44 protein-coding genes (1 of these 44 cut by a window edge) are annotated in these 57,671 nt (G+C 40.3%); 26 read left to right on the top strand and 18 right to left on the bottom strand.

The window, feature by feature from the left end; translation table 11 throughout:
• The 12 genes from nuoF to OSH00_RS02915 all read left to right on the top strand — a co-directional run.
• A protein-coding gene (gene nuoF / locus OSH00_RS02970) for an NADH-quinone oxidoreductase subunit NuoF (protein ID WP_266129163.1) crosses the window boundary here: on the top strand, nt 1 shows a 1-nt sliver of it. The gene continues 1,331 nt to the left of window position 1, outside the view; only 1 of the gene's 1,332 nt is visible here; its start codon lies beyond the left edge, outside the window; the stop codon is cut by the window's left edge — 1 of its three bases falls inside, at nt 1.
• An 11-nt stretch (nt 2–12) separates the two neighbouring features.
• A complete protein-coding gene (nuoG, locus tag OSH00_RS02965; protein ID WP_266129162.1) occupies nt 13–2,697 on the top strand; it encodes an NADH-quinone oxidoreductase subunit NuoG in 2,685 nt (894 codons plus the stop codon).
• Between the two features lie 2 nt (nt 2,698–2,699).
• A complete protein-coding gene (gene nuoH, locus OSH00_RS02960) occupies nt 2,700–3,713 on the top strand; it encodes an NADH-quinone oxidoreductase subunit NuoH (protein WP_266129161.1) in 1,014 nt (337 codons plus the stop codon).
• Nucleotides 3,714–3,731: 18 nt separating this feature from the next.
• Nucleotides 3,732–4,274 (top strand): NADH-quinone oxidoreductase subunit NuoI, encoded by a 543-nt coding sequence (nuoI, locus tag OSH00_RS02955; RefSeq protein WP_196077635.1) that lies wholly within the window; start codon nt 3,732–3,734, stop codon nt 4,272–4,274.
• A complete protein-coding gene (nuoJ, locus tag OSH00_RS02950) occupies nt 4,274–4,792 on the top strand; it encodes an NADH-quinone oxidoreductase subunit J (protein ID WP_171066809.1) in 519 nt (172 codons plus the stop codon). The genes nuoI and nuoJ overlap by 1 nt, the downstream gene beginning before the upstream one ends.
• On the top strand, nt 4,792–5,100 hold the full coding sequence (gene nuoK, locus OSH00_RS02945; protein ID WP_004827952.1) for an NADH-quinone oxidoreductase subunit NuoK: 309 nt from the start codon (nt 4,792–4,794) through the stop codon (nt 5,098–5,100). The genes nuoJ and nuoK overlap by 1 nt, the downstream gene beginning before the upstream one ends.
• On the top strand, nt 5,097–6,986 hold the full coding sequence (gene nuoL, locus OSH00_RS02940; protein ID WP_266129160.1) for an NADH-quinone oxidoreductase subunit L: 1,890 nt from the start codon (nt 5,097–5,099) through the stop codon (nt 6,984–6,986). The genes nuoK and nuoL overlap by 4 nt, the downstream gene beginning before the upstream one ends.
• 7 nt (nt 6,987–6,993) lie before the next feature.
• A complete protein-coding gene (gene nuoM / locus OSH00_RS02935; protein ID WP_196077642.1) occupies nt 6,994–8,604 on the top strand; it encodes an NADH-quinone oxidoreductase subunit M in 1,611 nt (536 codons plus the stop codon).
• A gap of 2 nt (nt 8,605–8,606) precedes the next feature.
• On the top strand, nt 8,607–10,163 hold the full coding sequence (gene nuoN, locus OSH00_RS02930) for an NADH-quinone oxidoreductase subunit NuoN (RefSeq protein ID WP_266129159.1): 1,557 nt from the start codon (nt 8,607–8,609) through the stop codon (nt 10,161–10,163).
• Nucleotides 10,164–10,283: 120 nt separating this feature from the next.
• Nucleotides 10,284–10,919, top strand: a complete 636-nt coding sequence (gene upp, locus OSH00_RS02925; protein ID WP_266129158.1) for a uracil phosphoribosyltransferase — start codon at nt 10,284–10,286, stop codon at nt 10,917–10,919.
• 64 nt (nt 10,920–10,983) lie between these two features.
• Entirely contained in the window at nt 10,984–12,153 is a 1,170-nt protein-coding gene (locus OSH00_RS02920; protein WP_266129157.1) for a hypothetical protein, read from the top strand.
• Between the two features lie 56 nt (nt 12,154–12,209).
• Nucleotides 12,210–12,947: an excalibur calcium-binding domain-containing protein gene (locus OSH00_RS02915; protein WP_266129156.1), complete on the top strand. Its 738-nt coding sequence runs from the start codon at nt 12,210–12,212 to the stop codon at nt 12,945–12,947.
• A 44-nt stretch (nt 12,948–12,991) separates the two neighbouring features.
• Here the strand turns inward: OSH00_RS02915 and gigC are convergent, their stop codons facing one another.
• Complete coding sequence (gene gigC, locus OSH00_RS02910) at nt 12,992–13,873, bottom strand: LysR family transcriptional regulator GigC (protein WP_266129155.1); 882 nt, start codon at nt 13,871–13,873, stop codon at nt 12,992–12,994.
• Nucleotides 13,874–13,955: 82 nt separating this feature from the next.
• On the opposite strand from gigC, the gene OSH00_RS02905 reads away from it, so the two are divergent.
• The gene (locus OSH00_RS02905) at nt 13,956–14,717 is read left to right on the top strand and encodes a ferredoxin--NADP reductase (protein ID WP_266129154.1); all 762 of its coding nucleotides are present in this window, start codon (nt 13,956–13,958) and stop codon (nt 14,715–14,717) included.
• Nucleotides 14,718–14,787: 70 nt separating this feature from the next.
• Here the strand turns inward: OSH00_RS02905 and thiO are convergent, their stop codons facing one another.
• Together thiO and hemB are read right to left on the bottom strand one after the other, a co-directional pair.
• Nucleotides 14,788–15,915 (bottom strand): glycine oxidase ThiO, encoded by a 1,128-nt coding sequence (gene thiO, locus OSH00_RS02900; protein WP_266129153.1) that lies wholly within the window; start codon nt 15,913–15,915, stop codon nt 14,788–14,790.
• A gap of 307 nt (nt 15,916–16,222) precedes the next feature.
• Nucleotides 16,223–17,236 carry a porphobilinogen synthase gene (gene hemB, locus OSH00_RS02895; protein ID WP_266129152.1) on the bottom strand — a complete coding sequence of 338 codons (1,014 nt, stop codon included), beginning with the start codon at nt 17,234–17,236 and terminating at the stop codon, nt 16,223–16,225.
• Between the two features lie 99 nt (nt 17,237–17,335).
• Here hemB and OSH00_RS02890 point away from each other — a divergent pair, with 99 nt between their 5' ends.
• The 4 genes from OSH00_RS02890 (at nt 17,336) to OSH00_RS02875 (ending at nt 21,325) form a co-directional block, all read left to right on the top strand.
• The gene (locus tag OSH00_RS02890) at nt 17,336–17,869 is read left to right on the top strand and encodes a thioesterase family protein (RefSeq protein ID WP_004827972.1); all 534 of its coding nucleotides are present in this window, start codon (nt 17,336–17,338) and stop codon (nt 17,867–17,869) included.
• Between the two features lie 326 nt (nt 17,870–18,195).
• On the top strand, nt 18,196–19,353 hold the full coding sequence (locus OSH00_RS02885) for an HlyD family secretion protein (RefSeq protein WP_266129151.1): 1,158 nt from the start codon (nt 18,196–18,198) through the stop codon (nt 19,351–19,353).
• A gap of 6 nt (nt 19,354–19,359) precedes the next feature.
• Nucleotides 19,360–20,886: a DHA2 family efflux MFS transporter permease subunit gene (locus tag OSH00_RS02880; RefSeq protein WP_266129150.1), complete on the top strand. Its 1,527-nt coding sequence runs from the start codon at nt 19,360–19,362 to the stop codon at nt 20,884–20,886.
• A 145-nt stretch (nt 20,887–21,031) separates the two neighbouring features.
• On the top strand, nt 21,032–21,325 hold the full coding sequence (locus OSH00_RS02875; RefSeq protein ID WP_196077623.1) for a cold-shock protein: 294 nt from the start codon (nt 21,032–21,034) through the stop codon (nt 21,323–21,325).
• 172 nt (nt 21,326–21,497) lie between these two features.
• Here OSH00_RS02875 and OSH00_RS02870 read toward each other — a convergent pair whose 3' ends face one another.
• Nucleotides 21,498–22,229, bottom strand: a complete 732-nt coding sequence (locus tag OSH00_RS02870) for a Fic family protein (RefSeq protein WP_266129149.1) — start codon at nt 22,227–22,229, stop codon at nt 21,498–21,500.
• A gap of 301 nt (nt 22,230–22,530) precedes the next feature.
• Complete coding sequence (metH, locus tag OSH00_RS02865; RefSeq protein ID WP_266129148.1) at nt 22,531–26,220, bottom strand: methionine synthase; 3,690 nt, start codon at nt 26,218–26,220, stop codon at nt 22,531–22,533.
• A gap of 549 nt (nt 26,221–26,769) precedes the next feature.
• Between metH and OSH00_RS02860 the strand changes: the two genes are divergently transcribed.
• The 3 genes from OSH00_RS02860 to OSH00_RS02850 all read left to right on the top strand — a co-directional run bounded on the left by OSH00_RS02860 (nt 26,770) and on the right by OSH00_RS02850 (nt 36,413).
• On the top strand, nt 26,770–32,346 hold the full coding sequence (locus OSH00_RS02860; protein ID WP_266129147.1) for a YadA-like family protein: 5,577 nt from the start codon (nt 26,770–26,772) through the stop codon (nt 32,344–32,346).
• Between the two features lie 783 nt (nt 32,347–33,129).
• A complete protein-coding gene (locus tag OSH00_RS02855; protein ID WP_196075861.1) occupies nt 33,130–34,755 on the top strand; it encodes an inorganic phosphate transporter in 1,626 nt (541 codons plus the stop codon).
• Between the two features lie 200 nt (nt 34,756–34,955).
• Nucleotides 34,956–36,413: a capsule assembly Wzi family protein gene (locus OSH00_RS02850; RefSeq protein WP_266129146.1), complete on the top strand. Its 1,458-nt coding sequence runs from the start codon at nt 34,956–34,958 to the stop codon at nt 36,411–36,413.
• 166 nt (nt 36,414–36,579) lie between these two features.
• Here the strand turns inward: OSH00_RS02850 and OSH00_RS02845 are convergent, their stop codons facing one another.
• Nucleotides 36,580–37,026 carry a GNAT family N-acetyltransferase gene (locus OSH00_RS02845; protein WP_266129145.1) on the bottom strand — a complete coding sequence of 149 codons (447 nt, stop codon included), beginning with the start codon at nt 37,024–37,026 and terminating at the stop codon, nt 36,580–36,582.
• A gap of 148 nt (nt 37,027–37,174) precedes the next feature.
• On the opposite strand from OSH00_RS02845, the gene cysD reads away from it, so the two are divergent.
• From cysD to OSH00_RS02830, 3 genes are all read left to right on the top strand, one after another.
• Complete coding sequence (gene cysD, locus OSH00_RS02840) at nt 37,175–38,083, top strand: sulfate adenylyltransferase subunit CysD (protein WP_026040334.1); 909 nt, start codon at nt 37,175–37,177, stop codon at nt 38,081–38,083.
• A gap of 134 nt (nt 38,084–38,217) precedes the next feature.
• Nucleotides 38,218–39,831, top strand: a complete 1,614-nt coding sequence (gene cysN, locus OSH00_RS02835; protein WP_266129144.1) for a sulfate adenylyltransferase subunit CysN — start codon at nt 38,218–38,220, stop codon at nt 39,829–39,831.
• A gap of 266 nt (nt 39,832–40,097) precedes the next feature.
• Nucleotides 40,098–40,280 (top strand): hypothetical protein, encoded by a 183-nt coding sequence (locus OSH00_RS02830; protein WP_266129143.1) that lies wholly within the window; start codon nt 40,098–40,100, stop codon nt 40,278–40,280.
• A gap of 96 nt (nt 40,281–40,376) precedes the next feature.
• Here the strand turns inward: OSH00_RS02830 and OSH00_RS02825 are convergent, their stop codons facing one another.
• Together OSH00_RS02825 and OSH00_RS02820 are read right to left on the bottom strand one after the other, a co-directional pair.
• On the bottom strand, nt 40,377–40,925 hold the full coding sequence (locus OSH00_RS02825) for a DUF2239 family protein (protein ID WP_266129142.1): 549 nt from the start codon (nt 40,923–40,925) through the stop codon (nt 40,377–40,379).
• A gap of 172 nt (nt 40,926–41,097) precedes the next feature.
• Nucleotides 41,098–42,627 carry an outer membrane protein transport protein gene (locus OSH00_RS02820; protein WP_266129141.1) on the bottom strand — a complete coding sequence of 510 codons (1,530 nt, stop codon included), beginning with the start codon at nt 42,625–42,627 and terminating at the stop codon, nt 41,098–41,100.
• A 274-nt stretch (nt 42,628–42,901) separates the two neighbouring features.
• Between OSH00_RS02820 and OSH00_RS02815 the strand changes: the two genes are divergently transcribed.
• Entirely contained in the window at nt 42,902–43,894 is a 993-nt protein-coding gene (locus OSH00_RS02815; RefSeq protein WP_266129140.1) for an NAD(P)H-quinone oxidoreductase, read from the top strand.
• 122 nt (nt 43,895–44,016) lie between these two features.
• Here OSH00_RS02815 and OSH00_RS02810 read toward each other — a convergent pair whose 3' ends face one another.
• The gene (locus OSH00_RS02810) at nt 44,017–45,027 is read right to left on the bottom strand and encodes a zinc-binding alcohol dehydrogenase family protein (RefSeq protein ID WP_266129139.1); all 1,011 of its coding nucleotides are present in this window, start codon (nt 45,025–45,027) and stop codon (nt 44,017–44,019) included.
• Nucleotides 45,028–45,331: 304 nt separating this feature from the next.
• Between OSH00_RS02810 and OSH00_RS02805 the strand changes: the two genes are divergently transcribed.
• Nucleotides 45,332–45,832 (top strand): hypothetical protein, encoded by a 501-nt coding sequence (locus tag OSH00_RS02805; protein WP_004828006.1) that lies wholly within the window; start codon nt 45,332–45,334, stop codon nt 45,830–45,832.
• A 142-nt stretch (nt 45,833–45,974) separates the two neighbouring features.
• Here the strand turns inward: OSH00_RS02805 and OSH00_RS02800 are convergent, their stop codons facing one another.
• From OSH00_RS02800 to OSH00_RS02790, 3 genes are all read right to left on the bottom strand, one after another.
• Nucleotides 45,975–47,315, bottom strand: a complete 1,341-nt coding sequence (locus OSH00_RS02800) for a CitMHS family transporter (protein WP_266129138.1) — start codon at nt 47,313–47,315, stop codon at nt 45,975–45,977.
• A gap of 390 nt (nt 47,316–47,705) precedes the next feature.
• Nucleotides 47,706–49,034, bottom strand: coding sequence for a polyamine export protein PaeA (paeA, locus tag OSH00_RS02795; RefSeq protein WP_266129137.1), 1,329 nt, complete (start codon nt 49,032–49,034; stop codon nt 47,706–47,708).
• 140 nt (nt 49,035–49,174) lie between these two features.
• Nucleotides 49,175–50,164 carry a LysR family transcriptional regulator gene (locus OSH00_RS02790; protein WP_004722769.1) on the bottom strand — a complete coding sequence of 330 codons (990 nt, stop codon included), beginning with the start codon at nt 50,162–50,164 and terminating at the stop codon, nt 49,175–49,177.
• A 624-nt stretch (nt 50,165–50,788) separates the two neighbouring features.
• On the opposite strand from OSH00_RS02790, the gene OSH00_RS02785 reads away from it, so the two are divergent.
• Nucleotides 50,789–52,393 carry an isocitrate lyase gene (locus OSH00_RS02785; protein WP_196074698.1) on the top strand — a complete coding sequence of 535 codons (1,605 nt, stop codon included), beginning with the start codon at nt 50,789–50,791 and terminating at the stop codon, nt 52,391–52,393.
• Between the two features lie 725 nt (nt 52,394–53,118).
• Here the strand turns inward: OSH00_RS02785 and OSH00_RS02780 are convergent.
• From OSH00_RS02780 to OSH00_RS02755, 6 genes are all read right to left on the bottom strand, one after another.
• Nucleotides 53,119–53,406, bottom strand: a complete 288-nt coding sequence (locus OSH00_RS02780; RefSeq protein ID WP_266129136.1) for a PA4642 family protein — start codon at nt 53,404–53,406, stop codon at nt 53,119–53,121.
• Between the two features lie 223 nt (nt 53,407–53,629).
• Nucleotides 53,630–53,902: a cell division topological specificity factor MinE gene (gene minE / locus OSH00_RS02775; protein WP_004722763.1), complete on the bottom strand. Its 273-nt coding sequence runs from the start codon at nt 53,900–53,902 to the stop codon at nt 53,630–53,632.
• A 2-nt stretch (nt 53,903–53,904) separates the two neighbouring features.
• On the bottom strand, nt 53,905–54,717 hold the full coding sequence (gene minD / locus OSH00_RS02770) for a septum site-determining protein MinD (RefSeq protein WP_004722761.1): 813 nt from the start codon (nt 54,715–54,717) through the stop codon (nt 53,905–53,907).
• 66 nt (nt 54,718–54,783) lie between these two features.
• On the bottom strand, nt 54,784–55,503 hold the full coding sequence (gene minC / locus OSH00_RS02765) for a septum site-determining protein MinC (RefSeq protein WP_266129135.1): 720 nt from the start codon (nt 55,501–55,503) through the stop codon (nt 54,784–54,786).
• A gap of 141 nt (nt 55,504–55,644) precedes the next feature.
• Complete coding sequence (locus OSH00_RS02760; protein ID WP_420909498.1) at nt 55,645–56,694, bottom strand: preprotein translocase subunit SecA; 1,050 nt, start codon at nt 56,692–56,694, stop codon at nt 55,645–55,647.
• 36 nt (nt 56,695–56,730) lie between these two features.
• Nucleotides 56,731–57,648 carry an acyltransferase gene (locus tag OSH00_RS02755; RefSeq protein ID WP_196074702.1) on the bottom strand — a complete coding sequence of 306 codons (918 nt, stop codon included), beginning with the start codon at nt 57,646–57,648 and terminating at the stop codon, nt 56,731–56,733.
• Nucleotides 57,649–57,671: the final 23 nt, after the last annotated feature.

The following is a 57,671-nucleotide window of genomic DNA, read 5'->3' as shown; positions in this document are numbered from 1 at the left end:
AGGAATTCGACTATGGCTACAATTCATGTCGATGGAAAATCGTACGAAGTCAATGGCTCGGAAAACTTGCTGCAAGCATGTTTGAGTCTTGGCATCGACATCCCATATTTTTGTTGGCATCCAGCTTTAGGTTCTGTCGGTTCTTGCCGTCAATGTGCTGTTACTCAATATGCGAACCCGGAAGATACTCGTGGTCGCTTAGTAATGTCATGTATGACTCCTGCATCTGACAATACCTATATTTCGATTGAAGATAAAGAAGCGAAAGATTTCCGTGAGTCTATCGTGGAATTCTTGATGACCAACCATCCACACGACTGTCCAGTCTGTGAAGAGGGAGGTCACTGTCATCTTCAAGATATGACTGTGATGACACAACACGACCGCCGTCGTTATCGCTTTACCAAACGTACACACCATAACCAAGAGTTGGGTTCTTTCATTGCGCATGAGATGAACCGTTGTATCGCATGCTACCGTTGTGTTCGTTACTATAATGATTATGCGGGCGGTACAGATTTCGGTGTTTATGCCAATGCATCACGTGTTTACTTCGGTCGTCCGGAATCAGGAACGCTAGAGTCTGAATTCTCGGGTAACTTGACTGAAGTTTGTCCAACAGGTGTGTTTACCGATAAAACACATTCTGCACGCTATAACCGTAAATGGGACATGCAGTATGCGCCAAGCGTATGCCAAGGCTGTTCTTCAGGCTGTAACATTTCACCAGGGGAACGTTATGGTGAGTTGCGTCGTGTAGAAAACCGTTTCAATGGTGAAGTTAACCAATACTTCCTGTGTGACAAAGGCCGTTTTGGTACGGGTTATGTAAACCGTGAAGATCGTCCTCGTCAACCACAGTTCCGTAATGGAGCAGATGTTGAAACTGTTTCTGTAGATATGGCGCTCGATACAGTGATCGCAAATGTTCAAGGCAAAAAAGTCTTGGGTATTGGTTCACCACGTGCATCATTAGAATCAAATTACGCATTGCGTGAATTGGTTGGTCAGCAAAACTACTCAACAGGCATGTCTCAAAAAGAGCAAAACTTGGTTGAGTTGGCTGCTTCAATCATGCAGGCTGAGGGTGTTTATAACCCGGGTATGCGTGAGATTGAAAGCTATGATGCTGTATTGATCCTAGGTGAAGACCTTACTCAAACAGCACCGCGTATGGCATTGTCAGTTCGCCAAGCTGCGAAAAACAAAGCCAAGCAAATGGCGGCAGATCGACGTACTCAAGATTGGTTGGCTGAACCTGTTAAGCGTATTGGTCAGGATGAAAACTCTCCGATCTATATCTTGGCTGCAACACAAACGCGTTTAGCTGATGTGGCTGCGGGTGAAGTTGTTGCTTCTCCAAACGATATTGCGCGTTTAGGTTTTGCTGTTGCTGCGGCTGTAAAAGGTGATGCAATTCTTGGTTTGGATGACGATGCGAAAGCATTTGCTCAAACTGTTGCCGATACATTGAAAGCAGCGAAAAAACCATTGATCATCTCTGGAACAAGTTTGCAGGACGCTGCCATTATGGAAGCTGCCGCGCAGGTTGCACAGAATTTAGGTGAAAATGCCGGTTTAACATTGACGGTTCCTGAAGTGAACTCAATGGGCTTGGCATTGTTCGGTGGTTTAAGCTTAGAGCAAGCATTTGCACAGGATTATGATTCAATCATTATCGTTGAAAATGACTTGTTCCGCCGTCTACCAGCAACACAAGTACAAGCTGCTTTAGCAAAAGCGAAGAGCGTCATCGCTCTTGATCACTCTGAAACTGAAACTGTAAATGCTGCAGATGTGGTTCTTTCTGCTGCGAGTTTCGCTGAAGGCGATGGTACAGTGGTTAGTCAAGAAGGTCGTGCACAACGTTTCTACCAAGTTTATGATCCAAGTTACTACAAACCAGAATATGCCATTAAAGAATCATGGCGTTGGTTGCATGCCATTGAAACGGGTGTCAAAGGTAAAGCGATTTCATGGACCTTGTTGGATGACGTAATTGAATCTGTCGTGAAAAATGTTCCAGCGTTGGAAGCGATTCAAGATGTTGCTCCTGATGCAGGCTATCGTGTTCATGGTTTGAAAATTGCCCGTGAACCACGTCGTTATTCAGGACGTACGGCAATCCGTGCGCCATTGAACGTACATGAGCCAAAACAACCTGTCGATGTGGATACTGCATTAACATTCTCAATGGAAGGTTATGTTGGACCACAAAACGCATCATCATTGGTACCGTTTGCATGGGCACCGGGTTGGAACTCTCCACAAGCTTGGAATAAATACCAAGACGAAGTGGGTGGACATCTGAAAGGTGGTGATTCTGGCATTCGTTTATTTGACCGTTTAGTGAAACGTCCGGCACGTAGCTATGTTGCGCCAAGTGCTGTTGTAACGAATCCAGACAGTTTCCGTCTTGTTCCAATGCATCATATTTTTGCTTCTGGTGAATTTACAGTAAAAACACCAGCGATGGAGTCACGTATTCCAGAAGCTGCTTTTGCTGTAGGTGAACAGGATGCAGCACGTTTGAATGTTCAAGATGGTCAACAACTGACCGTACAGGCCGGTGAGACAACAATCAGTCTTCCTGTACACGTGATTGAGTATTTACCAACAGGTTATATCGGTTATCCAGTTGGACAAGCACCAACCGTTTCACTTGCTGAACCTGTATCTGTAACGGTAGGAGTGTAATCATGAATGAATCTTTACGCGCCCTACCGACATGGGCACAAGACTGGCCGATTGCTTATTCAGTCATCCAAGCCATTGTGATTTTGTTGGTTGTGGTTCTGCTTGCAGCATTGATGTCATTTATTGAACGTCGTTTGCTCGGCCTGTGGCAAGACCGTTACGGTCCGAACCGTGTAGGTCCGGGCGGGATGTTCCAGATCGTTGCCGACATGTTGAAAATCATGTTTAAAGAAGACTGGACACCTAAGTTCGTTGATAAACTGACTTTCCGTTTAGCGCCAGCAGTTGCGATGGCAACTGCGGTACTGTCATTTATGGTCATTCCTGTTTCACCTTATTTAGGTGTTGCAGATATGAGCATTGGCTTATTGTTCTTTATGGCAATGGCAGGTATCGCGGTTTATGCCGTGTTATTTGGTGGTTGGGCTTCAAACAACAAATATGCATTGCTTGGTGGTCTGCGTTCAGCAGCACAAACCATTTCTTATGAGGTCTTCTTAGGGATTTCATTGATGGGGGTTGTTGCAATCGCTGGTTCATTCAACCTACGTGAAATCGTAGAAGCACAACGTGATGTATGGTTTGTGGTTCCACAATTTATTGGTTTCATGATCTTTGTGGTTGCTGGTGTTGCAGTAACACATCGTCACCCATTTGACCAACCCGAAGCTGAGCAAGAGTTGGCAGAGGGGTACCACGTTGAGTATGGTGGTATGAAATGGGGGATGTTCTTCGTTGCTGAATACGTCAACATCATCCTTATTTCAGCACTGATCGTGACTTTATTCTTCGGCGGTTGGTTGGCACCTTTTAATTTAAATATTCCATTCATTCCAGATGCGTTCTGGTTCATTGCGAAAACAGTATTCTTTGTGATGATGTTTGTCTTGGCTCGTGGTTCTTTAATGCGCCCACGTTATGACCAAGTGATGAATTTTGGTTGGAAAGTGTGTTTACCACTTGCATTGGTCAACCTTTTGGTGACTGGTGCTGTGATTCTGATGAATCAAGCCTAGGACAGCAGGGAGTACAAAATGTATAAAATTCTAGCTGGCGTAGGATCAATTGTTCGTTCGTTGTGGATGGTGTTTAGCCATGTCACACGTAAACGCGATACGATTTTATATCCAGAAGTTCCAGCCGAACAAATCGTACCTCCACGTTACCGTGGTCGTATTGTACTAACACGTGACCCAGACGGTGAAGAGCGTTGTGTTGCGTGTAACTTATGTGCGGTTGCATGTCCTGTTGGCTGTATTTCATTACAGAAAGCTGAAAAAGAAGATGGACGTTGGTATCCAGAGTTCTTCCGTATTAACTTCTCACGCTGCATTTTCTGCGGTATGTGTGAAGAAGCATGTCCAACAACTGCAATTCAGTTAACTCCAGACTTTGAGCTTGGTGAATATGTACGTCAAGATCTTGTGTATGAGAAAGAAAACTTACTCATTTCAGGCCCAGGAAAATATCCTGACTACAATTTCTACCGTGTGACTGGTATGGCAATTGACGGTAAAGAAAAAGGTCAAGCGCAGCGTGAAAGCGCGCCTGTAGATGTACGGAGCTTATTACCATGATGTGGCCATTTTATTTAATGGCTCTTGTGGCCATTGTTTCTACGGTTCGTGTTGTGACTAACGCGAATCCTGTACATGCTTTATTAAGTTTGATCGTTTCATTACTTGCAGTTGCAGGTATGTTCTTGACGATTGGTGCACCATTTGCAGCTGCACTTGAAGTGATTGTTTATGCCGGTGCGATCATGGTGTTGTTCGTATTCGTTGTGATGATGCTCAATCTTGGTCAGCATACAGTTGACCAAGAACGTAAATGGTTGACTTCAGATGCTTGGGCTTATCCAGCACTCATGAGCTTTTTAATGGGCTTATGTTTAGTTTGGGTATTGGGTTCAGATCATGTACAGCAGGGTGCTGTACTTGGAACTCAAGTCATTGGTCCTAAAGTTGTTGGTCAAGCACTCTTTACCCACTATTTATTATTGGTTGAAGTTGCCGCGATGTTATTGCTTGCAGCCTTGGTTGCAGCATTCCACTTAGGCAAACGTGAACCAAGTGCAGAAGAGGATAAACAGTAATGGGCAACATTCCTTTAGAACATGGTTTGATCGTTGCATCTATTCTTTTTGCACTGGGTTTTTACGGTGTAATGGTGCGACGCAATTTATTATTTATGTTGATGAGCCTTGAGATCATGATGAATGCAGCCGCATTGGCATTCGTTGTGGCAGGAAGTGCATGGGCACAACCTGATGGTCAAATTATGTTTATTTTGATCCTTACTCTTGCTGCGGCAGAGGCGTGTATCGGTCTTGCGATCGTCCTTCAGTTCTACCATCGCTTCCATCATCTGGATGTAGATGCTGCTAGTGAGATGCGCGGATGAGCTATTTATATTTAACAATTTTATTTCCGCTCATTGGTTTTGTCCTTTTAGCGGCAGGGCGTAATAAACTTCCTGAAAATGTAGCAGCCATTATTGGTGCAGGTTCTGTTGGTCTTTCAGCATTATTTGCATTGCTTGCAGGCATGGACTTTGCAAAACAGGGTTCAGTTGCTCAAGCACAGCATTTGTGGACTTGGTTTAATGTGGGTGGTTTTGCGCCAGGCGTAAGTTTGCATCTTGATGGCTTATCATTATTGATGATGGGCATGATCACAGGTGTGGGTTTCTTGATCCATATCTTTGCAACTTGGTATATGCGTGGTGAAGAAGACTTTGCTCGTTTCTTCTCATATTTCAACTTATTCGTTGCCAGCATGTTGGTGTTGGTTTTGGGTGACAACTTAGCGTTGTTATTCTTAGGTTGGGAAGGCGTAGGTCTGTGTTCTTACCTATTGATTGGTTATTACTATCAAAATCCTGCAAACGGTTTTGCTGCAATCAAAGCATTTACAGTGACTCGTGTGGGTGATGTATTCTTACTGATCGCATTGTTCTTGCTGTATCAACAGTTTGGTACTTTGCATATTGGAACGATCGTTGCCAATGCTTCACAAGTTTTAGCACTTGATCACAACCTTGCACTTTGGACATCGTTGATGTTGTTCTTGGGTGCTGCGGGTAAATCTGCACAAATCCCATTACAAACGTGGTTGGCAGATGCAATGGCTGGTCCTACACCAGTATCTGCATTGATCCATGCTGCAACAATGGTAACAGCAGGTGTTTACTTGTGCTGCCGTATGTTCTCTGTGTTTGAAATGACACCAGAAGTAATGCAGTTCATTTCGATTACTGGTGCAGTGACATTGCTAGTTGCAGGTTTTGCTGCATTGGTACAGACAGACATCAAACGTATTTTGGCTTACTCAACAATGAGTCAGTTGGGTTATATGTTTATGGCTGTAGGTGCTGAAGCATATCAAGCAGGTTTGTTCCATATGCTTTCACATGCATTCTTCAAGGCACTCTTATTCTTGTCTTCTGGTGCGGTGATTCTGGCTTACCATCATGAGCAAAACATCTTTAAAATGGGTGGCTTGTTCTACAAAAACAAATTCTTATTCGCTTGCTTCGCAATTGGTGGTGGTGCACTTGCTGCAATTCCATTTATTACGATCGGCTTCTTCTCTAAGGATGCAATCTTGGGCGCTGTTTGGGCACAAGGTCAATCTGTAGCATTGTATGGCTCATTGTATTGGGTCGGTGTTGCGGGTGCATTCCTGACTTCGATTTATACTTTCCGTTTAATCTGGGTGGTATTCTTCGGCGAAGAAAAAACGCATTATCACGAAATCAAAGGTGCGACTTATTGGGCGCCTTTAGGTATCTTGGCTGTTCTTTCAACTGGTTTGGCTTATTTCTTAAAAGCGCCAGTCATGAATGTTTTAAATGCGGCTCATATTCCTGCATTTGAAGTATCACAAGCAGTCGAAGAAGGCATGCATGGTGCAGAACATCTCGCTGTTGGTATTGCATTGGCTGGATTAGCAGTGGGTGTCGTATTATTTGCATTTGCTTATAAAGCAGTTAAAGGTTTTGCTGCCACTTCATTGGGTGCTGGACTTGCAAATATTTGCCGCAATGCATTTGGTTTCGATTCTTTATATAACCTTGTATTCGTTCAACCTTATTTACTTATTGCGAAAATCTTAGGTCGTGATCCAATTGATGGCTTATGGCTTGTATTACCCGCAATCGTGAAAGGTGGTAATAAATTTACAAGTACCCGTCAAACAGGTTCATTACGTGAATATGCATCAAGTATGTCACTCGGTGTAGTGGTTTTGCTGATGATCTTGATCGTGATTCAGGTCGTGGGGAAATAAGATGGAAATCACAAACAATTGGATTTTACCCGCACTGATTCTTGTACCTTTTATTGCAGGCTTCGCGTGTTGGTTAGTCGATAAACTGGATAAACATTTACCTCGTTATATCGCATTGGTGGGTATGCTCATTACGTTGGGCTTGACCTTCATATTGTGGAAACAAGGTGGATATGATTATGCCTTAGGCGCGAAAGCGCCAACCTGGGCTGCTGAGTTCTATGTTCCTTGGATTAAAACACTGGGTATTAACATTCACTTGGCAGTCGATGGTCTTTCGCTTCTTATGGTGGGTTTAACAGCATTACTCGGTGTACTTGCTGTAGGCTGTTCATGGGGCGAAATCCAAAAGAACGTTGGTTTCTTCCACCTAAACCTTTTATGGTCATTGGGTGGCGTAATCGGGGTTTTCCTTGCAATTGATATGTTCTTGTTCTTCTTCTTCTGGGAGATGATGCTGGTACCTATCTACTTCTTGATCGCGCTTTGGGGTCATAAAGGCGCAGATGGCAAATCACGTGTTTATGCAGCAACCAAATTCTTTATTTATACCCAAGTTGCAGGTCTCATCATGCTTGTGGGCATATTGGGGCTGGTGATCATTGGTTATAGCGCGGATGGTCGAATTGAATTTGGTTATACTCACTTGATGGGTGTTGCCAATGCATTGGATGCTGATCCTCGTACAGCTGGGTATGCTTATGCATTGATGATCTGTTTGTTTATCGGTTTTGCCGTAAAACTTCCAGTTTTTCCATTGCATGGTTGGTTGCCAGATGCCCATGCGCAAGCTCCGACAGCGGGTTCTGTAGACCTAGCGGGTATTCTGATTAAAACTGCTGCATACGGGTTACTTCGTTTTGTAATGCCTTTCTTCCCAGCAGCATCTGCACAGTTTGCTGATATTGCAATTATTTTCGGTTTGATTGGTATTTTCTACGGTGCCTGGTGTGCTTTCCAGCAAACAGATATGAAGCGTTTGTTGGCGTATACGTCTATCTCTCATATGGGCTTCGTATTACTTGCACTTTATGCAGGTAATATCCTGACATTCCAAGGCTTAATGATCATGATGTTGGCACATGGCTTGTCATCTGCTGCATTGTTCATTATGTGCGGTCAGGTTTATGAACGCTTGCATACTCGTGATTTACGTTTGATGGGCGGTATCCGTGGTCAGTTCCAATATTTACCATTCTTCTTGATGTTCTTTGTATCTGCGCTTGTAGGTATTCCTGGTCTAGGTAACTTTATCGGTGAATTCCTGATCCTTATGGGTTCATTTGCGAAATTCCCAACATTTACAATTATTGCTGCGATTAGCTTAGTTTTTGCAGGTCTTTATGGTCTGATCCTGATTCATAAAGCATTGTTTGGTACACCAAATGAAGCACAGAAACCACATTATGAAAGTCCGTTAAAAGACTTGAATACACGTGAAACTGTGATTTTATTGGTGTGCGCACTTGGCTTACTTTGGTTAGGCGTTCATCCACAAACATTCCTTGATATTTCAAACTCAAGCATGGCGTGGTTAGCAAATAGCTATATTCCAGTTCAAGAAATTGTCGATACAACTCAGCAAGTTGTATCTCAACAAAATGTGGAGATCCAATAGTCATGAACTTCACTATGTCATTTTCGGATCTCATGCCTTTAGCACCAGTTTTTATTGTTGCATTGACAGCGATTGTGGTGATGATTCTGATTGCGATTAAACGTAATCATAATCTGATCGCAACGGTTTCAGTGATTGGTTTAAACCTTGCTTTGGCAAATATATTATTTACTTTGTTCGGCAAGGCGTTTGTCCCTGCACCTGTAATGAACATGTTTATGGTTGATCCATTTACATTGTTCTATCAAGTGATGATTTTAATTGCAGCATTGGCATGCTGTACATTGTCCCATGCCTATATTGAAACTTATAAAGACAACCGTGAAGAATTGTACCTGCTGATGCTGATTTCAGTTTCTGGTGCAATGCTGATGGTCGCAAGTTCTCATTTTGCATCGTTCTTTATCAGCCTTGAATTGATGTCAATTCCTGTATATGGCTTATTGGCATATACCTACCAACGTGGTAAATCGCTTGAAGCAGGTGTGAAGTATCTTGTACTTTCTGCGACAGCGTCTGCTATGTTGTTGATGGGAATGGCTTATGTCTATTCAGCAGTCGGCTCTCTTTCATTTGCAGGCCAAATTGATGACTTGTTCTGGAAATTGACTAAAGCTCAGAATCCAGAACTGATTATGGCAATCCAGTCGGCATTAGGGCAATATCACCAACTGATCGAAACACCAATGGTCATTATTGGTTTAGGTCTGATGATTGCTGCTGTTGCATTTAAACTTTCTCTTGCGCCATTCCATAAATGGACACCAGATGTTTATCAAGGTGCGCCTGCACCTATTGCGACATTCCTTGCAACAGTTTCAAAAATTGCAATGATCGGATTGTTGGTACGCTATCTACTATCTTCGGGCGTTATTGGCATTGAATCGATTCAAACTGTGATTGTCGTTATTGCGGTTCTTTCAATCCTTGCAGGTAACTTACTTGCAGTACGTCAAGTGAACTTGAAGCGTATTTTAGCGTATTCATCAATCGCTCATTTTGGTTATCTGCTTCTTGGTTTAGTGAGTGCTTCATTCCTTAGCCTGACATCTATTGGTGTATATGTATTTACTTATGTGATTACAACCATCGGTGCTTTCGGTGTCGTTGCCTTGATGTCAAGTCCATACAATAATGTTGATGAAGCAGAGTCACTGGCGGATTACCGTGGTCTGTTCTGGCGTCGCCCTGTACTGACTGCAACTTTGACAGTCATGATGTTATCTCTAGCAGGTATTCCTTTGACTGCTGGTTTCATCGGTAAGTTTATGTTGGTGATGACTACAGTGTCTGAACAACACTGGTTCTATGCGGCAATGATCATTATTGGTAGTGGTATTGGTTTGTACTACTACCTACGTGTCATGATCGTTCTGTATATGACACCACCTGATACACCACGTATTGATGCAGATAAGCATTGGGGACAAAAAGCAGGCGGTATAATGGTGCTTCTTGCTGCCTTGTTGGTATTGGTATTTGGTGTTTATCCAGATCCGATTATCGCTTTGGCGCATGGTGCTCAAATCGTTGCTCCTTTGCATATCATTTTGCAATAATTTGATGAAAGTAAGTTATTAACAAAAAAAGCCCTCATTTGTTGAGGGCTTTTCTTATCTCTTATATGAAAAACATTTATAATAGTGGAAATTTACTTTTATCCTTTTAGGTAATCTCCTGTGTCAATTCAAGAAATCCGTCATCCGCTTATTCGTCATAAACTTGGTCTGTTGCGCCGTGCTGATATAAGTACCAAGAACTTTCGTGAGCTTGCTCAAGAAGTGACTATGCTTTTGACTTATGAAGCGACTAAAGATTTACCCGTATGTGATCATGAGATTGATGGCTGGAATGGTAAAGTGAGTGTAGACCGCATTGCGGGTAAAAAAATTACGGTTGTGCCGATTTTACGTGCGGGTATTGGCATGTTAGAGGGTTTTTTAAATCTTATTCCAAGTGCTAAAGTTTCAGTACTAGGTCTTGAGCGTGATGAAGAAACTTTGCAAGCGCGTACCTACTATAAAAAATTAGTTCCAGATGTTCAGAACCGTTTGGCAATGATTATTGATCCAATGTTGGCAACAGGATCATCTCTGGTTGCTGCAATTGATGTATTAAAAGCCAGTGGCTGTAAAGATATTCGTGTGATGGTACTGGTTGCTGCACCTGAAGGAATTCAACGTGTTGAAGAAGCACATCCTGATGTCACGATTTTCACTGCTTCCATCGATCAAGGTCTCAATGAAAATGGCTACATCGTACCAGGCTTAGGCGATGCGGGTGATAAAATTTTTGGTAGTGTGCAAAAAGATTAAAATTTAGTATGATCAAAGGAGGCGATAGGGGCCTCCTTTTTTTATTCTAATAAATGAGAAAAAAATGTTTCGTAAGGGGATAGTTATTTTCTATGATGAAAAATCTGCTAAGGGTTTAATAGAATTAAAAAACGATCATCAACAAGTTGTTTTTAAATTAGAAGATTTTTCAAACCAGACTGTTCTCCCACAACTTGGAGAGCGGATCAAGTGTGTTGTGCTGGAACAGAATGGTGAAGTTTTAGCTAAATTTATTGTACGTCTGGATCATAAAAACTATGTTACTGATCCAAACCGATCTTTACCCGTTCTGCATTTATATGAAGAAAATGTCTATGAAAATTTAAGAAAAGCCCGAAAGGCACATAAAAAAAGACGACTAAGCGTAGAAGATGAGTCCTACTCCCAAATCGCCAAACACTCTGAACAAAACACTGCAACAGCATCGCAATCACAGCTTGCCTATGAAATTAGTCAAACGCAATTAGTATCATTACAAAATGAGCAGTTGGAGCAGATTACTCCTAGGCAATCAGCTCAAGAAATTATCACACCTCATCACATTAAAGATATTCAGCCAAATGCGGCGACGGCAGTATTTCCAAACCTGCCTTTAACAGAAGATAGTGAACTTCCAAAGAATAAGCAAAATCTAAATGAATTAGAAGCTGTTGATAATTATTCCAATGTTGGATCATTTAACACCTTTCAATTCCCTCAGAATGAAAAGCCCATCCCAAAGACGAAACGTGTTGATTTGCTTGATTTTACATATGTTAATCAAATGCCTGAAAGAAGTGAAAATCACGATCAACCCCAGCCAATAGAGCAACATCAAGTAATAGAGCAACAGCCAAAATCAGATATCGATGCTGATCTACCTGTAGCGATTACATCCAAAACAGTGGGGATGAGTCATTTGACTGATCAGAAAGTACTGCAAAAGCATATGAGTTTGAATGGCTTGCAACGATTCTATCAAAACATCAAAATTCAATTCTTATATGCTAAACGTAAGCAGCCGAAGAAGAAAACGGCTTCTGAAGCGGTTATACGTTTGAATCCCTGGATTGTGATTATCGGCATTGTTTTATTTATCGGTGTAAATTGTGTGATGTATGCCATGGATCGTTACAAGCAGTACAAAATTGAAAGTGTAATGAAGTTACAACAATATCAACAGCAACAAAAAGATGCAATTAAACAGCAGAAACGTGAGGCATACTCGCGCTAAGTCTCTGAAATGAGTAAAATATATTGTGATTCATAAGTATTTATAAGAGAAATGCTATGTTTTATTTGGGGCAAATCATTGAGTATCACGATGATAAAGGATACGGGCTATTATTGGATCACCACTCTGCGCAAACCGTGGCGTTTTATATTGTCGATTTTCCTAAAGAAGGGGGGCAGCCAAAAAAAGGTGAAACTATAAAATACGTTGTGGTCAATGATAAAGGTACGTTTAAAGCGCATCAAATGATTCGTTTGGATGTAGCGATGAGTAATGATTTAAAAAATAAAAAGGTCGATATTGATAAGCAAAAAAATATTTTAAGGCGAAGCCAAAATGAGGGGAGAAAATTCGGATTTGTTTCGATCGTTATTTTGGTGATGGTTTTCGGATTTGTTTATTTCAGTTTTGCGGCTTGGACCCAATATCAAAGTTACCAAGACGAGCAACATGCAAAATTTGCACTGTTTGAACAGCAGCAGAAACAAGTTATCGAGCAGCAACGTAAAGACATTGGTCATGTCAAAGCTGTTAAATTTAGTGAAAAATCCGAAAATGCTTTAAATGGTAAAAGTGATTCATTGCCTATACACAGTGCGCCAACCTCTACCACTTCGCTGAACAGCGTTAAGGTCGCCTCCACGCATCCCTCACCTTACCGCTGTGATGGAAGAACCCATTGTAGCCAGATGAGTTCCTATGAAGAAGCAGTGTTTTTTATTCGAAACTGTCCAAATACTCAGATGGATGGAGATCATGATGGCATACCATGTGAGCGGCAGTTTGGTCACTAAGCCATTCAAAAAGCAAAATAAAAGCTCCATATGGAGCTTTAAATTTATTTTTTTTCACAAAATTTCATGAATGCCCTTAAACCTGGACCTTGATACTTTTGACGGTGTACCAACATGAACAATGGACGAGTCAGTTGCCAGAAAGGAGTATTTAGAATCACCAATTGACCTTTATCCAATAAAGGCTGAATGGCCAATTTGGAGATACATGACATGCCCAATCCCCCCGCCACAATCTTCAAAATGGCTTCATTATGCCCTAGAGTTAAACGGATATTGGCATCTTCAAGATCTTTAAGAATCGCATTGTCAAAAACTTCACGTGTTCCAGAACCTTCTTCACGTAATATCCATTCAACATGCTGAAAGTCAGATTGTCTGAGTTCACGATGTAAATTAGCCAGTGGATGACTAGGTGAACAACATACCGCAAGCTCATCATCACGCCAATGTATACACTGTAACTGCGGTAAGAAGCATGAGCCTTCAATTAAAGCGAGATCAAGCTGAAATTGGTTTACTGCTTCAATCATTTGACGCGTATTGCCGACCTGGAGCTGTAAATGGGCCTGAGGTTGAATTTGTAGAAAGTCGGCCATTAAATCGGGCATCAAGTAATCACTAATGGTCAGTGTTGCCCCGATACGTAAGTCAATGCTTTGTAATTCACCTTTGGCTGCTTGTTCAAAAGCTTCACAGCGACCTAAAATTTCGAGGGCTTGAGGCAATAGAAATCGTCCCAAATCATTTAATTGTAATCGTTTGCCTAAACGGTCAAACAGAGGAGCACCCAAACCATCCTCTAAGTCTGCCAAAGCCATACTTGCTGCACTTTGAGTTAACCGAACTGCATCACTGGCTTTGGTTACAGTACCTTCCTGAGCGACAGCAACAAACACCGCCAATTGGCGTAAAGTCATTCGCATAAGTAGAGCCTTAACATTTTAATATTCATACATTATATAGTCATGCTACCATGAGGACCATGTTTCATGCCACGAAGAAATTATGTCAATTGAAAAATTTAGCATAGAAAAGGTCTTATCTGTTCATCGTTGGACGAATACGCTTTTCAGTTTCACCATGACTCGACCCGCTCATTTTAAATTCACCGCAGGGCAATTCGCTCGAATCGGTTTAAAAGTCGGTGATGATTTAGTGGTCAGGGCATATTCAGTGGTTTCTTCACCGTTTGATGAAACACTGGAGTTTTTTTCAATTGTTGTGCCTGACGGTGCATTCACATCAAATTTACAACATCTCAAAGTGGGTGATGAGCTGTATTTGGAAAAAATTCCCTATGGATTCTTAACTTTGGCCCGCTATCAATTGCCCCTTCCGCAAGATTTGTGGTTACTGGCCACTGGTACGGGACTGGCCCCATTTATTTCGATGTTACAAGACTTCGAAACATGGTCAAAATACAAAAAAATCAATTTGGTCTATAGTGTAAGAACAGCATCTGAATTGGCCTATGTTGATCGTATCCATGAGATCGCCGAACAATTTGGTGAAGGCCATGAAGGATTCAAATTTATTCCGATTATCACCCGTGATCCACATGCTGATTTACATGATCGTTTACCCATTTTGATTGAAAATGGTGCGTTGGAAAAAGCCGCAGACGTACAATTCAATGTAGAAAGCACACATGTGATGTTGTGTGGTAATCCACAAATGGTGGATGATACCAAAGCGGCGCTTAAAGCCCGTGGTTTAACCATGAATCGCCGTGGTGAAGGCAATATTGCTGTTGAAAACTATTGGTAAATGCACTATTTAGACTGGAGAAAAATATAAATTATCGTTCTCACACAGTTTGAAACTATTTTCTGGCAAATTAAAGGATCACTCCTGCTCCTTCACTGAGCTTCAATCGTTGAGTCGAATAGGCTTTGGCATCGACCAGTGTTTCCTGTTTTAAAATCAATTGTCTAAGTAATCGTGCTGAAGCTGGTCCCATACATAAACCATTGCGATAATGTCCAAAGTTTGCCCATAAATTATTTAACTCAGGCATTTTTCCAATATAAGGAATGCCTGTGGGCGAGCTTGGACGTAAACCCGCCCATTGCTTCACAATTGGAAAATTGGCCAATTCAGGCACCATTTCAACACACGCTTTATAAATGTTTTGTTGAACTGTAATGCTCGGGCGATGATCAAAACCAAGATGGTTCATGCTTGAACCGCAAACGATATGTCCATCTGTACGTGGAATCAGATACATAACATTGTTCATGCACATGGTGGGCAGCCAGTTTTCAGGAGATTTAAACAACATCATTTGTCCCTGAACCGGTTCAACAGGAATTGATACCTGTAATTGCTCACTCCAACAATTCGACCAAGCACCTGTCGCAATTACAAAATGATCCGCTGAAAAATGTTGCCCATTTGTGGTTTGAACAGATTGAATCTTTTGATTTTGAATATTAAATTTCTCGATCCATGTGTTTTCTCGAATTTCAACCAAAGGATGTTGCTTTAAATAGCTGACCAGTGATTTGAGTAACCGAGGATTTCGCACATTGGCTAACTGAGGAAAGTAGATCGCGTGTTGAAATTGTTCTGAAATCTGGGGGTTGACTTGTTTGAGTTTTTCTCTGGATAGGTATTCACAATGCTGCATGGGTTCTTGGTATTGGTCTTTGTAATTGAGTCCAATCTCAAAATCTGCTTCATCGAAAATCAACATGCCAGTTTCATGAATTTCAAAGTCTATGCCTGTTTGAGGAAGCAGCTTTTTATTCCAATCTTGATAAAGTTGTTTGCCATATTGGGCCAGATGATTGACTTCTCGAGGGTAGCGCCAAGGATACATTGGCGAAAGAATACCACCGCCTGCCCAAGAAGCCGCTTGCCCAGCATGTTGTTGATCGAATAGGGTGACTGTACAGCCTTGTTCAATAAGTTCAAGTGCGCTGAGTAAGCCACTTACTCCAGCACCGATAATGGCAATATGCATTGTGTATTCTGTAAATGTAATGAAATTCGAAATTTACGGTCGTCCAAAGTATATTCCTGTACGATGACGTCATACCAAAATGATTCATATATCCAGATTAAGCTTCGGTTCAACCTACTTTTGTTGCGGCAAAATGAGAAGCGAAGCTTCGCAAGAAAACCATTGTCATCCCCTGAACGCGTTCACAACCAATAAGTGAAGATGTTCATCGCATAAACGTTACATTTTAAATGCAACCCTGTCTCGGACAACAGGGGATGACATTCACGCGTATGATCTTATGTAGGGTAACGAGAAGAGAGCGAATTTACTTCATCTCTTTTAATTGACGTGCCGCTTCTTCAGCATAATAGGTCCAGATCCCATCTGCACCAGCGCGACGGAAGCACATCAATGATTCCATAATGACACTCTCGGATAACCAACCATTTTGAATCGCAGCAGCCAGCATGGCATATTCACCACTGACCTGATAGACAAAAGTCGGCACACCGAAAGTATCTTTAACTTCACGCACCACATCTAAATACGGCATACCGGGTTTAACGATCACCATATCGGCGCCTTCCTGAATATCGAGGGCAATTTCATGGAGAGCTTCTGCACGATTGCCGACATCCATTTGGTAATTGTACTTATTACCACCTTTGAGGTTGGACGATGAGCCCACTGCATCACGGAATGGACCGTAAAAGCTTGATGCGTATTTTGCGGAATACGCCATGATGTTGGTGTAAATAAAACCGTTACTTTCTAATGCTTGGCGAATAGCACCAATACGCCCATCCATCATGTCGCTTGGCGCAATCACATCAGCACCTGCTTCAGCATGACTTAAGGCTTGTTTGATCAGGCACTGTACAGTTTCATCATTCAACACATAGCCCGTTTCATCGATGATGCCATCCTGACCATGCGTGGTATATGGATCTAATGCACCGTCAGTGATCAGCACCATTTCAGGAAGTTCTTTTTTCAAAAGACGTAAGGTATTTTGAACTAATCCGTCTTCATGCCATGCCGCTTCAGCTGTTAAACTTTTGTCTTCTTGTGGTGTGACTGGAAATAGGGCAAGTTTCGACACGCCAAGTTCTAATAATGTTTCCGCCTTTTTCAGCAATAAATCTGCTGATAAGCGTTGAACATTTGGCATACTTGGTACATCTTGGGTCTGGTTTTGTCCTGGAAGTACGAATACTGGATAGATGAGATGGTCTGCTGTGAGTTGAGTTTCTCTGACCATCGCGCGTAGTTTATCGTTTTTACGGATACGGCGCATACGAGTGGCTGGAAAAGCAGGACGATTGAACGTATAAGTCATAACAATCTCGATGTTCAGTATTAAACTAGGCACATATTGTAGCCCTTTCATATATTTTTTGGGAAAAAGCTGACGTTTTTTCTCATTATTGGTTTCGAAATGATGATGAGTGATTCTCCAAAAACCGATTCTGCGCAGAGCGAATCACAAAAAAAGTGGACTGGAAATTTACATTTAGGTGCGAAAGCAGATTTAAATGTTGTCCTTAATCAGTTGACCAAAGCGTTTAATGGTTCGCCTTATTTTTCGCATAACAATATGCAAATGCGTGTGGTCAATGACGAAATTGAAGGTTATATCGAAATGAAGCCGTATTTGATTGGCAATGTTGCGTTTCAAATTTTACACGGGGGTGTTGCTGCAACACTTTTGGACAGTATTGGTGGAATTGTTGCGATGGGGGAATTGTATAAACGAGCTGAACCTGACCAGTTGCCCGATACCCTTAAAAAAGTTTCTCGACTTGCTACCGTGGATATGCGTGTAGATTATCTTGCCCCGGGTCGTGGTGAATATTTTATCGCAAAAGCTGAAACCTTAAGAATGGGACGCAAGGGTTGCACCATGCGTATGACCATGGTCAACAATGAAGGTAAGGCGATCGCAACTGCAATCGCATCCTATGCCTATTGATCACGATGTAGAAGTGTACTAATCAGTACACTTTTGTATACTTTATGTCAATATAAGTCATCGGAAAGCATATTTGGATGGCTTAGTTGTTTTTGAAAAAAATATGAATATCAATAAGATTGATCTATTTTATAAAGATAAACTTTAGAGTAATATTTTTATTCTCATAATATGATTTTTACCTGTAAAATTGAGCACCACAATTTTAAGACCTTGACTTCTTCAACCATCAAGCAAAACCCCAAAAAGTGATTAAGCTATTGTTCAGTTTATATCCTTACAGTGCACTGATGTTTTGACAGGTCCAAGTAAGCTAGGAATATGCGATGACTGAAGCGCAAACGACGAATGTCTCCCCAAATGATGAAAATGAAGCACGCACAGATTTGGAAGCTAAACAAAAACGTAAAAAAATGCTGAAGATTTTTGCCATTATTGTTGTCGCAGCAGCAATCTTATATGCAATTTGGGCTTTAGTGTTTAGTAATACGGTTGAAACGGACAATGCTTACGTCGGTGCTGAAACAGCTGAAATCACCTCAATGGTCAGTGGACAGGTGGCTGAAGTTTTAGTCAGTGATACGCAGCAGGTCAAAAAAGGCGATGTATTGGCAATTATTGACAATCGTGATGCCAAGATTGCGGTTGCTGAAGCAGAAGCCGCGCTAACCAAAGCCAAACGTCAATATACACAAAGTTCTGCAAATAGCAGCTCATTGTCCTCGCAAATTTTGGTCAGTACAGACGATATAAATAGTGCTAAAGCACAAGTGGCACAAGCTGAAGTCGCTTATCAACAAGCCCAACAAGAATTTGCTCGTCGTCAGCAGTTAAGTGCAACAGGTGCAATTTCGAAGGAAGAATTTAGCAAAGCGCAAAGCGCTTTAAATAATGCCAAGGCCAGCGTTGATGTGGCAAAAGCTGCGCTTGCGCAAACTGAATCAAAACGAAAAGCAGCACAAAGTAATCTGGATGCCAACGAAGCTTTGATTCGTGGTACTTCACAGAGTTCAACACCTGATGTTTTGGTGGCTCAGGCAAAACTTGATCAGGCACTTTTAGATTTACAGCGTACTGAAATTAAAGCGCCGCTCGATGGCGTTGTGGCACGCCGCAGTATTCAAATTGGGCAGCGTGTTGCACCTGGTGTAAGTTTGATGAAGATTGTTCCAATTGCTGACCTATACGTCGATGCAAACTTTAAAGAAAGCCAGTTAAAAAATGTCAAAGTTGGTCAAAAGGCGACTTTAACTTCTGATTTATATGGAAAAAACGTTGAATATCACGGTACAGTGATTGGTTTTTCTGGAGGAACAGGTTCTGCATTTGCTTTGATTCCTGCACAAAATGCAACGGGTAACTGGATTAAAGTGGTTCAACGTCTACCCGTGCGGATCAAACTCGATTCTAAGGAGCTGGCTGAACACCCGTTACGTGTGGGTTTGTCCATGAATGCTGAGGTTGATACCTCATCAGCGAAGTAGTTGCTTATGAATACGGCAACATTTCAAAATGAGCTGAAGGGTGGGCGCTTACTGCTCGCTGCATTCTTTTTAGCCCTCGCCAATTTTATGGTCGTACTGGATATGACCATTGCCAATGTTTCTGTACCCCATATTACGGGAAGCCTAGCGGTTTCAAGTTCACAAGGAACTTGGGTCATCACGTCCTATGCCGTTGCGGAAGCCATCTGTGTGCCTTTAACAGGCTGGCTGGCTGGGCGCTTTGGCGCTGTGCGGGTATTTACCATCAGTTTGATCGGTTTCACCACATTCTCCATTTTATGTGGTTTATCCAATAGTTTGGCGATGTTGGTGATCTGTCGTATTGGTCAAGGTTTGTTTGGTGGTCCAATCATGCCACTCAGCCAAACACTGTTGATGCGTATTTTTCCTCCTGAAAAGCATTCTCAAGCCATGGGGATGTGGGCAATGACCACGGTTGTAGGTCCGATTTTAGGTCCAATTCTGGGAGGAACGATCAGTGATAACTGGTCATGGCACTGGATTTTCTTTATCAACATCCCAGTAGGGGTGATCTGTGCTTTGGGTGTCATGCGTTTGATGAAAACAGCAGAAACCCCGATTGCAAAATTGCCGATTGATACGATAGGTTTAACTTTGCTGATTATCTGGATTGGGGCATTACAGCTCATGCTGGATCTAGGGCATGAGCGAGATTGGTTTAATAATACCTTTATTTGTATCTTGGCTGTGATTTTGGTGGTTGGATTTATTGCCTTTTTTATCTGGGAATATTACGAAAAACATCCTATCGTCAATATACAGATTTTCAGATACCGTGGTTTTACCATTGCTACAATTTCGCTGGCGTTTGCCTTTGCTGCATTTTTTGGCAGTATTGTTTTGATTCCACAATGGTTACAGATTAACTTGGGCTATACCGCTTCTTGGGCAGGTTATCTCACTGCAACGATGGGCTTCGGTAGTTTGATGATGTCACCGATTGTGGCAAAAATGGCAACCAAATATGATCCAAGAGCATTGTCGAGTTTTGGTTTGATGGTTCTGGGTGGCGTGACCTTGATGCGTTCGTTTTGGACCACTGATGCAGATTTTATGGCATTGGCTTGGCCACAGATTATTCAAGGTTTTGCTGTTCCATTCTTCTTTATTCCCTTGTCTAATATTGCCTTGGGTGTGGTTCGTCCGGATGAAGTCGCTTCTGCTGCGGGTCTAATGAACTTTATGCGAACCATGGCGGGAGCAATTGGTGCTTCTCTGGCTGTGACGATTTGGGATGACCACACCAAGTTGGCACGGAGTGAAATCGTGTCGACCATGCATGTCGAAGAAACTCAGCGCAATTTGGTCAATAGCGGTTTTAGTCCAGAAATGGCTTTGGGGACGATTTCCAATTTGGTGGATAAGGAAGCTTTAACACTTTCAGTCAATCATGTGTTTTTGATTTTTGCGATGGTGTTTATTTTTGCAGGATTAATTATCTGGTTATGCCCAAAGCCGAAAGGTAATGTGGGCGCAGGACATGCCCATTAAATTTTAACTGTGATTGAAAGCCTGCTGAAAAGCGGGCTTTTTTGTGGCTATTTTTTTATGTTTCGTTGACAGATAGGCCGTATTTTATCTATTCATCAAGATCAGGTTATAATATGCAGATTGTGTACCACGATGAGGAATATGTATGAAGCCTGAATTCCAACAAGGAAAAATTAAACAATACGATGCTGAAAGAGGCTTTGGATTTATTGGTGGGCTTGAGCAGGATATCTTCTTTCATATTTCTGATTTTCCGCTTGCTGAGGGTGAACCGAAGCGTAACGAACGAGTTAAGTTTATCGTGGTTGAAAATAATGGTAAGTTCAAAGCAACTAAAATTGAACGTGTAGAAGATCAGTCTGCTAAGGCCAAAAAGACCAGAGTAGTTGAAAATAATAAAGCCATTACCAATACGTTGTTGTCTAATTTTAGAAAGTAATTCGCGTTGAGAATTGAGGCATTTAAAAATGCCTCTAATTTTTTCTATAAAAATTTCCCTGAACTCCCGACTTTTAAAAACAGAAAAATATTGCGAATTTTAAGCGGGTGTGGGATTCACGATTTCTTGTCTATAATCTATCCTATGTATGATTAAGAATAGGATTTTCCTCTTAAATTCCTAAAATCATCTGATAAGGTTTAAATCCATCCAATACGGCATCAGCTACCAAATGAATAAATGGTTCAGTATGATCATTCGCCATCCATTGACCTAAGGCTTCATAATAAGCTAATCGATTTTCTACAGTAATTACACTTGGAGGATAACCAGATTTAAGCAATTCAAGGTTCATCAATAATCGAGATGTACGTCCATTTCCATCAACAAAAGGGTGGATCGCTACAAAAACTGCGTGGACTTTGGCTGCCCGTTCAATAGGATGCAATTTTTGAGCATCGCGATTATACCAGTCAATAAACCGAGTCATTTTATCATTGAGCAATGTATGGTCTGGTGGAAGAGCCGTAGCTCCTGAGATTAATACATTTTGTTGGCGATATTGCCCAGCATTTTCGTCATCAATATTTTTCAAAATGAGTTGATGAATATTACGAATTTGCCATTCTGAAAAGGGTTCTTGGCTTTTGATAATATCTTCAACATACAAAATTGCATTACGATTATTGATCGCTTCAAAATGCTCCCTTAATGCCTTACCACCTATTGTAATTCCCTCAAGGACAACCTTTGTTTCTAACAAAGTTAAGGTATTACCCTCAATGGCATTGGAGTGATAAGTCCAACGTAAAACGAGGTCTTCGTGTAGATTTTTAACAATCGTAGGAGAAAGAGGTCGATGCTGATCCAATTTAGCTTTTAAATCATCAATGATCTCAAACATGTTTTATCTCAGCATATGCAATAAAATAATTATATATGAAATAATGATGGCTATAAAATCTAACCGTTACAGGATGATGAGTTGTATAGCGAGTAAATTTATCCTAGGCATTTGCGGTGTTAATTAAAACTTTCTGATATTGATATAATATTCAATTATTTAGGTGTTAATGTTTGTGCGTATAAAAGCTTTTCAAATTTGCTTTTAAAGGCATGATGGAGCCATCAAGCCTCCCAATTTGTATACAAGTTCCCCCCTTCGACAAAGAGGAACTTGCTTATATTATATAATGAATGATGAATTAAGAAACCGAATCATCCAAATTCGGCGCTAACCAACGTTTCGCTTCATCCAAAGTCCAGTTCTTACGTTTTGCGTAGTCTTCCAACTGATCTAATGCAATTTTACCAACATTAAAGTATTCAGATTGAGGGTTCGCATAATAAAAACCACTGACACTTGATGGTGGCCACATGGCAAAACTGCTGGTCAGTTGAGTACCAATCTTATCAGTCGTACCTAACCAATCAAACAAAGATGCTTTTTCAGAATGCTCAGGACAAGCAGGGTAGCCTGGTGCAGGACGAATACCGACATACTTTTCTTTGATCAATTCTTCATTCGACAGTTGTTCATCAGCTTGATAGCCCCAAAACTCTTTACGAATACGCTCATGCAAATGTTCAGCAAATGCTTCAGCAAAACGGTCACCTAAGGATTGAGCAAGGATGGCGGAGTAGTCATCACCTTTGGCTTTAAACTCATGCGCCATTTCTTCGGCACCGAAAATTGAAACCGTGAAGCCTCCCAAGTAATCCTGAGCTTGCGCTTGAGTCGCCACAAAATCCGCCAAGGATAAATTAGGTTTCCCCGTGACTTTATCAGATTGCTGACGGATATGGTGGAAAGTATGGGTGACACTTGCACCAGACTCATCATAAACTTCAACTGAGTCCGCTGCCGAACGATTGGCAGGATAAATCCCGAATACTGCACGAGCATCAAAGCGTTTATTTTCAATAATGTCTTTGAGCATGGCTTGAGCTTGATTATATAAATCAGTTGCAGCTTCACCGACCACTTCATCTTGTAGGATTTTCGGGAATTTGCCTGCCAAACTCCATGAAATAAAGAAAGGCGTCCAGTCAAAATAATCGACTAATTTTTCAAGCGGATAGTTGGTGATGGTTTGTAGACCGATAAAGTTTGGTTTTGCTGGCGGATGAGTCGCAAAATCAATTTTTAACCCATTCTCAATCGATTCAGCATAAGACAACTTGGCAGCTTTGGGCTGTTTGTTGGCAATACGCTCACGTACTTTTTCATATTCAGCACGATGTTCTGCAACAAATGCAGGCTTCATGTCTTGGGACAGTAATGTGGTCGCAACACCCACTGCACGAGAAGCATCGGCGACATAAATCACTGCATCATTTGAATATTGTGGGTCAATTTTTACCGCAGTATGCGCTTTTGATGTGGTCGCTCCTCCAATCAGCAACGGAATTTTAAAGCCTTTACGCTGCATCTCTTTAGCAACAAATACCATCTCATCTAAGGATGGGGTGATTAAACCAGATAGACCGATAATATCCACTTTTTCATCAATTGCGGTCTGTAGAATTTTTTCGCATGGCACCATGACACCAAGGTCAACAATATCATAGCCATTACAGCCAAGCACCACGCCCACAATATTTTTGCCAATATCGTGAACATCGCCTTTTACGGTTGCCATTAACACTTTGCCTTTGGATTGGCTTCCAGTTTTTTCAGCTTCAATGTACGGGTTTAGCCACGCAACGGCTTGCTTCATCACCCGTGCAGATTTCACCACTTGTGGCAAGAACATCTTGCCCGAACCGAATAAATCACCAACAACGTTCATCCCATCCATCAATGGACCTTCAATCACATCCAATGGACGTTTTGATTTTAAACGGGCTTCTTCGGTATCTTCATCAATAAAGGTGGTGATGCCTTTAACAAGCGCATATTCAAGACGTTTTTCAACAGATTCATTACGCCATTCTAAGTTTTCAACTTGTTTTTGAGCAGCACTTTGACCACGGTATTGTTCTGCGACTTCAAGTAATTTTTCTGTCGCTTCCTGACCGTTTTCTCCCTGATTTTGATTGAGAATGACATCTTCAACCGCATCTTTTAATGGTTGAGGAATGTCATCATAAATCGCCATTTGACCTGCATTGACGATCCCCATGGTCATGCCTTGTTGAATAGCATGGTATAGGAATACAGAGTGAATGGCTTCACGCACAGGCTCATTGCCACGGAAGGAGAACGAAACGTTAGAGACACCACCAGAAATCATGGCATGCGGTAAATTCTGTTTGATCCAACCAGTGGCTTCAATAAAGTCCACAGCGTAGTTATTATGCTCCTCAATCCCTGTTGCTACAGCAAACACATTCGGGTCAAAAATAATGTCTTCAGCAGGAAAGCCGACATCATTGACCAAGACATCATAAGAACGTTTACAGATTTCGCGCTTACGTGCAGCTGTATCCGCCTGACCTGTTTCGTCAAATGCCATGACAATAATCGCTGCACCGTATTGACGGCATAGGCGTGCTTTATGGACAAACTCGTCATAACCTTCTTTTAAAGAAATCGAGTTTACAACGGGCTTGCCTTGCACGCATTTTAAGCCTGCCTCAATGATTTCCCATTTTGATGAGTCAATCATGATGGGAACTTTAGAGATTTCAGGCTCGGATGCCACCAGATTTAAAAAATGCACCATGGCATTTTCTGAATCCAACATCCCTTCATCCATATTAATGTCGATAATTTGTGCACCAGCTTCGACTTGTTGTTGAGCAACATCTAAAGCTTCGGCATAGTTTTCTTCACGAATTAAACGTAAGAACTTTTTAGAGCCGGTGACATTGGTACGTTCACCGACATTGACAAATAAAGAGTCATCATAAATGTTAAATGGCTCTAAACCACTTAAACGACAAGCAGGTTTGGTTTCAGGTACTTGACGAGGTTTGATGTCTTTAACTGCATGATAAATCGCACGGATATGGTCTGGCGTTGTACCACAACAGCCGCCAGTGATATTAATCAATCCACTTTCAGCAAACTCTTTTAAAAATGCAGCAGTTTGTTCAGGCGTTTCATCATAGCCACCGAAAGCATTTGGTAAGCCTGCATTTGGATGCGCTGATACAAAAACATCAGCGACGTCTGAAACCGTTTTGACATGCGGACGCATGGCATCTGCACCTAAAGCACAGTTAAAGCCGATTGACAACAAGTCGCCGTGGCGCACAGAGTTCCAAAAAGCTTCTGCTGTTTGACCTGTTAGCGTACGACCCGAAGCATCTGTGATGGTACCTGAGATCATCAATGGCAGCTCATGACCAAGCTGTTTAAATACTTCTTTTACTGCAAAAATCGCAGCCTTACAGTTCAAGGTATCAAATACGGTTTCGATCAGAATAATGTCTGCGCCACCCTCAATCAGTGCATATGTGGCTTCAATATAATTTTCTTTGAGTTCATCAAAAGTAATATTACGAAAAGCGGGATCATTCACGTTGGGTGAGATCGAGCAGGTACGTGATGTAGGACCCAATACGCCTGCTACAAAACGTGGTTTATCGGGTGTTGAATATTTTAAACATGCTTGTTTGGCAATACGGGCAGCTTCACGGTTAATCTCTGGAACCAAGTCTTCCATATGATAGTCAGACATGGATACGCGTGTACCATTAAAGCTGTTTGTTTCAATAATGTCTGCTCCAGCATCCAGGTATGCTTCATGAATACCTTGAATAATGTCTGGCTGTGTCAGCACCAAAAGGTCATTATTGCCTTTGAGATCAGATGCCCAGTCCGCAAAACGCTCGCCCCGATAATCTGCTTCTTCCAGCTTATGGCGTTGGATCATGGTTCCCATTGCACCATCAATTATGAGAATACGTTGGGCAAGAAGCTCTTTTAACGTGGTAAGCGTAGACATTCAAACTCTCAATAAAATCGGATTTTAAAAATAGCGCTATGTTATCAGAATGTAGCGTAGCAAGGTATTCATCTTTGTCGATAAGGATGATTTGAAAAATGAATGAATTTAATTAATTTTCAATAAAAATAATAACTGATTTAGGTAAGAAAATACAAAACAAGATAGTGATTTTTATCACGTTATAGTTATTAATTGTGACTTTTTTTATCAGGGTGAGAATGTCAAACTCATTGGATGGGGCACAAAATAATTAATAGGTTAAATCTAAAATGTTATTCCTCATAAATGACGATAATTTTCAAGCCAAAATAATAAGAAGTTGATGATTCTCATAGAAGCTTTAAAAAATGAAAAATCGTTATTGATCAAACAAAAGTCGGTTTTTTACTTCAAGAATTGTACCAAGAAGTCAATTATTCATTCTAAAAAATCAATCATTTTCAGATATAGCTGATTTTTTTGCATACGTTATAAAAAATATTGCAATGCAAGTAAATAATGATAACCATGTCTCATAAATAAGCGAATAACTTACGGTAATTATCAATGAATAGAACATATAAAGTCGTTTGGAATGAATCTTTAGGTACCTGGATAGCGGTTTCAGAATTGGCGAAAGGTAAAACTAAAACTTCGACAATTTATTTGAAAAATGATCAATCAGTTACAGATTTAATTCTAGGTCAGATTCCAAGAACTTTTCAGCAATTGGCTCTGGTCGTAGCAATGGGCATATTTGCTCCTGCGGCATGGGCTGTAGATACACAGTGCTTTAATGGCACGGGGACAATGACAACACACACATTAGATGGTGGAACGGTCACAGAAGGTCGAGAATGTACAGGTTCTAGTCAAGCGAGTGTAATAATAACAGGCAATTCAGATGGAGCTTCCAATTCATCTTATTCAGAAGGTGTCGTTTTACAGACACGTATAAATGGTTCATCTGGACCAACCCGCAATCTTTTTTCGGGTATGAATGCCAATAATACAGACGCTTTAAATATTCGAATTGGTGACTCAAGATCAATAACAAATTCTACCTTTAATGTTTTTGCTGATACTTTGTCTTTGGGGAATGCATCTACATTAGCCAGTGCGACATCATCACAGGCCATTGGTGCAGGTGCGACTGTAGCAGCAGGTGCAACAAATTCAACCGCGATTGGTACGGGTGCAAATGTTGCTGCAAACCAAACAGATGCGATTGCTATTGGCAGCAGTGCGACAGTGGATAAAGCAGGTGCAGTTGCAATAGGATCTAATTCAAACACAGCAGTAGCAGCAGTAAACTCCACAGGTACAACAATTAATGGTAGGAACTATACTTTCGCAGGTGGGGGGAGTACGGCTGCGGGGGATCAGGTTTCTGTAGGTCAAGCAGGACAAGAACGCCAAATTAAAAATGTAGCTGCTGGTGAAGTCAGCGCAACCAGTACCGATTCAGTCAATGGTTCACAATTATTTGCAACCAATAAAGCGATTGCTGACAGTCAAACCCACTATGTCAGTGTTAGTGACGGTGGTGTTCCAGACACCAATTACAATAATGATGGAGCAGTAGGCTTATATGCAGTGGCTATTGGAGTAGGTGCTAACGCTCAAGGCACTTTCTCTTCAGCTATTGGTTTGGGGGCATCTACAGGTACTGCTAGTGTAGCTTTAGGGGCGAGAACCGGTAGTAAAGATACTCGTAATAGTGTAGCTATAGGTAATGCTGGTGATGGTTCGGTCGCTGGTGGAAATTTTGGTACTGGTGCTCTTAGTTCAGGGGTGGATCTTGTAGCCATAGGTACTGAAGCTGGGATGCGTGTGAAAGGAAGCGATAATGTTGCGATTGGTGGTGAAGCAGGGAATGATGTACGTGGCGAAAGAAATCTAGGCTTAGGTACCGCAGCAGGCAGCAGAGCCAATGGTGCTGAAAATATTGCGCTAGGTTATCGTGCAGGTAATGATGTTCAAGCAAACCGTACACTTAGCATAGGGACTAGTGCTAAAGCCAGTGCAGATGATGCTGTTGCAGTAGGTGCGGGCGCACAAGCCACTGTAAACGGTAGCTTAGCACTCGGTGCAAACAGTCAAGCGGTTCGTGATGTGAGTAAGGAAACAGCCTATGTGCCAGTCGGTGGAACCATTGCAGGGGCAAGTGCAACTGGTGGTGAAGTATCCGTAGGTGCAGTGGGTAGTGAGCGTCGTATCACCAATGTTGCGGCAGCAAGCCAAGATACAGATGCAGTCAATCTGTCACAACTTAAAGCAGCCCAAGCCGCAGCAACTAGCCACTATGTCAGTATCAATGACAATGGTACACAAGGCGCTAACTATAATAATGATGGAGCAACAGGGGTAAATGCACTTGCTGTAGGTATAGGAGCAAGTGCAACTGCGGATAACGCGATTGCAATTGGTAATGCAAGTAGTGGTGCTAAAAATAGTATTGCGATTGGAACCAATAATGTTCTCAGTAATACTGCTGTTGCGAGTACAGCGATTGGTACCAATAACAATGTGACAGGTAATGAGGCTTTAGCTTTAGGAACAAACAATACCGTAAAAGATTTCTCAGGTGTCGCTGTCGGAAGCTACAACAATGCAGAAGGCTATCGCTCAATTGCAGTTGGTGCAGAAAATAAAACTAAAGGTCAATGGTCATCCGCATTTGGTGTTTGGAATGAGGCTGAGGGAGAGCGCTCCTCTGTTTTAGGTGCCAACAATAAGATTCAAGGACGCCGTGCTTTAGGTCTTGGTGTTGCTAATGATATCTCAACTGCAAGTGAATATAGTTCTGCCATTGGTGCTTTTAACAAAATAACTGACAGTACTCAGTCTCTAGCAGCAGGTTATAATAATACGATCACCAATGCCAAAAACAGTACAGTATTGGGTAATGCTAATAAAGTAGAGCAGGAAAATACCCAAGTTTTGGGTAACAAAGTCACGACCACTCAAGCCAACAGTGTTGTATTAGGTAATGAATCGACGGATCGTGCTGCAACAGCCGTGGATAAAGTCACCATCAATGGCGAAGATTATAGCGTTGCGGGTACGGGGGCTGTTGCCAATGGTGTCGTCAGTGTCGGTAAAGTGGGCGGTGAACGTCAGATCATCAATGTTGCAGCGGGTGAAGTGAGTGCAAGCAGTACCGATGCAATCAACGGTTCACAACTTTATGCGACTAATCAAGCGATTACAAAATCCATTACAGACAACAAAACACACTATGTCAGTATCAATGATGATGATACAACAGGCGATAACTACAACAATGATGGGGCTGTAGGTAAAAATGCTGTCGCTGTGGGAGTAAATGCAGCAGCGTATGGTGATAGAGCAACTGCAATTGGTAATGGCTCAATCGCTACAACAGATGGTATTGCCTTAGGCTCTGGTAATCAGGCGAATGGGTTACATAGCATTGCAATTGGTTTTGAAAATATAACAGGCTCGGGCAATCCAGATAATATTGTTTTGGGGATTTCAAATCAAGTTCACGCGAATAATACTACAGTGGTTGGTCGGAATAACACATTAATTGCCAATGATAACAACAATGTTTTTGGTTCAGATAACGAGATTCAATCACCAGATTCAAAACTAGGAAATAATACAGTTCTTGGAAATAAGAACAAGATATTTAGTTTAGGTGAAGTGAGTAATACCGCGCTGCTAGGTAACAACATTACTGCGACCCAAGCCAACAGTGTGGTATTGGGTAACGCATCGGCTGACCGTGCTGCAACAGTTGTAGATAAAATAAGTATTAACGGGCAGGACTATCTCGTTGCAGGTGCCGGTTCAGCAGCCAATGGTGTCGTCAGCGTGGGTAAAGTCGGTGGTGAACGTCAAATCATCAATGTGGCTGCGGGTGAAGTCAGTGCAAGCAGTACAGATGCTGTGAATGGCTCACAACTTTATGCAACCAATCAGGCGATTACCGAAGTGGGTAAATCGGCAGCGACAGCAAAAACAGAAGTTGCCCAAGGTGACAACATGGTTGTGACCGAAAGCAAAGGTGCCAACGGTCAAAGCATTTATAACGTGGCAACAGCCAAAGAAGTTAGCTTTGACAAGACCACTGTAGGTACAGTGATCACGGACAGTGCAACAGGCAAGATCACTGGCTTAGAAGCAGGCACAGTAAGTGCCAACTCTAAAGATGCGATCAATGGCAGTCAGCTTTATAGTGTATCAGACAGTGTCAGCAAAGCGATTGGTGGCAGTACCACCGTCAATGCAGACGGTACGATCACTACCAGCAACATTGGTGGAACAGGCAAAAACACTGTAGATGAAGCGATTACCGAAGTGGGTAAATCGGCAGCGACAGCAAAAACAGAAGTTGCCCAAGGTGACAACATAGTTGTGACCGAAAGCAAAGGTGCCAACGGTCAAAGCATTTATAACGTGGCAACAGCCAAAGAAGTTAGCTTTGACAAGACCACTGTAGGTACAGTGGTCACCGACAGTGCAACAGGCAAGATCACTGGCTTGAATGCAGGTGAAGTGAGTGCAACCAGTACAGATGCGGTCAATGGTTCACAATTATTTGCGACCAACAAAGCCATAGAGGACAGCAAAACCCACTATGTCAGTGTTAATGATGGTGGTAAACAAGGTGCTAACTACAATAATGATGGTGCAACAGGTAAAAATGCTGTAGCCATGGGTGTAGGCGCGAGTGCAGCGGGTGAAAATGCAATTGCGATTGGCAATAACAATAAGGTGGCTCAAAACAATACGTCTGTATTCGGTAGTAATATCACCACAACTCAAGCCAACAGTGTTGTTTTAGGTCATGAATCTACTGATCGAGCAGCGACTTCAGCGTCTAAAGTGACGATTCTTGGTCAAGATTATGCTTTTGCAGGCGTAGGCTCAGCAGCCAATGGTGTCGTGAGTGTGGGTAAAGTCGGTGGTGAACGTCAAATCATTAATGTTGCAGCGGGGCAACTCAGTGCAACCAGTACAGATGCAGTCAACGGTTCACAATTGTATGCAACGAATCAAGCCATCTCTTCTTTACAAGATCAAGTGGCAGGTTCAAAAAGTACAATTTCTGAAGGTAAAAATACTACAGTGACCAAAACCACTAATGCAGATGGTTCAACAGACTATCAAGTGGCGACTAAAGATGATGTGAGTTTTGACTCTGTGACAGTCGGTGGTATTAAAGCAGATGGTCAAACCAACAAGATTACAGGTTTGGCTGATGGTAGTGTGAGCGCAACTTCGAATGAAGCGGTCAACGGTAGTCAATTGCATGGTACTGCTGAAAGTATCGCAACAAGCTTAGGTGGAAATGCCAAAGTCAATGCTGATGGTACGATCAGTACCAGTAACATTGGTAACACCGGTAAAGACAATGTGCATGACGCCATTGCCTCAATACAAGGGCAGGTTGCAGGATCTAAAACCAGTGTATCTGCTGGTAAAAATACTGTAGTGAGCAGTAGTACCAATGCGGATGGTTCAAATAACTATCAAGTGGCTTTGGCTGATGATATTAAACTGAACTCTGTAACCTCCAATCAAGTAACCGCAAACCAAGTCACAGCCAATCAGGTGATGGCGAATCAGGTCAATGTGGGTAAAGTCACCATTGATGGTACCACCAATAAAGTCAGTGGTTTGGCGAATGGGACAATCAGTAAAGATTCTACGGATGCAGTCAATGGCTCACAGCTGCACCAAACCAACAGCCATGTATCTCAATATTTGGGTGGAGGTTCAGCGCTAAATCCAGATGGTACAATTGCTGCACCTACCTATAATGTTGCTGGTGGAACTTATCACAATGTAGGAGATGCTTTAGGTGCTGTTGATGCTCGAGTAACGAATCTAGAACAAGCATTCTATAACACCAATAAAAATATGGAAGATTTACGTAATGATACTTATGCAGGAATTGCAGGTGCAATGGCTGTAGGGAATTTACCGCAACCGACTGAAGCAGGTATGAGCATGATGAGTGCAGGTCTTTCTGGTTATCGTGGTGAAACTGCAGTTGCCGTAGGCATCAGTGCGATTACCGAGAGCAATAAAATTGTCTGGAAAATGGGCGCTTCTGCAGATAGTCGTAGCAATATTGGTGGTGCTGTATCTGTGGGATATCAGTGGAAATAAACTAAACGAGAAATTTAGATTTTATTATTTCTTAAATAAGTTTTCAAAAGCTCAGCCCCTCATAGGGCTGAGTTTTTTATGAGAATCAATCTGTTGAGAAACTCATACAGTAAAATATAATTTCTCTTGCTGAATAAAATCAATGCGAAGAAGCTATTGTTTAATCATATAGAGTTTCATTGCGATACTTTACATTTAAAGTTTGAATCAATTTGCATAGGCAAAACCACATGATTGGAAAACAAGCAATGGTTCAAAAGTACAAAAGAAATGAATCCCCAAATTTTCCAACAATTTGTATAAAAGCATAAAGTTGATTCGTATGGATGATTGCAATCAAATCACTTATATGAATGATCTGGCAGTTTGACTATAGATTTTCAAGTTTAAACGAAAATTGGCTTTAAATTTGCATGCTTGTATAGCGCTGAGTTGTATTGTCAAAATTTGATGAATGCTTATTCAAAAAATGTGTCTGTTTTTTCATCAAATTGTCACAAATATCGTAGATACTCGATGGAAATATAGATTCATCTGTCATATTTGACTGAAATATTACAAATATTATTTCAGGTAGAAATGTAATATTTTTCGAAAATTAATTTCGCTAAATTATTATAAGTTGCTGAATATATTTGATAAAAATATAAAATAAGTCGCAAGGACTGCGAAGTAATGGAGTGAAAAAAGTAAAAAATTCACTTCATTGGAGAGCTATTTGTCATATAATTGTCACAATTTAATTGAACAATAAGCGCATTCTAATATTCGCTTACCTTCTGCATGAATTCGAATTTACCTCCCGTCTCAGATTCTGCACCATCGTCTCAAGCTGCTAAATCGACGAATGTGCATGTACCTACACCGAAATTCTTTATGCCGGTGTTTCTGACGATTATTATTGCAACCTTGATTTATATTGGGGTGCAAGTTAGTGCAGATTTAGCACATGTTCCTCCTTTAAGCCTTTATTCAGTCATTCTTTTAGCGACTGCTTTATTCATTGCTTTAGGCTTTGAATTTGTAAACGGTTTCCATGATACAGCCAATGCTGTGGCTACAGTCATTTATACCAATGCTTTGCCTGCACCAGTTGCAGTGATGTGGGCTGGTTTTTGTAATTTCCTTGGGGTAATGGTCGCAAGTGGTGCTGTTGCTTACGGAATCATTGCATTACTTCCTGTTGAGTTAATCATGAATGTTGGGAGTGGTGCAGGCTTTGCGATGGTATTTGCCATGCTGATTGCTGCGATTCTTTGGAATTTAGGTACTTGGTTTTTGGGTATTCCAGCATCGAGTTCTCATACCTTGATTGGTTCAATTTTAGGTGTGGGGATCATGAACTACATTTTGCATGCCTCCAGTGGTGCAAGTGGTGTAGACATGGATCAGGTCATTAAAGTTGGGAAAGCATTGTTGTTTTCTCCTTTAATTGGCTTTGCTTTTGCAGCAGTGGTGTTCCTGATTGTTAAAAAGTTATTTAAAAAGCAACTTGAACTATTCCAGCCACCAGAAGGCAATAAGCCACCACCACCTTTGATTCGTGCGATTCTTATTTTTACCTGTACGGGTGTCAGCTTTGCGCATGGCTCAAATGATGGTCAAAAAGGTATGGGACTTATCATGCTGATTTTGATTGGGATTGTGCCTTTGGCTTATTCTTTAAACCGTGGTTTGGATCAACAGCATTTACAGTCATTTTCACAATTGTCTGGTCAAACTGCGACAGCGATTTATGCAGAACATGCTGATATTCCTGACGAGCAAGCACGTGCAACGATCACTAAGTTTATTCAAACCAAAGAAATGAATACTGCTGTGGTACCCGCTTTGGCAAGTTTGACTGACCATTTGGGTGAGCGTGTTGGAAAGTTTGGGAATCTTCAAGATATTCCAGAAGCTGAAGTCTCTTCTTTACGCAATGATATGTATTTAAGCACAACAGCATTTAAACGTTTGGAAAAAGCAGATCAACTTCCAAAAATGGATGAAGCTCAAGCCAAGGTCGTGAAAGACTATCGTAAAAATCTCGATTCATTTCTACAGTATATTCCAAATTGGGTGAAAGTTGCTGTTGCCTTGGCTTTGGGTCTGGGTACGATGGTGGGCTGGAAGCGTATTGTGGTGACTGTGGGAGAACGTATCGGTAAGCATCATATGACCTATGGTCAAGGGATGTCTGCTGAACTTGTCGCAATGTCCACTATTGCAGCTGCGGATGGTTTTGGTTTGCCTGTATCAACAACACATGTACTTAATAGTGCGGTTGCAGGAACGATGGTTGCCAACAAATCTGGGTTGAATTTTGCGACGGTTAAAACGATTCTTTCGGCTTGGATCTTTACCTTACCTGCGACCATTTGTTTATCCGGTGGACTGTTCTGGTTATTGTTAAAAGTATTTAATTAAGATCAGTCTTATTGCTTTGTTCAACAATGAATATTGATATGATTGGCATTTAAATCTAAAATCTTAAAAAGTGTACTTCGGTACACTTTTTTTTAAACAATGTATGAGTTTTTGCAATGTGAATAACACAATTTCACCATTGAAAAAAACTTTTAAAATAACTATGGTGTGGCAGTAAATCACACTTGAGAAAAATGAGCATGTATTTAAGAAAAGCCCTGTATGCTGCTGTATTATTTGGAATGTCTTTACCTGTTTTGGCTCAGGGAATTGTATTAAATCATGAAGATATCCGTACAGATTTAAACTGGTTAAATCAACAAGGTGTGATTCAAATCAGTACTTCAACTTGGCCAATGAGTGGTGATGAAATTCAACGTGCATTATCTCAAGCGAAGATTTCCAACAATACACAACAAAAAGTCATCGATTCGATTCAGAATGCATTAAAAGCGGATAATCAAACAGTAAAACTGGGTTTATTTGCAGAAACAGATCAGAAGAATATTCCACAGGCATTTGGTGACAGTCAAAAGGCCCAGTATGTGGGTTCACTTGAGTTTAATGCAGGTGGTGAAAACTGGGATGCCAAACTCCGTGTGAATGGAGAAAAAGACCCTCAAATTGATAATGGTCGTGATGTCAATGTTGAAGGTTCATATATTGCAGGAAAGTTATGGAATCAATGGGTCATTGCTGGTCAGATCCCAACATATTGGGGACCTGGGCATGATGGAAGTTTGATTCGTGGTGATGCCAGCCGTCCAGTCTATGGGTTTACAGCGCAACGTGCCGAACAAAAAGCGTTTGAATCTAAATGGTTGTCTTGGATTGGACCTTGGCAATATCAAGCCTTTGCAGGACAGTTAGAAGATTATAAAGCCGTGCCTGATGCCAAGCTTTTGGGATTTCGTTTGACTGTTCAACCCTTACCTTATTTAGAATTGGGTGCTTCACGTACTTTACAATGGGGTGGAGAGGGGCGTTCACAAAGTTGGGATTCATTATGGAATGCAATCAAAGGCAATGACAACTTTGAAAATGGTGATGATGATAAATCTAATCAGGTTGCAGGTTTTGATGCCCGTTTAAATCTTCAATCCTTATTAAATGTTCCAGTTAGTTTTTACGGGCAATATGTGGGTGAAGATGAAGCAGGATTATTACCTTCTAAGAAAATGTATTTAGCGGGTGCTGATTATTCGACTAACTTTAAAAATATGCCGGTTCAGTTTTATGCTGAATGGGCCGATACAACAACCAATGGTGATGTAAAAGGAATTTCTTATAATCATTATATCTATAAAGACGGTTACTATCAGCAAGGTTTCCCATTGGGGCATGCGATGGGTGGGGATGGTGAAATGGTTTCTGTAGGCGGTAATATTCGCTTTGATGTGATGAACCGTTTGTCTGGGCGTGTACTCTATGCCAAAGTGAATCAATCAGCGAGTTTATTTGCTGACAAACAAATCAATTTAGCTTTTCCAGAACAGGATAAGATCAAAGCTTTGGATTTAACATGGACACATTATATTAAGCCGACTATGCCTTTAAAAATCAACGGCTGGGTCAGTGATTCGGATGTACATGGGAATGATGCGGGGGCTTCGGTTGGTATCGAAATTCCTTTGGATAAAGCATTATTTGGTCATTAAGTTGCCTTCTATTCAAACGATATCTTCCTAATTTGAGGGAGATATTGTTTGATGATGAGACCTCAAGTTAAAGGTATTTCTTGATCATTGACCTAAATCAAAAACGTTCATTTAAGCTATAAAATCTAAGACAAACTTGAATGTTTTATCAGTATCAATGCGCTGATCAAGTTAACGCTTTTTTATATTGAATAAATCCTGTTTTAGACGCGATGTGATCATATAAATATTGAGCCGTGATATTTGACTCTTGAGTCAGCCAATAAACGCGATCAAATTTTCCATTGCAGATCTGATAACAATGCTGGATTAATTGAGTTGCTAAACCTTGGTTTCTAAATTGTTCATCGATGAAAAGATCCTGTAAATAGCAATAGGGCAAATTCGTCCACATGCTTGGATGGGAAATCAAATGTACAAAACCAACCACCTGACCATCTATCTTGATGGCAAAGCCAAACATATCCGTTTGATCAGGATTTGTGATTCGCTTCCAAAATAATCTTATTTGTTCATCATTCAAGTGTGTATTATAAAAAGTTAAATAATCCTGCCAAAGTGGAAGCCATTGCTCCAAATGAAGTTCTTCTAGGGCAATAATTTGTCTGGACATCGCGATCTCATATTTTTTGCTTATGATGTTTTTATATATGAATATAAAAAAACAAGCAAAAGAGTTAGCTTGTAAATCACTATAATGAATATAAATTTTAATATGTGTAATAAGTACACGTTTTTGTGAGCTGGTGCTGTCAATGCCTATATCTGAGGAAAGACTTACTCATCTTAAACAGCTTGAAGCTGAGAGTATTCATATTATCCGTGAAGTTGCTGCTGAGTTTGAAAATCCAGTGATGCTTTACTCAATTGGTAAAGACTCAGCTGTGATGCTGCATCTTGCTTTAAAAGCATTTTATCCGGCAAAACTTCCTTTCCCACTGTTGCATGTCGACACAGGCTGGAAGTTTAAGGATATGATCAAATTCCGTGACAACATGGCAAAAGAACACGGTTTTGATCTGATCGTGCATCAAAACAAAGAAGGTAAAGATGCTGGCGTAAACCCATTTGATTATGGCAGTTCAAAATATACTGATATTATGAAAACCCAGGGTTTAAAACAGGCTTTGGATAAATATCAGTTTGATGCTGCATTTGGCGGAGCACGTCGTGATGAAGAAAAGTCACGTGCTAAAGAACGTGTTTATTCTTTCCGTGATTCAAAACATCGCTGGGATCCTAAAAACCAACGCCCAGAACTTTGGAATCTTTATAACGGTAAAGTGAACAAAGGCGAAAGTATTCGTGTATTCCCATTGTCAAACTGGACAGAGTTGGACATTTGGCAATATATCTATCAGGAAAGTATTCCTTTGGTGCCTTTATATTTGGCTGCTGAACGACCAGTGGTTGAACGTAGTGGTACGCTGATCATGGTGGATGATGAGCGTATGCGCTTAAAAGAAGGTGAAGTTCCACAAATGAAATCGGTACGTTTCCGTACTTTAGGCTGTTATCCATTAACAGGTGCGGTTGAATCAACTGCAACGACATTGCCTGAAATCATTCAAGAAATGCTTCTAGCGACGAGTTCTGAGCGTCAAGGTCGTATGATTGATCATGATGAGGCAGGTTCAATGGAGAAGAAAAAGCAAGAAGGCTATTTCTAAGTATTTTTACATGAATCTCTCCCCAACCCCCTCTTTATAAAATAAAAGCGGGGGGACTCCAGTAATAAAGCGGAGAACTTAGGGAGATTTAAAAATATAGCAACCGATTTCAAAATACTGTGGAGCTTTAAGCAATGTCTCATCAATCAGAATTGATCAGTCAAGATATCTTGGCATATTTAAAACAGCATGAAAATAAAGACTTACTGCGTTTTTTAACGTGCGGTAATGTGGACGATGGTAAATCAACGCTTATTGGTCGTTTACTTTACGATTCAAAATTGATTTATGAAGATCAATTACAAGCCGTGACACGTGACTCTAAAAAAGTAGGCACTACTGGCGATGCGCCAGACTTGGCTTTGCTTGTAGATGGTTTACAAGCGGAACGTGAGCAGGGAATTACCATTGATGTCGCTTATCGTTATTTCTCAACGGAAAAACGTAAGTTTATCATTGCCGATACACCCGGGCATGAACAATACACACGTAACATGGCTACAGGTGCATCGACTGCTGACCTTGCGATCATTTTGATTGATGCACGTTATGGCGTACAAACACAAACTCGCCGTCATACTTTTATTGCAAGTCTTTTAGGGATTCGTAATATTGTGGTTGCGATTAACAAAATGGACTTGGTGGAGTTTTCTGAAGCACGTTTCAATGAAATTCAAATTGAGTACAACAATTTTGTTAATCAATTGGATGATCGTAAACCTGCCAATATCATCTTCTCGCCAATTTCAGCATTGAACGGTGATAATGTTGTGAATAAATCGCCGAATACGCCGTGGTATCAAGGTCAAACCTTGATGGAAACGTTGGAAACGGTTGAAATTAGTCATGATGTCAGTAAACATGAATTCCGCTTCCCAGTGCAATATGTCAATCGTCCTAACCTCGACTTCCGTGGTTTTTGCGGTACCATCGCATTGGGGGAAGTGAAAGTTGGCGATGAAATCGTGGCTTTACCTTCAGGCAAGAAATCAACAGTAAAAGAAATTGTCACTTTTGATGGCAATTTAGCACATGCCATTGCTGGTCAAGCAGTGACTTTGACCTTGAATGATGAAATTGATATCTCTCGTGGTAATGTCTTGGTCAAAGCAGGCGAGCAACCACTCATTTCACGTTCTGCCCGTGCTACAGTCGTATGGATGACTGACCAGCCTTTAGTTCTGGGCAAACTTTATAATGTGAAGTTTGGTACACAAACGATTCCTGCGAAAGTTGCAAAAATTAACTATCGTACCAATGTGAATACTTTAGAAAAAATTCAAGTTGAACAGCTTGATTTAAATGCGATAGCTGATGTGACGATTGAGTTTGATGCGCCTGTGGTATTTGATCGTTATCATGACAGTCGTTATACAGGTTCATTTATTTTCATTGATCGGTTAAGCAATGTGACTGTTGGTGCCGGGATGGTTGAAGCAGCAGTTGAATGGACTGCGCATAATGAACCTGTGACTGCTGAAGCTCGTGCCGCACGTTTAGGTCAAAAGCCTGCTGTTGTTGCCGTAGCTACCCAAGCCCTTGAAAAAGCTCAAGCACTTGAAAGCTTACTGATTCAGCAAGGTGTTGTTGCGATTGCAAAAGCGGGGCTATCAAGCGATCAAGTCAACCTACTTCGTCAAACAGGCGTGGTGGTTGTGACTGATGTTGAGCAGGGTGCGGATGTTGTATTTGCTCAAGAAGCGGTTGAAGAATTGGCAGAAAAAATTGTCGAATTAGTTCGTCTTTAATGGTTTGAATATTTTTAAAGAAACCCGCTATCTGGCGGGTTTCTTTTTGAAATAATGCTAAACAAAGGGTATATAAAATCCATACAACAGGCTTTATTTAGGGTTAGCATTGTTAAAAATATTTGAATATTTTATTTAAGCTGTAATTAGATGAGCGTGATCACTATATCAGCACATGGTTGAAATTGAATAAAAACAGAGTAACTACAGTAAACACAATAAAATTTAGTTTTAATTCAAATTAAAATTTAATTGTAGGTGATAGAATGAAACTATTTTTCCTTGTTGCTATCGTTTTTCTATGCACAGCCTGTGCCTCAAACCAGCTGAAAATACAGGAGTCATCCAACGCATGTCAGAACTACCATGCAATGATGACAGCACCTCTGGACCCGATGGCGATGAAACGCTTAAAACAAGCCTGTGATGATTCACAAAAGCAAAGATGACAGGCCGTTATGCGCAGACAATACAAAAAATAAGTCATAAAAAATGCGCTTGTCCAATAGGCTTAGAACATTTCAGTCTTTTTAAGGAAATTGTCCTTAAAATGCATCATTTGATTTTTTCAGCAAATAAGTCTTGATATCTTTAGGGCAATTGTCAATTAAAGCAATAAAGCTTTCCTGATTGCCGCGATACAAAGCACGAGTGACCTCTTCATAATGAGGAATATTGCCCGACATGGCAGACATAAAGCGATCTATGGCTTGTTTTACCATCATTTTATTACTTTCAGAATTTGGATTATTCAGCTCCTGATCAATCAATTTTCGAATAACCGCAGACGCGCTCGAGTTTTGCTGATCTAACCAATTCCAATGTTTTTGCTGCAAGGTGATTTCACGAGAAATGACTCCCAACTTTGGTCGTCCCACTTTCTTGATGACTTCTGGCTCGCCATAACGCTGTTGTAGATCAAGTTCAGAACCCATGATATTGACATCAATCTGTTGACCTGTCTGATCATTAAAAATCAGCACAGGCGTGGAGATACTGCCTTGTTGCTTAACCATGAGAGCAACATTGAGTAGCGTATCATTAATTAATTGACGATGACCGATAAAGGCAGTGTAGCTTGCTTCAGTTTTCATTTTAAAACCTATTGGGATTTTATCTGGGTAAAATGAGTTTAGATTGAATATTATCAGGGTAAAATTAAGATGGCAAATAAAAAATAGCCAATGGCTTAAGATGTCGAAAATTTAGCCAATAAAAAAGCATGTAAAGCTTGCGCAGTTACATGCTTGGTAAAAATTAAGTTGCTTAGAAACGATAACCCATTTTTAGACCATAGGCGATTGCATTGTTGTCTTTAAACCCAGCAACGTAATCATTGCTACCTGCTTGAGCACCAGTTTGCGCCTTAGCATCGCCTAACCAGAAATATTTCACACCGCCGGCAATAAATGTTGAAGGAGTCGGGCTATATTGAACACCTAAGCCAAGGTTCCAGTAACCTTCAGTTGGACCTAGAGTTGTAACAGGATTACCTGCACCAGAGTCCCAGCCAACGGATACATTTCCAGCCCATTGCTCATTCAGTTTACGACCAATACCTGCAGTGACTGTATATTGATCATCAGAGTATTCTACAAGGTTAAAACCGTTTGGTTTACCCACTAAAGGCCCAATTGCTTCGGAAACTGCGCCAAACTTAACTGGACGAATGGAAAAATCTTTCCAGTTTACCCAGCGTAGATTTGCAAAAGCCACCGTATTTGCCATGATTCCTGTTTGGAAGTCCAAGTTCACTGATTGAGGGGTGGTAATACGCGTTTTTCCACTGGTATTCTGGATTTTATTGATTGCAGCTGGTCCACCAGGAAGTAAAGCCAGTGCACCCAATGCTGAAATACTTTCTTGTACATCAGTATCATGATCAATTTCAGAACGATAAGTAACGGATGCTTTTAACGCAATTTCAGGAATTTGGAAAGCTAGACCAGCTAACCAACCCACACCGCTAGTTTCTTTAATTTTGCTATCATAACCATTATATAAGCTATAGGCCTGACCACGTAGGCTTACTGAGCCTTTTACAGTTTGATACACGCCACCACCGTAAATATTGAAGTTTTTATTGGGTTGGAAACCAAAAATCATCGATAAGTTTTGAGAATCAACTTCTACTTTGGTGTTGCCTTTGCCAAGACTGGCATTTGCTGCTGCAATTCCCTGGTCCACTCGGTTAGTAATCCCATTTTGTACTGCGGCATCAATTCCTGCTTTAATTGTGGGATTGGCGTTATATGCAGCAATCGTACTATTTAGTAGCAGTGACCCTGCGGTGGTAGAGAAGTCTATATTAGGATTTTGAGCTTTCAGAGCCGTAGCAACTACCCCTTTGGTTGGATCAGCTTGTCCTGCACTGACCAGTCCTTTAAATGTCGCATCAATTGTACTGGCACGAATTGCACTTAAGCGAGCTTGTGGTAGCACCGTATCATTTGGCGACGAAACAAAAACATTATTACCATTATATGCTGCATCCGCTCCAAAAGGTTGGTCATATAATAAACCGAATGAAACATTGTCTGTGACTTGTAATTTGATTGCTGCGGAAGGAAAGTAATAGTCATCTCCCATATCTGAGATATGTCTACGGCTTTCCGATGTGTCAGCTTCACGTCCTTCTACAGTGGGATCTAAAACAGAGATACCTGCTTCAAAATAATTATCTGGCTGTAAAAATGCTGACATAGACTGTCCTGATCTATCTAGTGCTGCTGCGTAAAGTGCAGAGCTTGGAAGATAAATGGACATCATTGCGATGAGTACTTTATTGATTCGCATATTTATCGTCTCCTTGACAATATACTTTGAAATTATTTTTATGGCGCTTTATTGATTAATGCTTAATCATATTCGCTATGATTAGTTTGAACATATCAAAATTAGAGTTTGAATCAAGTATTAAATGATAAATTTTTAATAAGAAGTTTTTTTACTTTTTCTAATGAATTTTAAGTCTATTCTTTATAGACCTTCGTGAAGAAATATTTGCAGATCTTCGGGTTTATGTTCAAATATCCAAAATCGTTAAATTCATGGATCAGGAAAGAAAAATATGTCTACAGAGTCTATGCAACAGGTCATTATTACAGAGCCAGGCGGCGTAGAAAAGCTCGCATATGAACATGTGGCAGTTCCACAACCTAAAGCAGATGAAGTCCTAATCAAGGTTCATGCGTTTGGGATTAATCGCCCCGATATTTTGCAAAGACAGGGCTTATATCCAATGCCAAAAGGTGTGACACCTGTACCTGGACTAGAAGTTGCCGGTGAGATCGTTGCTATAGGGGAAGATGTTCGGTTATTCAACATTGGAGATAAGGTTTGTGGATTGACCAATGGTGGTGGCTATGCGGAGTATTGTGTTGTACCAGAATCTCAAACCATCACGATTCCTAATGCGGTGAGCTTTGTTCAAGCTGCTGCAATCCCGGAAACTTTTTTTACCGTTTGGGCGAATGTGTTTCAAATGGCACATGCCAAAAACGGAGAAACACTTCTGGTACATGGTGGCGCCAGTGGTATTGGTACTACTGCCTTAATGCTAGCTCAATCTCTGGGTTTGAAAAGCTTTGCTACCGTCGGCTCTGATGAAAAAGTTCGTGCGATTGCGCACTTAACCGATGCGATCAACTATAAAACTGAAGATTTTGAAAAGGTTATTCTAGAAAAGACTGAAAATGCAGGAGTTGATATTATTCTTGATATGGTTGGGGCGCCTTATCTGGAACGAAACTTAAACTTGCTGCGTAGAGATGGACGTTTGGTCTATATCGCTTTTCTTGGTGGCGCAAAAGCCAAAGATGTAAAACTTGGACAAATCATGATGAAGCGCCTTACCATCACAGGTTCGACTATGCGGGCACGCAATACAGCCGAAAAAGCAGAAATTGCTCGTGGTTTGATGACGCATGTGGTGCCTCTTTGGGAAAAAGGTGAGTGTTTGCCAATGGTTTATAAGACATTTAAGTTTGATCAAATTCAAGCTGCACATGCATCTATGGATACCGGTGAGCATATAGGTAAAGTTGTAGTAGAAGTCATTTAAAATCATGCTGTGACTAGCACGATTTTAGTCTCTTTGATGTTCTAAATCTAAATGAATAGTATCGCTTAAATCTGTACATGTAGATTTAAGCGATCAACAAAAATCAATATGATCCAGAAAAATCAAAAGCCTTCCAAAACTATTTTTCCAATGCTTTGTCCTGACTCAATCATTCTGTGCGCTTGAGTTACATGCTCCACATTGATGGTTCCCAAGTTTTGACCCAAGGTCGTTTTAATCCTATGGTCATCAATTAATTTGGAAATTTTATTGAGAATATCGCCTTGTCGTGTCATGTCTTTGGTCTGAAACGTAGATCGGGTAAACATAGATTCCCAATGAATAGAGACTGATTTGATTTTAAAAGGATGAATAACAAAATTCTCAGGATCATCAATCAGACCAAAATGCCCTTGTGGTGCAATTAGATTGGCAATTTGCTGTGTATAACGTCCAGTGCCATTGATTGAAAATACATAATGCGGCGAACCAATATTAAGGTCTAAAATTTGTTGTTCTAAGGGCTGACTGTGATCTACGATAAAATCTGCGCCAATCTCTTGTAGCCATGCTTTAGTTTCTGGTCGAGATGCAGTGGCAATCACTGTAAATTCAGTCAAAACTTTGAGCAATTGGACAGTAATTGATCCCACACCCCCGGCTGCACCAATCACTAAAATGACGGGTTTTTCTTGCTTGGTATCTTGAATTTTTAAACGGTCAAATAGCATTTCGTAGGCGGTTAATGACGTTAAAGGTAGAGCGGCAGCTTCAGCACTGCTGATTGATTGAGGTTTTAAACCTACGATTCGTTCATCAACCAATTGATATTCTGCATAAGAACCTTGTCTTTGGTTAGAGCCAGCATAAAATACTTCATCACCGACTTTAAAGTTTTGAACTTGGTCACCGATGGCTTTGACAATTCCGACTGCATCATGGCCCAGAATTTTCCATGTTTCATTCTCAGGTGAGGTACGTTGGCGCATTTTAATATCTACAGGATTAATTGAAATCGCTTTGATTTCAACCAAAAGATCGTGGCCTGTTGCGATAGGGGGATCAATGTCAACTTCAGAAAAAACATTGGCTTCTGAAATTGCGAGAGGTTTCTTATAAGCAACAGCTTTCATGAGGTTCACTATTTTTTATTGCGTTATTAAATCAATAGCAAAAAAAATGCTTTTAGGAAAGCATAAATTTGTGAGCTTATGATTATCTGGGAAATTTGATTGAAGGCGCTTAAACTCAAAAATTCGATAATAAAAAAATCAGTAAACTACATATATGTGTATAAATCAAAATTGCATGCAAAAATCATTTTAGCATAATATTTTAAGTTCAATCTTCTCCTGATCAGCAGTGAATATTAACTCTGTTTTAATTTTAAAATTATGCGAAAATAAGGATTCTATTTATTTTGTTTTTAGGACTCCCATGACAGATTCTTCTGCATCATTAAGCGATATTGAAATTTTAGACATTCTTCAGTCGATGAAATCGGATGAATTGAATGTTGATGCAAAAAAAATCATTCGTGAGGGCGGAAAAGCGGGGCGTCAAGAAGCACATAAACAGGCATTGGTTGCGCTAAATCAGAGCTTTGAGGATAAATTTGTTGAAGCGGTAACATTAGCTTTAAATCTGAATGAAGCGCAAGCAAAGAAAATCCGTTATAAAAAAGACCGTGTCCGAATTTTAAAAGCCAAAGGCATTGATTATTTGGCGATTGATGGTGCCGAGACAGCTCAAGTGCTGTCACAAGTCGCACAGGCAATTGTTCGCGAAGATGCAATTGTGACACATGATCTGCACAATATTTTCCCATTCTGGAAAGAAGGATGGCCAATGGTACAATTTGATAGTGCTTATAAAATTTTGGAAGATGATATTTCAATTCATTACCAAGCATTACTCGATGTATTAATTCATCCTTAATTTTGGTCACTCTTTATCTCTATTGAAAGTTGTAGCTTAAGTCTGATGAATAGCTCAGACTAGATTGTCTTTATTGATGATTTGAGTCGAAAAAGCCGATATTTATATCGGCTTTTGTGTATTTTGGTGAGAATATTTTTGATCAGTGCATAGATGAATATAATGGGAATACACCAAGTAACATTGCTGCAACCAACATGACCAAGCAGGTGAGAATTGCCCATTTAATCGTAAATTTTTGGTGTTGCCCAAATTCAATTCCTGCCAGTCCACATAACAAATAAGTTGATGGAACCAGTGGAGAAAGTAAATGTACAGGCTGACCCACAATTGAAGCACGTGCCATTTCTACAGGTGTAATTCCATAGTGGCTTGCGGCTTCAGAAAGAATAGGTAAAACACCATAATAAAATGCATCATTTGACATAAAGAAAGTCAACGGCATACTGATAACAGCAGTAATCGGTGCTAAAAATGGTCCCATACTTTGTGGAATAATCGCAACCAATTCTTTAGACATGGCATCAACCATGCCTGTGCCTGTCAAGATTCCAGTAAAGATCCCTGCTGCGAAAATGATACCCACAACATTCAGCGCACTACCGGCATGATGAGCGACTAAAGATTTTTGCATATCGACATCTTTATAGTTCACAACAAGTGCAATACACAGTGCAATCATAAATAGAATGGGTAAAGGTAGAACGCCTTTTACCAAACAAATCATCAATACAACAGTTAATAAACCATTAAACCATCTTAAATGTGCACGATTCGCTTCAGGGTTGGTTGAAATCTGAATGTTATCACCATGGCTGACATCAAGTTCAATGATCCCTAAACGCTTACGTTCCATACGACCATACATAAAGCCAACAAAGTATAACCAAACAATCGCAATCAGCATCGGTAAGACCATAGGTACAAAGATATCACTTGCTTCTACATGCAAAGCACTGGCAGCACGAGCAGTTGGACCACCCCAGGGGGTAAGATTCATAATTCCACTTGCAAGCATCATTAGACAAGCCATGATGAGTGGACTCATACCCAGTCGTTTATAGAGCGGGAGCATTGCGGCTACACAGATCATATAGGTGGTTGAGCCATCACCATCTAAAGACACGATTAAAGTTAAAGTAATCGTCCCAATTACAACTTTTAACGGATCACCTTTAACCAGTTTCAAGATGAATTTGACTGAAGGATCAAACAGACCTGTATCAATCATGATGGCAAAGTAGAGAATGGCGAATAACAGCATAACGCCAGTAGGGGCAAGCTTTTTAACGCCCTCTAACATCATTTCGCCAAGTTCTTTGATTTCAATATGCCCTAGACTGTCCACGTAGAAGCCAAGACCGTAAGCGATAAGTGCGAATAGAATTGGGATAAGTGTAAGTGCAGCAAGTGCAGTCATTCGTCTAGACATGATTAAATACATAAAGCATAAAATCATGCCTAAACCTAATACGGTTAGCATAGTTCAATCCTTGAATGAGACTTTTAATACAGAAGTCTTTTAGTTTTTTGAGCAAAAGCATGCTAATAGTTATTTGATTAAATTTAAATATATTTGTAGAAATATTAAATGAGCAACTATTTTTTAAATAAATAGATTATTTAAAACAGATAGTTAAAATTTGAATAATTTTATGCACCAAAATGGTTATAAAATTTAAGATATTGATTTATATGTTTTTATTTTAATGGTTATTTTAATTGATGAATTCATGTTAATTTTCATATTTTAAAATATTATGAATAAATGTGATGTCACTATCATAAAATGATAAAATTTTGTCATTAAGAGCCATAAACTGCGATCAAAGCTCAGTAAATAGACTTGAGCTTTGATTGAGAAAATAAACGGCTAAGATGGACTTTCTTCAGAAAGTGGTGCTTCTGCTTTTTCAAGCAAACGGGTCACCAAAAGTTGGTCAATCTTAAAATGATCGACATCCACCACTTCAAATTTATATCCGCCATAAATAACGGTATCAGCAGGTTTCGGAATTTTTCTTAACTGGTACATCATAAAACCTGCCAGGGTTTCATAATTATCTTCATCAGGCATTTCATCAATTTCCAGAGCATGTTTCATGTCTTCAATCGGTGTACTGCCATCAATCAGCCAGGAATTATTATCGCGTTTGATAATCTGCTGATCTTCTTCCATAGGTGTTACCCAATCTCCCATGACCGTAATCATAATGTCAGAAAGGGTTATGACACCAACCACCAGTGCATATTCGTTGAACACCACAGCAAATTTTTCTTTACTTGATCTAAAACGATCCAGTAATTCAGACAGTGTCAAGGTGTCGGGGATACTTAATACAGTACGGATGGTGGATTCATTCAATTGATTGATTTTTTGATTGTTGAGAATACGTACCAATATATCTTTGGCATCGACATAGCCAATGACTTGGTCAATCGTTTCATTACAAACTAAAAACTTTGAATAGGGATATTCAGCTAATTTTTGGCGAATGCTTTCTTCTGGTTCTTTTAATGTAAAAAACACCACATTTTCACGTGGTGTCATACTTGAGGGTACATTACGCTCTTCAAGTTCAAATACATTCTCAATAAAATGATGTTCTTGTTTTTGCAATACACCTGCCTGTGCACCTGCATCCATTACTGCTGAAATATCATCGAAAGTAATGTTGTCTTCGCGGGTGGTATTCACCTTAAACAGACGGAACAGTAAGTTTGCAACAGCATTAATAAACCAAGCCAAAGGTTTACAGACAATAATAAAAACTTGAATCGGATTGATGACTGCAACTGCAATTTTTTCAGGTGCGATCATTGCCATGCGTTTTGGCATTAAGTCTGCAAAAAGAATAAATAGTGAGGTCACTAAAGTAAAGGACAGTGCAAAACTGATGGTTTCAGCCCACGGACCCACATAAAAGCGAGCAACGAATTCGAAAAAATAAGGACGAAATGCGCCTTCACCTAAAATACCACCTAGAATAGCGACCGCATTTAACCCGATTTGGGAGGCAGCAAAGAAATCGGCTGAGTTTTGCTGCAAGTCTAGGACTTTTTGTGCACGTTCATCGCCAGATTCGGCAAGAATTTTGAGTTTAACTTTACGCGCACCTGCAAGTGCGATTTCAGTTAAAGATAAAAAACCAGCTCCTGCAATGAGTACGACAATAACTAGGATATTCTGGAAGAGGCTCACGAATCCACCTGTGGATCATCATTATTATGAGATGTTATGAATACATAATAAGTTAACACAAAAAAGGGCGGTAGTGATTAATCACTACCGATTTAAAATGAGTATAAGCTTGAAATGATAAGAATTTAAGAAAAATTATCTTAATATTGAGAAAAATGTGAATTATTCTGCATGAATTCACGATTTTCTTCTTCAATCATTTGACGTGCAACATAGAGGATCAGTTGACGTAACCAACGGTGGGCAGGGTGGTGGTGCAGTAAAGGACACCACGCCATTTTTAATTCAAACTCTGGAATATAAAATGGAGGATCTTTGATTAATAAATTCTGGCTTTTCGCCTGTAAGCGCGCAATGCGTGTAGGTAAGGTTGCAATCAAATCGACATTGGATGCCAATAATGCAGGCATTTGATAATGACGGGTAAAGACTGAAATTTTACGTTTTTGGCCAATACGTTCTAAGGCTTGATCAATCCAACCTAATCCGGCTTGTTTTTCAGGGTTTACACCAAATCCAACCCCCATCCCTGTTTTTGAAACCCAAATGTGCTGTGCATCTAAATAGCTTTTAAGATTTAGGTTGCTTGAAGCTGGATGTTTGTTGTTAAGTAGGCAAGAAAAGCTGTCGCGCCACACCAGAACTTGGTGAAAGCTTTGTGGAATCTCATTGAAACGGTTGATTGCCAAATCAACTTTGCCTTGTTCCATATCTCGATAAGACACATCACTTGGGGTAAGAAAGTCGAGAACAACGTTCGGTGCTTCTGAGCGTAGTGCTTTGACTAGACGAGGAACTAAAGTTGCTTCAGCATAGTCTGAAGTCATGATACGGAAGACCCGATTACTGGTATATGGTCTAAACTCAGTACGAGGCTCCAAAATCATCGACAAGTCCGAGAGTGCATCACGGATTCGCGGTTGCAATTCAAGCGCACGTTCTGTTGGCGTCATACCTTCAGATGAGCGAATCAAAAGTGGATCATTAAATAAGTTACGGAGACGACGTAAAATATTACTCATTGCTGGTTGCGTTACACCCAACTGCTCTGCTGCACGAGTCACATTTTTTTCACGTAAAAGAACGTCAAGGTAAATTAAGAGGTTTAGATCGACCCGCTCCAGATTCATAAAAAAAATACCGAAAATAAAATTTAGAAATCACATGTGATTATGCCATAAGGAAATGCATTTGTGTAAAAAGTAGATGAAAAAACACCAACAGATGGTACTTATTATGAGATTTCTGAGTGTATTTCTGTTTAATGGGTTTAAACACTTTCAAAACACAAATCATCTTTTTTGAGATTATACAATATAGCGTATTGCGGGAATGAGAGATGTGCTTTTCAAGCAGCAGACATGGTACTCATTTAAGCCATGATAAGTTCAATGTTTGTCCATTTTTACATCAAAAAAAACAAGGTCAAGTGTATTTTTAACTCGTTGAGACTTAAGTCTAATAAATATAAAACAACCATTTTGATGGATTATTAGTCAAAATAGTTTAATTGAGATAATTTAAAATTAATTTAAAAATAAATACTTAAAAAATTATTACATAATTATAATACGACTTTGATCTATATATTTTTTAAATAAATACTGAAAATTAACCTAGAATATTGGATTAATTAGGGCAGTCAATCTAAGCTAAGTCCATAACAACGAAGTGTTCTAAATCTGAACAATCAAATAGCGAGTGGATTTGGCTCTTCGATTGATGAAATCCTAATATTATTACAGGAACATATCATGACTACATACCAAACAGCGATTGATGCAATCCGTGAATTAAAAGCAAAATTCGGAAGCACTTGGCGCGATATTAGCCCAGAAGATGCTGCGCGTATGCAAATGCAAAACCAATTCAAAACTGGTTTAGATATCGCTAAATATACAGCTGCGATCATGCGTCGTGATATGGCTGAATATGATGCTGATTCTAGCAAATATACTCAATCATTAGGTTGCTGGCATGGTTTCATCGCGCAACAAAAAATGATCGCGAACAAAAAATATTTCGGTACCACAAGCAAACGTTATATCTACCTTTCTGGTTGGATGGTTGCTGCACTTCGTTCAGAATTCGGTCCTCTTCCTGACCAATCTATGCACGAAAAAACGTCTGTACCTGCATTGATCGAAGAGATCTACACATTCTTGCGTCAAGCTGATGCGAAAGAACTAAACGATTTATTCCGTGCACTTAAAAAAGCAAATGAAGCGGGTGATACTGCTAAAGCTGCTGAAATTACTGCGCAAATCGACGGTTTCCAAACTCACGTTGTGCCAATCATTGCGGACATCGATGCTGGTTTCGGTAACGAAGAAGCAACTTATTTGCTTGCTCGTAAAATGATTGAAGCTGGTGCTTGTGCGCTTCAAATCGAAAACCAAGTATCTGATGCAAAACAATGTGGTCACCAAGCTGGTAAAGTAACAGTTCCACACGAAGACTTCATTGCTAAAATCCATGCATTACGTTATGCATTCTTAGAAATGGGTCTTGATGACGGTATCATCGTTGCACGTACTGACTCTGAAGGCGCTGACTTGACTCAAAAAATCCCAGTGGTTAAAGAGCCAGGCGATATCGCTTCTCAATATATCAGCTACTTAGATACTCAAGAAATTGATATTGCGGATGCTCAAGAAGATGAAATCTTGATCAAACGCGATGGTAAATTACACCGTCCTAAGCGTCTTGCTTCTGGCTTGTATCAATTCCGTGAAGGCACTCAAATTGACCGTGTTGTACTTGACTGTGTGTCTAGCTTACAAAATGGTGCAGATCTTCTTTGGATCGAAACAGCGACTCCAAACGTTGAAGAAATTGCTCACATGGTGAATCGTGTACGTGAAACTGTTCCAAATGCGAAGCTGGTTTATAACAACAGCCCATCATTCAACTGGACTTTGAACTTCCGTCAACAAGCTTACGACCGTTGGGTTGCTGAAGGTAAAGACGTTTCTGCTTACGACCGTGCTAAATTAATGAGCGCTGAGTATGACAACACTGAATTAGCTGCTGATGCTGATGCGAAAATCCGTACTTTCCAAGCAGATGCTTCTCGTGAAGCAGGTGTGTTCCATCATTTGATCACACTTCCGACTTACCACACTGCTGCGCTTTCTACTCATGAGCTTGCACAAGGTTACTTCGGTTCTGAAGGTATGTTGGCTTATGTTGCTGGCGTACAACGTAAAGAAATCCGCGGTGGTATCGCTTGTGTTAAACACCAAGCAATGGCTGGTTCTGACATCGGTGATGATCACAAAGAAATCTTCTCTGGTGACAATGCACTTAAAGCGCATGACGATGCTAAAAACACGATGAACCAATTCGCAGCGCACTAAGCTGAGAATGGATTCGAAAAACCCAGCGCAAGCTGGGTTTTTTTATGCCTGATGGTAAGTTAGATCTTTCAAAACATATTTATAAAGCAAATAGGTAAATGTTTTAAATAGTTCTATGCTTTTATTTCAACAACGGATTGTTGGGGTGAATAACGACACAAAAGCAACTGAACTTTTATGCTGCTGTCTTTGATGCCAGAACTTAATCAATATTTATGACTAACACAAAAAATGAATACCCAATGATGTATTTGTTGCTTTGGTTTTGTCATATCAAAGTCAAAATAAGTTAAATCAATCAATATCCTTATGTAAAGCTTGTCTCATATAGACAGGGCATTTTCACAGCCTCATATTTTGAGAAAAGTTTTGATCGATTTGCCTTGACGATGCTTTGCTTTTCAAGGGAAGTTCTAAAGCTTGCGCTACAAACAAAGTGTTGCTTTGTTTTTGCTCAGGTCGAAAAGATATATCCATGCCACTGACCAAGATAGCAAGTCAGGTGCAATTGACAGAGCGGAAACCAAAAGCCATATTATTTTCAACCTCAGTCTTATATAAATTTTTTGACCAAATGGAATTCACCTGAGGTCACACTAATTTAACTGATTCAGAGGAGTGCTATGATCAAGAAAAATAAAAAATGCCCAATGATATTTATTGAGCATTTGTATAAAAATAAGTCTAAGTTTTTTCAAAACCGAGTCATCATTTCTTTACCATGTTTAAGCAAACTTTGCCAAAACTGCCAAGAAACCTTCTTTTTGACGCGGATATTCAGCAATCACATCATGAATACGCTGACCTTCAGGATTGGTTGCATTGATGTCGCGACCATCAGCAACAAACTTCGTCAACAAGCGTTCATAGTCAAAAGGGCGCATGTGTTTAAATGCGTGATACAACACATGGAAATCTGTGTTGATCCCTTCAGGAGGAAGTTGATCTAAATAGGCAAAAACACGCTCGTCTGACCATTCTTCATTGAACGTTGCTGGCTGTGAAAGTGCCATAACAGCATCTCCTCAAAAAAATCTAAATCTAATCGATTATCTTAGTTTGCAGCATTATATAAAAGCTATTGATATTTACGCGAATAAAGATAAATACAATATTTAGCTGAATAAAATCTAAAATAAAAAGGGCAAAATATCCAGCAAGAGTAAAAACAGTGCTTTTCTAACTCCGCAACATATTTTGCCCTGAATCAATTCACTTGACTAATCAATAATGAAATTATCGTTCTTCAGGTAAATTGATATTCATTTCCAACATTTCAATGTTGGCTTCTGAACGAACTTGCATCTGAATGTGCTGTTCATCCACACCACGTACATAACGATTGACCACTTGCATGATTTCTTTTTTCATTTGATCAATCTTGTCTTGGCTCAGGCGTTTGCCCAAACCATTTTCAGAAGCAACAATAACTTTTAAGCGATCTTTAGCAGTTTGGGCGCTAGATGGTTTGTCATCGTTGCTAAAAAGTTTACTCCAAAATCCTGCCATTTCTACGCTCCAAATAATCGTGCTAACCAACCCTTAGGTTTCACTGTAATATGACGATAAGGACGTTCCTCACCCAAGAAACGAGCAACTAAATCATCATACGCTTGTCCAGCAGAAGCTTCTTGATAAAGAATGACAGGTTTACCTTCATTCGATGCCTGAAGCACACTTGGGCACTCTGGAATAACACCAAGAGTAGGAACACGTAAGATATCTTTAGAAATATCGTCAATGGTCAACATTTCTTGCTTATCGGCACGTTCAGGGTTAAAACGTGTGATACATAAATGTTTACGAACACGTCCTTCGTTGTTTTCAACTTTTTTCGTTTTGCTGTCGAGCATTCCAATAATACGGTCAGAATCTCGAACGGAAGAAATCTCAGGGTTGGTCACAATAATGGCTTCATCTGCATGATACATGGCTAAAATCGCACCACGTTCAATCCCGGCAGGTGAGTCACAAATAATGTAATCAAACTCTTGAGAAAGTTCATCAATCACACGTGCGACACCATCATCACTTAGGGCATCTTTATCACGCGTTTGTGATGCAGGTAAAATATATAAGTTTTCAATATCTTTATCACGAATCAAGGCTTGTTGTAAGCGCGCTTCGTTATTGATGACATTGACAAAGTCATAAACGACACGACGTTCACAGCCCATAATCAAATCAAGATTACGCAACCCTACATCGAAATCAATAACAACAGTTTTATGACCACGTAGGGCTAATCCTGTTGCAAAAGATGCACTCGTCGTAGTTTTACCTACGCCACCTTTGCCTGATGTAACGACAACAATTTTGGCCACCGAATCCACTCCTGTTATGGTCATTTACTCGATTGATCGAGTTTTATATGGTGTTTAATTTATACCTTAAAATTGCAAAGCTTCAAATACTAGCTCTTGCTGATCATTCAAGTAAATTTGTACAGCTTTTTTAATCACATCTTGTGGAATGTCATCTGCTACACAATATGTTCCTGCTATAGAAACCAATTCGGCTTCTAATGAATGACAAAAAATTCTTGCAGTGGTATTCCCACCTGCACCAGCGATGACTCTACCACGAACACTGCCATAGATATGTATATTTCCTGAAGCAATGACTTCTGAACCACTATTGATTCCAGCATTTAGGATGATATCGCCATGATCTTGAACAATACATTGTCCAGTTCTTAAAATTTCATCATGATATGAGGTTGCATGACTTAATGTTTTAGACGTATTCGCTGTTGCAGTTTTTGCTGGTTCGTCAGGCTGCTTTACAGGTGTTTCAAGCACTTGTTCTTTGGTGGGTTTAATGCGCTGTAAAGGACGATCGGCAGGCAAAACAGGGAACTGAATTGCTCTGGCTTGATCACCCAACAAACCATCAATCACAGCCATTGGCTGTAAGTCTAAGCTGATGATCAATTGAATCAATGCAATAAGCTCTTGTTCAACTGTGGTATCAATAATGACCAAAGCCCCTTGATAAGAGGTTTCGCTCATCATTGATGTTAATTGCTGGCGGATGGCATCATGATCATTAGTATCGAAGGTTAATCGGGTAAAATTAACCATTCTGCCTGTAATCCGTATATCAGCCATAATTGTTCCTTAAAAGGCTTGTGACCTAAATTTTTCTATCTAAAGTCAAATTGTAAATTAGGGCAAATGCTAGAACATATTCAATGATTTCTCTAGCAAAGATACAAATATTTTCAATGAATTGCTTATTCTTTGAATCACTCAATCTTTGATCTGATCATTTTTTTCTAATTCAATTTGCCATTGTTTTACTTTCACTTGCTTTCTCAATGATTCTAAACTTTCATAGACGACAGATTCAACTAATTCTTCAAGATGCTGATTTTCAATATTTATCTGGCTAAGTTTCGTAGAAATAAGTTGATAGGTTGCATTTGGATTTTGGGCGCTGCCTTGGATAAATGGCTGCACTAACCCTTGAGTAATGTTTTCTCCCAGCTGTTGTCCAATATTTTGAATTTGATTTTCAATTCTACTGCCAGCAATAGGAATCAATCTTAATAATTGGGTGAGTTGGGGGGTATCCTCAATGGCTTGGCGAACAATTTGACCGACATTGTGGGTCATTTGAGCGCTTTGCGCTTTTAATTCTACAGCCAAAGATTCTTGTAAAATTTCAGCCAGCGTCTGTGCAAAACGTTCTCGGTGATGATCTACCAAATCATGAATGATCTTTTTATGACTTGAACTGGTGTCAAGTTCATGTTTGATACCATCAATCACAGTGATCACAACACGGTCAGAAAGTTCTTCCATCAAGACACGGTAATAAAAGATAATGCGTTTCATGATGCTGTCAGGAATGACCTTATAGCCTAGTTCATGAAAATGATAAGCAATGATGCCTGCCCGAATTAAACGTAAAAAACGTAGATAGGGGATAATGGCTAAAATTTCATACCAGTGAATAAAGGGAAAAAAGAACCATCGTGCATGATGTTTGTTGATGATCGCAATCAACCAACGGATACCTAATTCAACGACTAAGAAAGTAATAAACCAACTTTCTGTTTTTATTACCCAAGGATGTAAATCCGTTTTGTAGTAGTGTAACACTTGTGGCAGGCGAATTTCATTAAACAGCCAATCGCCAAAATTGCTCATCAAAAAGGCATTGGCACATAAACAGAACAAGTTAAAAACAATAATAAACATCATAAAGATGTCATAACCAAATGAAATCCACCATCCTCGTGACATCTCCTGTTTGGGTTGTGTTCCCTGTTGAGGGGCGTTAACTTGCTCTGTCATGCCAATCCTTTACATTGAATTTATAAAAAGCTGAGATTAGCTTTTATATTTTTCTTTAATGGTGCTGATCAACTGATCTTTTTCAGCCCATAACTCATCCACCCAATTTTGAAAACGTTGACGATATTCCGCATCGTCTTCATAGTTCCCGCCCAGTACCCAATCTGGAATTTCAATTTTACGCATATTTACAGCGATGCGGGGGACTTCACCCAGCCAAAATTCACCATAACCAGGCGCGCCATCTGGATAAACAATGGTCATGTCCACCAATGCATCAATTTGATCACCCAAAATATTTAAAGCAAGAGCTAATCCACCAGCTTTGGGTTTGAGTAAGTGTGTAAAAGGAGAGTTTTGTTGATCGTGCTTTTGTTGGGTAAATCGAGTACCTTCCAAATAGTTTAAAAGAGTAAATGGTTGGCTGAGTAATTGCTCACAGGCTTTTCGGGCTTCCTCCATATCCCGATATTTGAGTTCTGGATTTTTTGCAATTTGTTCCTTACTATGTCGCTTCATCATTGGGAAGCCCAGAATTTTAAAAGCTTGCCCAACGAAAGGAATAAAAATAAGTTCCCATTTCGTGAAAAAACGGGTCAAAGGCATACGGGTTAAACCAAAGTATTGGTTAACGGTGGTATCTACCCAGCTTTGGTGATTACAGGTCATTAAATAACGTCCCTGCATATTGAGATCTAGGTTGTCATCGACACTGATATCCCATTGTGTTTCTGGTAGAACATGGTCAATCAACCAGTTGTTAATACCAAGCCAGCTATTGGTGATATTAATATTGGTTTCATCCACTTTCTTGGACTTTTTAAACAATTTGGTCAGACCTAAAGCAAGAACTGGCGGACCATGAAAAAAAGTACTCCCAGTGATCACTGTACCCACGGTTAGACCTTTCGTAATTTTTTTTAAAATAGGTTGCTTCTGCTGCTGAGATGACATAAAACAGTCCTAGTGATTTATTG

The organism is Acinetobacter nematophilus (assembly GCF_026344175.1).
Classification (GTDB): domain Bacteria; phylum Pseudomonadota; class Gammaproteobacteria; order Pseudomonadales; family Moraxellaceae; genus Acinetobacter; species Acinetobacter nematophilus.
This window is presented reverse-complemented; position numbering and strand designations above follow the sequence as displayed.

Coding starts and splice junctions, on each gene's coding strand:
- nuoG (WP_266129162.1), top strand. CDS start 13: ATGGCTACAATTCATGTCGATGGAAAATCGTACGAAGTCAATGGCTCG.
- nuoH (WP_266129161.1), top strand. CDS start 2,700: ATGAATGAATCTTTACGCGCCCTACCGACATGGGCACAAGACTGGCCG.
- nuoI (WP_196077635.1), top strand. CDS start 3,732: ATGTATAAAATTCTAGCTGGCGTAGGATCAATTGTTCGTTCGTTGTGG.
- nuoJ (WP_171066809.1), top strand. CDS start 4,274: ATGTGGCCATTTTATTTAATGGCTCTTGTGGCCATTGTTTCTACGGTT.
- nuoK (WP_004827952.1), top strand. CDS start 4,792: ATGGGCAACATTCCTTTAGAACATGGTTTGATCGTTGCATCTATTCTT.
- nuoL (WP_266129160.1), top strand. CDS start 5,097: ATGAGCTATTTATATTTAACAATTTTATTTCCGCTCATTGGTTTTGTC.
- nuoN (WP_266129159.1), top strand. CDS start 8,607: ATGAACTTCACTATGTCATTTTCGGATCTCATGCCTTTAGCACCAGTT.
- OSH00_RS02920 (WP_266129157.1), top strand. CDS start 10,984: ATGTTTCGTAAGGGGATAGTTATTTTCTATGATGAAAAATCTGCTAAG.
- OSH00_RS02915 (WP_266129156.1), top strand. CDS start 12,210: ATGTTTTATTTGGGGCAAATCATTGAGTATCACGATGATAAAGGATAC.
- gigC (WP_266129155.1), bottom strand. CDS start 13,873: ATGCGAATGACTTTACGCCAATTGGCGGTGTTTGTTGCTGTCGCTCAG.
- OSH00_RS02905 (WP_266129154.1), top strand. CDS start 13,956: ATGTCAATTGAAAAATTTAGCATAGAAAAGGTCTTATCTGTTCATCGT.
- thiO (WP_266129153.1), bottom strand. CDS start 15,915: ATGCATATTGCCATTATCGGTGCTGGAGTAAGTGGCTTACTCAGCGCA.
- hemB (WP_266129152.1), bottom strand. CDS start 17,236: ATGACTTATACGTTCAATCGTCCTGCTTTTCCAGCCACTCGTATGCGC.
- OSH00_RS02890 (WP_004827972.1), top strand. CDS start 17,336: ATGATGATGAGTGATTCTCCAAAAACCGATTCTGCGCAGAGCGAATCA.
- OSH00_RS02885 (WP_266129151.1), top strand. CDS start 18,196: ATGACTGAAGCGCAAACGACGAATGTCTCCCCAAATGATGAAAATGAA.
- OSH00_RS02880 (WP_266129150.1), top strand. CDS start 19,360: ATGAATACGGCAACATTTCAAAATGAGCTGAAGGGTGGGCGCTTACTG.
- OSH00_RS02875 (WP_196077623.1), top strand. CDS start 21,032: ATGAAGCCTGAATTCCAACAAGGAAAAATTAAACAATACGATGCTGAA.
- OSH00_RS02870 (WP_266129149.1), bottom strand. CDS start 22,229: ATGTTTGAGATCATTGATGATTTAAAAGCTAAATTGGATCAGCATCGA.
- metH (WP_266129148.1), bottom strand. CDS start 26,220: ATGTCTACGCTTACCACGTTAAAAGAGCTTCTTGCCCAACGTATTCTC.
- OSH00_RS02860 (WP_266129147.1), top strand. CDS start 26,770: ATGAATAGAACATATAAAGTCGTTTGGAATGAATCTTTAGGTACCTGG.
- OSH00_RS02855 (WP_196075861.1), top strand. CDS start 33,130: ATGAATTCGAATTTACCTCCCGTCTCAGATTCTGCACCATCGTCTCAA.
- OSH00_RS02850 (WP_266129146.1), top strand. CDS start 34,956: ATGTATTTAAGAAAAGCCCTGTATGCTGCTGTATTATTTGGAATGTCT.
- OSH00_RS02845 (WP_266129145.1), bottom strand. CDS start 37,026: ATGTCCAGACAAATTATTGCCCTAGAAGAACTTCATTTGGAGCAATGG.
- cysN (WP_266129144.1), top strand. CDS start 38,218: ATGTCTCATCAATCAGAATTGATCAGTCAAGATATCTTGGCATATTTA.
- OSH00_RS02830 (WP_266129143.1), top strand. CDS start 40,098: ATGAAACTATTTTTCCTTGTTGCTATCGTTTTTCTATGCACAGCCTGT.
- OSH00_RS02825 (WP_266129142.1), bottom strand. CDS start 40,925: ATGAAAACTGAAGCAAGCTACACTGCCTTTATCGGTCATCGTCAATTA.
- OSH00_RS02820 (WP_266129141.1), bottom strand. CDS start 42,627: ATGCGAATCAATAAAGTACTCATCGCAATGATGTCCATTTATCTTCCA.
- OSH00_RS02815 (WP_266129140.1), top strand. CDS start 42,902: ATGTCTACAGAGTCTATGCAACAGGTCATTATTACAGAGCCAGGCGGC.
- OSH00_RS02810 (WP_266129139.1), bottom strand. CDS start 45,027: ATGAAAGCTGTTGCTTATAAGAAACCTCTCGCAATTTCAGAAGCCAAT.
- OSH00_RS02805 (WP_004828006.1), top strand. CDS start 45,332: ATGACAGATTCTTCTGCATCATTAAGCGATATTGAAATTTTAGACATT.
- OSH00_RS02800 (WP_266129138.1), bottom strand. CDS start 47,315: ATGCTAACCGTATTAGGTTTAGGCATGATTTTATGCTTTATGTATTTA.
- OSH00_RS02790 (WP_004722769.1), bottom strand. CDS start 50,164: ATGAATCTGGAGCGGGTCGATCTAAACCTCTTAATTTACCTTGACGTT.
- OSH00_RS02785 (WP_196074698.1), top strand. CDS start 50,789: ATGACTACATACCAAACAGCGATTGATGCAATCCGTGAATTAAAAGCA.
- OSH00_RS02780 (WP_266129136.1), bottom strand. CDS start 53,406: ATGGCACTTTCACAGCCAGCAACGTTCAATGAAGAATGGTCAGACGAG.
- minE (WP_004722763.1), bottom strand. CDS start 53,902: ATGGCAGGATTTTGGAGTAAACTTTTTAGCAACGATGACAAACCATCT.
- minC (WP_266129135.1), bottom strand. CDS start 55,503: ATGGCTGATATACGGATTACAGGCAGAATGGTTAATTTTACCCGATTA.
- OSH00_RS02760 (WP_420909498.1), bottom strand. CDS start 56,694: ATGACAGAGCAAGTTAACGCCCCTCAACAGGGAACACAACCCAAACAG.
- OSH00_RS02755 (WP_196074702.1), bottom strand. CDS start 57,648: ATGTCATCTCAGCAGCAGAAGCAACCTATTTTAAAAAAAATTACGAAA.